The 56,593-nt window shown below is 70.6% G+C and carries 57 protein-coding genes and 1 riboswitch (2 of these 58 running past the window's edge); of the genes, 52 read left to right on the forward strand and 5 right to left on the reverse strand.

Features of this window, described 5'->3' with window-relative positions:
• The 31 genes from aspS to HQK15_RS12150 form a co-directional block, all read left to right on the forward strand.
• Positions 1-977: the 3' portion of an aspartate--tRNA ligase gene (gene aspS, locus HQK15_RS12000; RefSeq protein WP_173491685.1), read on the forward strand. 790 nt of this gene lie to the left of the window's left edge; only the last 977 of its 1,767 coding nucleotides appear in the window; its start codon lies beyond the left edge, outside the window; its stop codon occupies positions 975-977.
• 135 nt (positions 978-1,112) lie between these two features.
• On the forward strand, positions 1,113-2,477 hold the full coding sequence (locus tag HQK15_RS12005) for a replication-associated recombination protein A (RefSeq protein ID WP_173491686.1): 1,365 nt from the start codon (positions 1,113-1,115) through the stop codon (positions 2,475-2,477).
• Between the two features lie 147 nt (positions 2,478-2,624).
• Positions 2,625-3,089 carry a hypothetical protein gene (locus tag HQK15_RS12010; protein ID WP_173491687.1) on the forward strand — a complete coding sequence of 155 codons (465 nt, stop codon included), beginning with the start codon at positions 2,625-2,627 and terminating at the stop codon, positions 3,087-3,089.
• Positions 3,086-3,385 carry a DUF6167 family protein gene (locus tag HQK15_RS12015; protein WP_173491688.1) on the forward strand — a complete coding sequence of 100 codons (300 nt, stop codon included), beginning with the start codon at positions 3,086-3,088 and terminating at the stop codon, positions 3,383-3,385. The genes HQK15_RS12010 and HQK15_RS12015 overlap by 4 nt, the downstream gene beginning before the upstream one ends.
• Entirely contained in the window at positions 3,385-6,039 is a 2,655-nt protein-coding gene (alaS, locus tag HQK15_RS12020) for an alanine--tRNA ligase (RefSeq protein ID WP_173491689.1), read from the forward strand. Before HQK15_RS12015 ends, alaS begins: the two co-directional genes overlap by 1 nt.
• Positions 6,039-6,485, forward strand: a complete 447-nt coding sequence (gene ruvX / locus HQK15_RS12025) for a Holliday junction resolvase RuvX (protein ID WP_173491690.1) — start codon at positions 6,039-6,041, stop codon at positions 6,483-6,485. Before alaS ends, ruvX begins: the two co-directional genes overlap by 1 nt.
• 30 nt (positions 6,486-6,515) lie before the next feature.
• Entirely contained in the window at positions 6,516-7,628 is a 1,113-nt protein-coding gene (gene mltG / locus HQK15_RS12030; protein ID WP_173491691.1) for an endolytic transglycosylase MltG, read from the forward strand.
• Positions 7,625-8,428, forward strand: coding sequence for a shikimate dehydrogenase (locus HQK15_RS12035; protein WP_173491692.1), 804 nt, complete (start codon positions 7,625-7,627; stop codon positions 8,426-8,428). Before mltG ends, HQK15_RS12035 begins: the two co-directional genes overlap by 4 nt.
• A 10-nt stretch (positions 8,429-8,438) precedes the next feature.
• Positions 8,439-9,122 (forward strand): prepilin peptidase, encoded by a 684-nt coding sequence (locus tag HQK15_RS12040; RefSeq protein WP_173491693.1) that lies wholly within the window; start codon positions 8,439-8,441, stop codon positions 9,120-9,122.
• Positions 9,123-9,321: 199 nt separating this feature from the next.
• Positions 9,322-10,500 (forward strand): chorismate synthase, encoded by a 1,179-nt coding sequence (gene aroC, locus HQK15_RS12045; protein ID WP_217361604.1) that lies wholly within the window; start codon positions 9,322-9,324, stop codon positions 10,498-10,500.
• Entirely contained in the window at positions 10,497-11,006 is a 510-nt protein-coding gene (locus tag HQK15_RS12050; RefSeq protein WP_173491694.1) for a shikimate kinase, read from the forward strand. Before aroC ends, HQK15_RS12050 begins: the two co-directional genes overlap by 4 nt.
• Positions 11,003-12,097 carry a 3-dehydroquinate synthase gene (gene aroB / locus HQK15_RS12055; RefSeq protein WP_173491695.1) on the forward strand — a complete coding sequence of 365 codons (1,095 nt, stop codon included), beginning with the start codon at positions 11,003-11,005 and terminating at the stop codon, positions 12,095-12,097. Before HQK15_RS12050 ends, aroB begins: the two co-directional genes overlap by 4 nt.
• Positions 12,094-13,161 (forward strand): M24 family metallopeptidase, encoded by a 1,068-nt coding sequence (locus HQK15_RS12060; RefSeq protein WP_173491696.1) that lies wholly within the window; start codon positions 12,094-12,096, stop codon positions 13,159-13,161. Before aroB ends, HQK15_RS12060 begins: the two co-directional genes overlap by 4 nt.
• A complete protein-coding gene (gene efp, locus HQK15_RS12065) occupies positions 13,161-13,724 on the forward strand; it encodes an elongation factor P (RefSeq protein ID WP_173491697.1) in 564 nt (187 codons plus the stop codon). Before HQK15_RS12060 ends, efp begins: the two co-directional genes overlap by 1 nt.
• Positions 13,724-14,134 carry a transcription antitermination factor NusB gene (gene nusB, locus HQK15_RS12070; protein WP_173491698.1) on the forward strand — a complete coding sequence of 137 codons (411 nt, stop codon included), beginning with the start codon at positions 13,724-13,726 and terminating at the stop codon, positions 14,132-14,134. The genes efp and nusB overlap by 1 nt, the downstream gene beginning before the upstream one ends.
• A gap of 100 nt (positions 14,135-14,234) precedes the next feature.
• Positions 14,235-14,966 carry a WecB/TagA/CpsF family glycosyltransferase gene (locus HQK15_RS12075; RefSeq protein ID WP_173491699.1) on the forward strand — a complete coding sequence of 244 codons (732 nt, stop codon included), beginning with the start codon at positions 14,235-14,237 and terminating at the stop codon, positions 14,964-14,966.
• A gap of 189 nt (positions 14,967-15,155) precedes the next feature.
• On the forward strand, positions 15,156-15,761 hold the full coding sequence (pyrR, locus tag HQK15_RS12080; RefSeq protein WP_173491700.1) for a bifunctional pyr operon transcriptional regulator/uracil phosphoribosyltransferase PyrR: 606 nt from the start codon (positions 15,156-15,158) through the stop codon (positions 15,759-15,761).
• Positions 15,758-16,723 (forward strand): aspartate carbamoyltransferase catalytic subunit, encoded by a 966-nt coding sequence (locus HQK15_RS12085; RefSeq protein ID WP_173491701.1) that lies wholly within the window; start codon positions 15,758-15,760, stop codon positions 16,721-16,723. The genes pyrR and HQK15_RS12085 overlap by 4 nt, the downstream gene beginning before the upstream one ends.
• On the forward strand, positions 16,720-18,048 hold the full coding sequence (locus HQK15_RS12090) for a dihydroorotase (RefSeq protein WP_173491702.1): 1,329 nt from the start codon (positions 16,720-16,722) through the stop codon (positions 18,046-18,048). The genes HQK15_RS12085 and HQK15_RS12090 overlap by 4 nt, the downstream gene beginning before the upstream one ends.
• Complete coding sequence (carA, locus tag HQK15_RS12095; RefSeq protein WP_173491703.1) at positions 18,045-19,169, forward strand: glutamine-hydrolyzing carbamoyl-phosphate synthase small subunit; 1,125 nt, start codon at positions 18,045-18,047, stop codon at positions 19,167-19,169. The genes HQK15_RS12090 and carA overlap by 4 nt, the downstream gene beginning before the upstream one ends.
• Positions 19,169-22,495: a carbamoyl-phosphate synthase large subunit gene (carB, locus tag HQK15_RS12100; protein ID WP_173491704.1), complete on the forward strand. Its 3,327-nt coding sequence runs from the start codon at positions 19,169-19,171 to the stop codon at positions 22,493-22,495. Before carA ends, carB begins: the two co-directional genes overlap by 1 nt.
• On the forward strand, positions 22,495-23,310 hold the full coding sequence (pyrF, locus tag HQK15_RS12105) for an orotidine-5'-phosphate decarboxylase (RefSeq protein WP_173491705.1): 816 nt from the start codon (positions 22,495-22,497) through the stop codon (positions 23,308-23,310). The genes carB and pyrF overlap by 1 nt, the downstream gene beginning before the upstream one ends.
• Before the next feature lie 35 nt (positions 23,311-23,345).
• Positions 23,346-23,777 carry a hypothetical protein gene (locus tag HQK15_RS12110; protein WP_173491706.1) on the forward strand — a complete coding sequence of 144 codons (432 nt, stop codon included), beginning with the start codon at positions 23,346-23,348 and terminating at the stop codon, positions 23,775-23,777.
• 31 nt (positions 23,778-23,808) lie between these two features.
• Positions 23,809-24,147 carry an integration host factor, actinobacterial type gene (gene mihF / locus HQK15_RS12115; protein ID WP_173491707.1) on the forward strand — a complete coding sequence of 113 codons (339 nt, stop codon included), beginning with the start codon at positions 23,809-23,811 and terminating at the stop codon, positions 24,145-24,147.
• A complete protein-coding gene (gene gmk / locus HQK15_RS12120) occupies positions 24,140-24,733 on the forward strand; it encodes a guanylate kinase (protein ID WP_367649150.1) in 594 nt (197 codons plus the stop codon). The genes mihF and gmk overlap by 8 nt, the downstream gene beginning before the upstream one ends.
• An 18-nt stretch (positions 24,734-24,751) precedes the next feature.
• Positions 24,752-25,045 (forward strand): DNA-directed RNA polymerase subunit omega, encoded by a 294-nt coding sequence (rpoZ, locus tag HQK15_RS12125; protein ID WP_173491709.1) that lies wholly within the window; start codon positions 24,752-24,754, stop codon positions 25,043-25,045.
• A gap of 7 nt (positions 25,046-25,052) precedes the next feature.
• Positions 25,053-26,273, forward strand: a complete 1,221-nt coding sequence (gene coaBC / locus HQK15_RS12130; RefSeq protein WP_496349912.1) for a bifunctional phosphopantothenoylcysteine decarboxylase/phosphopantothenate--cysteine ligase CoaBC — start codon at positions 25,053-25,055, stop codon at positions 26,271-26,273.
• A gap of 61 nt (positions 26,274-26,334) precedes the next feature.
• Positions 26,335-27,522, forward strand: a complete 1,188-nt coding sequence (gene metK / locus HQK15_RS12135) for a methionine adenosyltransferase (protein ID WP_173491711.1) — start codon at positions 26,335-26,337, stop codon at positions 27,520-27,522.
• A 96-nt stretch (positions 27,523-27,618) separates the two neighbouring features.
• Positions 27,619-29,610 carry a primosomal protein N' gene (locus tag HQK15_RS12140; RefSeq protein ID WP_173491712.1) on the forward strand — a complete coding sequence of 664 codons (1,992 nt, stop codon included), beginning with the start codon at positions 27,619-27,621 and terminating at the stop codon, positions 29,608-29,610.
• Positions 29,611-29,652: 42 nt separating this feature from the next.
• Entirely contained in the window at positions 29,653-30,594 is a 942-nt protein-coding gene (fmt, locus tag HQK15_RS12145) for a methionyl-tRNA formyltransferase (RefSeq protein WP_173491713.1), read from the forward strand.
• Positions 30,591-31,874, forward strand: coding sequence for an RsmB/NOP family class I SAM-dependent RNA methyltransferase (locus tag HQK15_RS12150; protein ID WP_173491714.1), 1,284 nt, complete (start codon positions 30,591-30,593; stop codon positions 31,872-31,874). The genes fmt and HQK15_RS12150 overlap by 4 nt, the downstream gene beginning before the upstream one ends.
• Here the strand turns inward: HQK15_RS12150 and HQK15_RS12155 are convergent.
• Positions 31,860-33,272, reverse strand: a complete 1,413-nt coding sequence (locus HQK15_RS12155; protein ID WP_173491715.1) for an MFS transporter — start codon at positions 33,270-33,272, stop codon at positions 31,860-31,862. The genes HQK15_RS12150 and HQK15_RS12155 overlap by 15 nt on opposite strands.
• 115 nt (positions 33,273-33,387) lie before the next feature.
• Between HQK15_RS12155 and HQK15_RS12160 the strand changes: the two genes are divergently transcribed.
• From HQK15_RS12160 to HQK15_RS12205, 10 genes are all read left to right on the forward strand, one after another.
• Entirely contained in the window at positions 33,388-33,999 is a 612-nt protein-coding gene (locus tag HQK15_RS12160) for a TetR/AcrR family transcriptional regulator (RefSeq protein WP_367649151.1), read from the forward strand.
• Positions 34,000-34,043: 44 nt separating this feature from the next.
• On the forward strand, positions 34,044-34,706 hold the full coding sequence (gene rpe / locus HQK15_RS12165; RefSeq protein ID WP_173491716.1) for a ribulose-phosphate 3-epimerase: 663 nt from the start codon (positions 34,044-34,046) through the stop codon (positions 34,704-34,706).
• A 40-nt stretch (positions 34,707-34,746) separates the two neighbouring features.
• Positions 34,747-34,900, forward strand: a riboswitch (FMN riboswitch).
• 89 nt (positions 34,901-34,989) lie between these two features.
• The gene (gene ribD / locus HQK15_RS12170) at positions 34,990-36,027 is read left to right on the forward strand and encodes a bifunctional diaminohydroxyphosphoribosylaminopyrimidine deaminase/5-amino-6-(5-phosphoribosylamino)uracil reductase RibD (RefSeq protein WP_173491717.1); all 1,038 of its coding nucleotides are present in this window, start codon (positions 34,990-34,992) and stop codon (positions 36,025-36,027) included.
• A complete protein-coding gene (locus HQK15_RS12175; RefSeq protein ID WP_173491718.1) occupies positions 36,027-36,656 on the forward strand; it encodes a riboflavin synthase in 630 nt (209 codons plus the stop codon). The genes ribD and HQK15_RS12175 overlap by 1 nt, the downstream gene beginning before the upstream one ends.
• Complete coding sequence (locus HQK15_RS12180; protein WP_173491719.1) at positions 36,653-37,885, forward strand: bifunctional 3,4-dihydroxy-2-butanone-4-phosphate synthase/GTP cyclohydrolase II; 1,233 nt, start codon at positions 36,653-36,655, stop codon at positions 37,883-37,885. Before HQK15_RS12175 ends, HQK15_RS12180 begins: the two co-directional genes overlap by 4 nt.
• The gene (ribH, locus tag HQK15_RS12185) at positions 37,885-38,355 is read left to right on the forward strand and encodes a 6,7-dimethyl-8-ribityllumazine synthase (RefSeq protein ID WP_173491720.1); all 471 of its coding nucleotides are present in this window, start codon (positions 37,885-37,887) and stop codon (positions 38,353-38,355) included. Before HQK15_RS12180 ends, ribH begins: the two co-directional genes overlap by 1 nt.
• Positions 38,356-38,379: 24 nt before the next feature.
• The gene (locus HQK15_RS12190) at positions 38,380-38,643 is read left to right on the forward strand and encodes a phosphoribosyl-ATP diphosphatase (RefSeq protein ID WP_173491721.1); all 264 of its coding nucleotides are present in this window, start codon (positions 38,380-38,382) and stop codon (positions 38,641-38,643) included.
• A gap of 84 nt (positions 38,644-38,727) precedes the next feature.
• Positions 38,728-39,573: an ATP phosphoribosyltransferase gene (gene hisG / locus HQK15_RS12195; protein ID WP_173491722.1), complete on the forward strand. Its 846-nt coding sequence runs from the start codon at positions 38,728-38,730 to the stop codon at positions 39,571-39,573.
• A complete protein-coding gene (locus HQK15_RS12200) occupies positions 39,573-39,974 on the forward strand; it encodes a PH domain-containing protein (RefSeq protein ID WP_173491723.1) in 402 nt (133 codons plus the stop codon). The genes hisG and HQK15_RS12200 overlap by 1 nt, the downstream gene beginning before the upstream one ends.
• Entirely contained in the window at positions 39,974-40,462 is a 489-nt protein-coding gene (locus HQK15_RS12205) for an SseB family protein (RefSeq protein WP_173491724.1), read from the forward strand. Before HQK15_RS12200 ends, HQK15_RS12205 begins: the two co-directional genes overlap by 1 nt.
• A 10-nt stretch (positions 40,463-40,472) precedes the next feature.
• On the opposite strand, the gene HQK15_RS12210 is transcribed toward HQK15_RS12205, so the two are convergent.
• Entirely contained in the window at positions 40,473-41,573 is a 1,101-nt protein-coding gene (locus HQK15_RS12210; RefSeq protein ID WP_173491725.1) for a family 43 glycosylhydrolase, read from the reverse strand.
• 130 nt (positions 41,574-41,703) lie between these two features.
• On the reverse strand, positions 41,704-42,708 hold the full coding sequence (locus HQK15_RS12215) for a GNAT family N-acetyltransferase (RefSeq protein ID WP_173491726.1): 1,005 nt from the start codon (positions 42,706-42,708) through the stop codon (positions 41,704-41,706).
• A 316-nt stretch (positions 42,709-43,024) separates the two neighbouring features.
• Between HQK15_RS12215 and infC the strand changes: the two genes are divergently transcribed.
• The 7 genes from infC to pheT all read left to right on the forward strand — a co-directional run bounded on the left by infC (position 43,025) and on the right by pheT (position 50,043).
• Positions 43,025-43,744, forward strand: a complete 720-nt coding sequence (infC, locus tag HQK15_RS12220; protein WP_173491727.1) for a translation initiation factor IF-3 — start codon at positions 43,025-43,027, stop codon at positions 43,742-43,744.
• Positions 43,745-43,939 carry a 50S ribosomal protein L35 gene (gene rpmI, locus HQK15_RS12225; RefSeq protein WP_108578165.1) on the forward strand — a complete coding sequence of 65 codons (195 nt, stop codon included), beginning with the start codon at positions 43,745-43,747 and terminating at the stop codon, positions 43,937-43,939.
• A gap of 59 nt (positions 43,940-43,998) precedes the next feature.
• Positions 43,999-44,406 carry a 50S ribosomal protein L20 gene (rplT, locus tag HQK15_RS12230; RefSeq protein ID WP_173491728.1) on the forward strand — a complete coding sequence of 136 codons (408 nt, stop codon included), beginning with the start codon at positions 43,999-44,001 and terminating at the stop codon, positions 44,404-44,406.
• Positions 44,407-44,425: 19 nt separating this feature from the next.
• Positions 44,426-45,238, forward strand: a complete 813-nt coding sequence (locus tag HQK15_RS12235; RefSeq protein WP_367649152.1) for a TrmH family RNA methyltransferase — start codon at positions 44,426-44,428, stop codon at positions 45,236-45,238.
• A gap of 57 nt (positions 45,239-45,295) precedes the next feature.
• On the forward strand, positions 45,296-46,336 hold the full coding sequence (locus HQK15_RS12240) for an ATP-binding protein (RefSeq protein WP_173491730.1): 1,041 nt from the start codon (positions 45,296-45,298) through the stop codon (positions 46,334-46,336).
• A 75-nt stretch (positions 46,337-46,411) separates the two neighbouring features.
• Positions 46,412-47,515 carry a phenylalanine--tRNA ligase subunit alpha gene (pheS, locus tag HQK15_RS12245; protein WP_173491731.1) on the forward strand — a complete coding sequence of 368 codons (1,104 nt, stop codon included), beginning with the start codon at positions 46,412-46,414 and terminating at the stop codon, positions 47,513-47,515.
• Positions 47,512-50,043: a phenylalanine--tRNA ligase subunit beta gene (pheT, locus tag HQK15_RS12250; protein WP_173491732.1), complete on the forward strand. Its 2,532-nt coding sequence runs from the start codon at positions 47,512-47,514 to the stop codon at positions 50,041-50,043. The genes pheS and pheT overlap by 4 nt, the downstream gene beginning before the upstream one ends.
• Positions 50,044-50,170: 127 nt before the next feature.
• Here the strand turns inward: pheT and HQK15_RS12255 are convergent, their stop codons facing one another.
• Complete coding sequence (locus HQK15_RS12255) at positions 50,171-50,731, reverse strand: LemA family protein (RefSeq protein ID WP_173491733.1); 561 nt, start codon at positions 50,729-50,731, stop codon at positions 50,171-50,173.
• A 37-nt stretch (positions 50,732-50,768) separates the two neighbouring features.
• Positions 50,769-52,577 carry a DUF2207 domain-containing protein gene (locus HQK15_RS12260; protein WP_217361605.1) on the reverse strand — a complete coding sequence of 603 codons (1,809 nt, stop codon included), beginning with the start codon at positions 52,575-52,577 and terminating at the stop codon, positions 50,769-50,771.
• 92 nt (positions 52,578-52,669) lie between these two features.
• On the opposite strand from HQK15_RS12260, the gene argG reads away from it, so the two are divergent.
• The 4 genes in view from argG to argB are tightly spaced (at most 42 nt apart) and all read left to right on the forward strand, a layout consistent with a single transcriptional unit that may run on beyond the window.
• Positions 52,670-54,103, forward strand: coding sequence for an argininosuccinate synthase (gene argG / locus HQK15_RS12265; protein WP_173491734.1), 1,434 nt, complete (start codon positions 52,670-52,672; stop codon positions 54,101-54,103).
• A 42-nt stretch (positions 54,104-54,145) separates the two neighbouring features.
• Entirely contained in the window at positions 54,146-55,192 is a 1,047-nt protein-coding gene (argC, locus tag HQK15_RS12270) for an N-acetyl-gamma-glutamyl-phosphate reductase (RefSeq protein WP_173491735.1), read from the forward strand.
• Positions 55,192-56,343 (forward strand): bifunctional glutamate N-acetyltransferase/amino-acid acetyltransferase ArgJ, encoded by a 1,152-nt coding sequence (argJ, locus tag HQK15_RS12275; RefSeq protein WP_173491736.1) that lies wholly within the window; start codon positions 55,192-55,194, stop codon positions 56,341-56,343. The genes argC and argJ overlap by 1 nt, the downstream gene beginning before the upstream one ends.
• Positions 56,340-56,593, forward strand: the 5' end (the start) of a protein-coding gene (gene argB / locus HQK15_RS12280) for an acetylglutamate kinase (protein ID WP_173491737.1). 721 nt of this gene lie beyond the right edge of the window; 254 of the gene's 975 nt are visible here — the first part of the coding sequence; the start codon lies at positions 56,340-56,342; its stop codon lies beyond the right edge, outside the window. Before argJ ends, argB begins: the two co-directional genes overlap by 4 nt.

A 56,593-nucleotide genomic window follows, 5' to 3' on the forward strand; every position in this document is an offset into this window, starting at 1 on the left:
TCCCGCACATGACGTATGCCGAGGCGATGCGTCGGTTCGGCTCCGACAAGCCCGACCTGCGCATGGGTCAGGAGCTCGTCGAGTGCACCGACTACTTCAAGGACACGCCGTTCCGGGTGTTCCAGGCCGAGTACGTCGGCGCGGTCGTTATGCCCGGCGGAGCCTCGCAGCCCCGCCGTCAGTTCGACGCCTGGCAGGAGTGGGCCAAGCAGCGCGGCGCGCGGGGCCTGGCCTACGTCACGATCTCCGAGGACGGCGAGCTCGGCGGCCCCGTGGCCAAGAACCTCTCCGACGCCGAGCGTGAGGGCCTGGCGGCGCACGTCGGCGCCCAGCCGGGCGACTGCGTCTTCTTCGGTGCCGGTGCGACCAAGTCGACCCGTGGCTTGCTCGGCGCGGCGCGCCTGGAGATCGGCGAGCGCTGCGACCTGATCGACAAGGACGCGTGGGAGTTCCTCTGGGTCGTCGACGCCCCGCTGTTCGAGCCGTCCAGCGAGGCCGTCGAGTCCGGCGACGTCGCGGTCGGCGCCGGGTCGTGGACCGCGGTCCACCACGCCTTCACCTCGCCCCAGGACGTCGAGACCTTCGACAGCGACCCGGGCAACGCGCTCGCGTGGGCCTACGACATCGTCTGCAACGGCAGCGAGCTCGGCGGCGGGTCGATCCGTATCCACCGCGAGGACATCCAGAAGCGTGTCTTCGCGATCATGGGCATCGAGGAGGACGAGGCGCAGGAGAAGTTCGGCTTCCTGCTCGACGCGTTCACCTTCGGCGCACCCCCGCACGGCGGCATCGCGGTCGGCATGGACCGCATCGCGGCGATGCTGAGCGGGAGCGCCTCGATTCGCGAGGTCATCGCCTTCCCGAAGTCCGGCGGTGGCTTCGACCCCCTGACCGCGGCACCGGCGCCCATCACGCCGGAGCAGCGCAAGGAGGCGGGCGTCGACTGGAAGCCCGAGCCCAAGAAGGCTGACGCCTGACGCAGCGGCGAGACGCGAAAGTGTGCGCGTCTGCACGACTGGGGACTCCCCAGGCGTGCGGATGTGCACACTTTCGGGTTCGGGCGGGGCAGACGCGCACAGTTTCGGGGGCGGGCGGGCGACTAGGCTCGTGACATGAGCTCCGACGGACTGTTCGACATCCCGGACACGCCGCCGACGACCGGCACCGGCGGGGGCAGCCTCTCGGGCAACACGCACGCGTCGGCGCCGCTGGCGGTGCGGATGCGTCCACGGTCGCTCGACGAGCTCGTCGGCCAGCAGCACCTGCTGGCGCCCGGATCGCCCCTGCGCCAGATGATCGACGGCAGCCAGCCGCTCACGATCCTGCTCTGGGGCCCGCCCGGCACCGGCAAGACGACGATCGCGAGCCTGCTCAGCGCCCACACCGACCGCCGCTTCGTCGAGGTCTCCGCCGTCTCGGCCGGCGTCAAGGAGGTCCGCGACACGATCGCCGGCGCCCGCCGTGCCTTGGCACAGACCGGCATCGAGACCGTCCTGTTCGTCGACGAGGTCCACCGCTTCAGCAAGTCCCAGCAGGACGCCCTCCTGCCCGGCGTCGAGAACCGCTGGGTCTCGCTCGTCGCGGCCACGACCGAGAACCCGCACTTCAGCGTGATCTCGCCGCTGCTGAGCCGCAGCCTCCTGCTCACGCTGGAGAGCCTCACCGACGACGACATCGGGGTGCTCGTCGACCGAGCGCTGACCGACGAGCGGGGCCTGGCCGGGGCCGTCACGCTCACCGACGAGGCCAGGTCGCACCTCGTCCGGCTCGCGGGCGGTGACGGACGCCGCGTGCTGACCTACCTCGAGGCCGCGGCCGGTGCCGCGACGAGCCAGGGCAAGACCGAGATCTCCGTCGAGGACGCCGCGCTGGCGGTCGACAAGGCGGCCGTCCGCTACGACCGACAGGGCGACCAGCACTACGACGTCATCAGCGCCTTCATCAAGTCGATCCGCGGCTCCGACGTCGACGCCGCCCTGCACTACCTCGCCCGCATGATCGAGGCGGGGGAGGACCCGCGCTTCATCGCCCGACGGCTGATGATCCACGCGAGCGAGGACATCGGCATGGCCGACCCGACGGCGCTGCCGCTCGCGACGGCCACCGCCCAGGCCGTCGCCATGATCGGCTTCCCCGAGGCGCGCATCCCGCTCGCCCAGGCCGTGATCCACCTGGCCGCAGCGCCCAAGTCGAACGCCGTGATCGTCGCGATCGACCGCGCGCAGGCCGATGTCAGGGCCGGCAAGGTCGGCGCCGTCCCTCCCGCGCTGCGCGACGCCCACTACGCCGGCGCCAAGAAGCTCGGCCACGGGCACGACTACCAGTACCCGCACAACGACGTCCGTGGCGTCGTCGGGCAGCAGTACGCCCCGGACGACGTCGACGGGAGCATCTACTACGAGCCCAGCGAGCACGGCTTCGAGGCCAGGCTCGGCGAGCGGCTCGCGATGATCCGCAAGATCCTGCGCAAGCGCTGACTCAACCCGTCCGCCGGCCCCCGCCCGCCCAGGGCGGTGCGTTGGCGTCCACGTCACGCGCGAACGTGGACGCCAGTGCACCGCCTCGGTGGGGCGGTGCGCTGGCGTCCGGTGGGCGGCGCGACTCCCCGCGATAGGCTCGTCCCCATGTCGGTGGAGGTCTGGATCCTCGTCGCGACCGCGGTCCTGGCCGTGGTCGCGATCGTTGCTGCCATCGTCGCGGTCCGAGCCGTCCGACAGATCTCACGGGGCCAGCAGGTCGCCGTGGTCGAGACGCCTCCTGCCCGCAGACAGGCCGACGTCACGGTCCACGAGCAGCCGACACCCGTGGTGTCCCGCGAGCTGACGCCCCGCGTCGTCGAGGGCCGCCTGGTCGTGCCCCCGAGCGAGCAGCAGGTCGTCCAGGCCGCCCTCGGACGCCCCGGCGTGCGGCTCTCGGTCTATGCGCACGGGATCGCCCATGCGCTGCGGGCCGAGAGCCGCGACCGCATCTCCGCGCTGATGCGACGTGAGTACCGCCGCCGTCGCCGTGAGCGCCTGCAGGCCGGGCGCCGGGCCGTGCGCAGCACCTCGCCGACACCGCCCGCCGACCAGTGGATGGGGTCGTCATGAAGTCGCGTCTCGTCTGGTTCGTCGCCGGCTCGGCCGCCGGCGTCTACGGCGCCGCCAAGGCCCGCCGTGCCGCCTACCGCCTGTCGGCGCCCGGCGTCGTCGACCAGGCCGCCGCCCTCGGGCTCGGCTGGCGCGCGTTCAGCGCCGAGGTGCAGGACGGCATGCAGGCCCGCGAGCGCGACGTCGTCCGCCGACTGACCGCCGACTCCCTCGACCACAGCACCCTCGACCACAGCACCCTCAGCCTCGAGCAGGCTCACCTCGACACCATCCATCCCGACAAGAGGCCCCACTGATGCACACCGCGGAGATCCGCCGACGATTCCTCGACCACTTCGAGAAGGCGGGACACACCGTCGTGCCGTCGGCACCCCTGCTGTTCGACGACCCGAACCTGCTGTTTGTCAACGCCGGCATGGTGCCGTTCAAGCCCTACTTCCTCGGCCAGGAGACGCCGCCGTGGGAGACCGCGACCAGCGTCCAGAAGTGCGTGCGCACCCTCGACATCGAGGAGGTCGGCAAGACGACCCGCCACGGCACGTTCTTCCAGATGAATGGCAACTTCTCGTTCGGCGACTACTTCAAGGAAGGCGCCATCACCCACGCGTGGGGCCTCATCACCGGATCGGTCGACGAGGGTGGCCTCGGCATCGATCCCGACTCGATCTGGGTCACGGTGCTGCACACCGACCAGGAGGCGCGCGAGATCTGGAAGCGGGTCGCGGGGCTGCCCGACGAACGCATCCAGGACCGCGGCCTGCTCGACAACTACTGGCACATGGGCGTCGCCGGGCCCGGCGGGCCGTGCAGCGAGATCTACGTCGACCGCGGCCCCGAGTTCGGGCCCGACGGGGGACCGGTCGTCGACGAGGACCGGTTCCTGGAGATCTGGAACCTCGTGTTCATGCAGGAGGAGATCACCAACGTCCAGGCCAAGGACCGCTTCGACGTCGTCGGTGAGCTGCCCCACAAGAACATCGACACCGGCATGGGCCTAGAGCGGGTCGCCTACCTGCTGCAGGGCAAGGGCAACCTCTACGAGATCGACGAGGTCTTTCCGGTCATCGAGAAGGCGTCGGAGATCTCCGGGCGCACCTATGGCAAGGACCACACCGACGACGTGCGGTTCCGCGTCATCGCCGACCACGTCCGCAGCGGCCTGATGCTCATGGGTGACGGCGTCACGCCGGGCAACGAGGCGCGCGGCTACGTGCTGCGACGCCTGCTGCGGCGAGCCGTCCGCTCGATGCGGCTGCTCGGCTTCGACGACCCCGCGCTGCCGCTGCTCCTGCCGGTCAGCCTCGACCGCATGAAGGCGTCCTATCCCGAGCTCGAGGCCGACTTCCCCCGCATCGAGCAGGTCGCGTACGCCGAGGAGGAGGCGTTCCGCCAGACCCTCGGCAAGGGCACCCAGATCTTCGAGAGCGCGGCCGTGGCGGTCAAGGACAGCGGCGGCACCGGCCTGAGCGGCGAGGCCGCGTTCACCCTGCACGACACCTACGGCTTCCCGATCGACATCACGCTGGAGATGGCCTCCGAGCAGGGGCTCAGCGTCGACGAGGACGGGTTCCGCGCTCTGATGGCCGAGCAGCGCTCGCGCGCCAAGGCCGATGCGAAGTCCAAGAAGGGCAGCCACGCCGACACGACGGTCTACCGGTCGGCGCTCGACGCCAACGGCCCCACCGACTGGCAGGCCTACACGACCCTCACGACGGAGTCGCGCGTCCTCGCGCTCATCGCCGACGGCGGATCGGTGCCGGCGATCGGCGCGGGGTCGATCGGCGAGGTCGTGCTCGACCGCACGCCGTTCTACGCCGAGTCCGGCGGTCAGAACGCCGACGCGGGCCACCTGGTCTGGGACGGCGGACGGGCCGAGGTGCTCGACGTGCAGCGTCCGGTGCGCGGGCTGGTGGTCCACCAGGTCCGCGTGCTGGAGGGTGAGCTCACCCTCGACCGCACACTCGAGGCGGCGGTCGACCCCGAGTGGCGTCTCGGCGCGCGTCAGGCGCACTCGGGCACCCACGTCGTGCACGCCGCGCTGCGCGAGGTGCTCGGCCCCACGGCGCTGCAGGCCGGCTCCTACAACCGTCCGGGCTACCTGCGCCTCGACTACGGCTGGAGCGGCGCGCTGTCGCCCGACCAGCTCACCGGTGTCGAGGAGGCGTCCAACCGGGCGCTGCGCGCCGACCTGCCCGTCACGGCCCAGACGATGTCGCTGCCCGAGGCCCGTGAGTGGGGTGCGTTGGCGCTGTTCGGCGAGACGTACGGCGAGGACGTCCGCGTCGTCGAGATCGGCGGCCCGTGGTCGCGCGAGCTCTGCGGTGGCACGCACGTCGACCGCTCGTCCCAGATCGGCACCGTCGTCATCACGTCCGACGGCTCCGTCGGCGCCGGCAACCGCCGCGTCGAGGCACTGGTCGGCATCGAGGGCTTCCAGTACCTCGCCAAGGAGCGCGACGTCGTCCGCCAGCTCACCGACATCCTCAAGACGCAGCCCGAGGACGTCCCGGGTCGTGTCCAGGACCTCATGGACCGTCTCAAGGCCGCCGAGAAGGCTGCCGAGAAGATCAAGGCGGCGCAGCTGCTGGGCGCGGCCGGCGACGTCGCCAGCAGCGCCAAGGACGTCGGCGGCATCGCCTACGTCGGCCACCACGCTGCCGGCGCAGGCGGGGGAGACGTGCGCACGATCGCGCTCGACATCCGCAAGCGCCTCGCCGACCGGCCGGCGGTCGTCGTGGTGATCGGTGATGCCGGTGACAAGCCGGCCGCCGTCGTGGCGCTCAACGAGGCGGCGCAGCAGCGCGGCCTGTCGGCCAACGACCTGATCAAGGTCGTCGGCCAGCAGATCGGCGGCAAGGGCGGCGGCAAGGGCGATGTCGCCCAGGGTGGCGGCACCGACGTGTCGGGCATCCCGGCAGCGCTGGCCGCGGTCGAGGCGGCGCTCGCCTGATGCGCCGCGGCAGGAGGCTCGGGGTCGACGTGGGTGACGCCCGCATCGGCGTCGCCGTGAGCGATCCCGACGGCATCCTGGCCACGCCCGTCGAGACCGTCCCGGCCGGTCCGGCCGCCATCGGGCGTCTCGCCGAGCTCGTGCGGGAGCACGAGGTGCTCGAGTGCGTGGTGGGGCTGCCGATGGGGCTCTCGGGCCGTGAGGGCCCGGCCGCGATCAAGGTCCGGGCCTTCTGCGTCGACCTGCTCGCGGCCATCGAGCCCGTCCCGATCCGGCTCTTCGACGAGCGGATGTCGACGACCAGCGCGCACGGGCAGCTGCGCGCGAGCGGACGTTCGACGCGCACCACGCGCGGCATCATCGACCAGGCTGCCGCTACCGTGATCCTTCAAACGGCACTGGATGCCGAACGGACCCGCGGGTCCGCCCCCGGCGAGAGCATGTGAGGTCGAATGAGTGACAGCGGGCTGGACCTGATGACAAGCGGTCCCTCGGGCCCCGGGCGCCGCCGGGCCGAGAGCCCTGCGCGCAAGCCGTGGGGACGTCGGATCGTCGCGCTGGTCGTCGTGGCGGTGATCCTCGTCGGTGGCTACGTCGCGTACGGCAAGGTCTCCGACATGCTCGGCGGTCCCGAGGACTACACCGGGCAGGGCACCGGCGACGTCACGGTCGAGATCCCGAGCGGCGCCGGAGGCCAGCAGATCGCCACGATCCTCAAGGACGCCGGCGTGGTCAAGAGCGCCGAGGCGTTCTACCAGCTCGCGATCAAGGACTCCCGCTTCCAGTCGGTGCAGGCCGGCTTCTTCGCGCTGCGCAAGGAGATGTCCGCCGAGAACGCGCTCGTCGCGCTGATCGACAAGGGCAACCGTGTCGAGGGCAAGGTCACGATCCCCGAGGGCGCGCGCGTCGACCAGGTCGTCGCCACGATCGCGGCCAAGACCGAGATCTCCAAGGCCGATCTGCAGAAGGTGCTCGACGACCCGAAGGACCTCGGGCTCCCGGCCGTCGCGAAGGGCAACCCCGAGGGCTACCTGTTCCCCGCGACGTACGAGGTGCCGCCCGGCACGACGGCCACCGACCTGCTCAAGAAGATGGTGGCCAAGACCGTCGCGGTGGCGTCCGACCTCGACATCGGCACCCGCGCCAAGGCACTCGGCTACACCGGCGAGCAGATCCTGACCGTCGCCAGCATCCTGGAGTACGAGGCCAACAACGACGAGGACTACCCCAAGGTGGCCCGCGTGCTCTACAACCGGCTCGACCAGGGCATGCCGCTGCAGCTCGACTCGACCGTCTCCTACGTCAGCGGTCGCAAGGGCGACGTCTTCACGACGGAGGAGGAGCGCAACGCCGAGTCGGCCTACAACACCTACAAGAACCCCGGCCTGCCGCCGGGACCGATCGGCTCGCCGGGCGAGAAGACGATCGAGGCCGCGCTCAACCCCGCCGAGGGCAGCTGGCTGTTCTTCGTCGCGGTCAACCTCGAGACCGGTGAGACGGTCTTCTCCGACACGTTCGCCCAGCACAACCAGGCCGTCGCCAAGCTGCAGGAGTACTGCAAGACGGCCCCGGAGGGTGTCTGCGGATGATCTGTGCGGTGCTCGGCTCGCCGATCGCCCACTCGTTGTCGCCGGCGATGCATCGCGCCGCCTACGCCGAGCTGGGCCTGGACTGGACCTACGAGCCGGTCGAGGTCCGCGAGGGTGAGCTGGCGGCGTTCGTCGGTGCTCTGGGCGACGACGTCCGGGGGCTGTCGGTGACCGCTCCGCTCAAGCGCGAGGCCGCGGCCGCGGCGCACCAGCACGACGGCGTCGTCGAGGTGCTGGGAGTCGCCAACACGCTCGTCGTCGACGACGGCATGCTCTCGGCCTACAACACCGACGTCCCCGGCGCCGCCGCGGCGATCGAGGAGGCCGGCATCGGGGTGCCCCGCTCGGCGCGCATCCTCGGAGGCGGCGCCACCGCGGCGTCGATCGCGTTGACGCTCGTGCGGCTCGGTGTCGAGGAGCTCGACTTCGTGGTGCGTGATCCGGCCCGGGCCGTCGAGGCCGAGGCGGTCGCCCGTGGTCGGGGCATCGTCGTCAACGTCCGCAGGATCGACGAGCCGCTGCTCGACAAGGTCGACCTGCTCGTCTCGACGGTCCCTGACGAGGCGATCGGGGCCCGGTCCCACGAGCTGGTCGAGGCGTCCCGGGCCGTGTTCGACGTCGTCTACGACCCGTGGCCGACCGGTCTGGCCCAGGCGGCCGACGACGAGGGCGTCCCCGTGATCTCCGGCCTCGACCTCCTCGCGCACCAGGCCGTCCTGCAGGTCGAGCTGATGACCGGGTCCGAGGTCTCTCCACAGCTGCTGCGCGACGCAGCCCTCGCTGCCCTCCGATCTCGCTAGGGTTCGTGGCGTGACCATCGCCCTCGCCGTCGTCGTCGCCGCGCTCATCGGTGCTGCCGGCCCGCGAGTGCTGCGACGGCTCCCCGAGCCACCGGAACCGGCCGACGACAAGCTGCCGTACGCCGTCCTGTCCGAGCTGCGCCTCCTCACCGCCGGCCTCGCCGTCGCGGCCGCCGTCATGGCGGGTGTCGTCGCGTGGCGGATCGACGACCCCGAGCTCGTCCCCGTGTGGGTGCTGGTGTGCGGGGTCGGAGCGTGGCTCGCGTTCGTCGACTGGCACACCCGGCTGCTGCCGTTCCTGATCGTCGCCCCGCTCTACGTCGCGACGCTGCTGCTCGTCGGGCTCGGCGCCCTGCTGCTGCGCGACGTCGACGTCCTGCTCCACGCGGTGGTCGCCAACGCCGTCGTCTACGCGGTCTTCCGGCTGCTCTACTGGCTGGGCGGCCGGTTCTTCGGTGGCGCGTTCGGCTACGGCGACGTGCGGCTGTCGGGCGTGCTGGCCCTGGCGCTCGGTGCCCTGGGACGCAGCGAGGTCTTCGTCGGCATCTACGCCGGGTTCATCCTCGGGGCGGTCCTTGGCGTCGTCCTGGCGCGCATGCGGGTCATCGACCCTCAGGGCTATGCGTTCGGCCCGTTCATGATCGTGGGTGCCGTGATCGGCGCGGCGTTTGCGCCGGCGATCTACGGCGGCTGACCGGCCGCGCACCCCGAAAGTGTGCGATCCTGCACCGATCTCGCGGCCCGGACGGTGCACCTGCGCACAGTCCGTGGCGCCGATCGTGCAGACTCGCACACTTTCGGGGAGGGGCTGGTGAGGAGGGGCCGGTGACGAGAGGTGTTCATCAGCCAGCCACGGTCCCGGGTGCCGCAGGGGGCGTGGGAGAATCATCCCCATGCTTCGTTGGTTGACCGCTGGTGAGTCCCATGGCCCTGCGCTCGTCGCCGTCCTGGAAGGGCTGCCGGCCGGTGTGCAGGTGACCAGCAAGGAGATCCAGGCCGCCCTCGCCCGTCGTCGTCTCGGCTACGGCCGCGGTGCCCGCATGGCGTTCGAGCAGGACGAGCTCGAGATCGTCGGCGGCCTCCGCCACGGCTCGACGATGGGCAGCCCGATCGCGCTGCGCATCGGCAACAGCGAGTGGCCCAAGTGGGAGCAGGTCATGGCGGCCGACCCGGTCGACGCCGACGTGCTCGACGGGCTCAAGCGCAACGCGCCGCTGACCCGTCCGCGTCCCGGCCACGCCGACCTCGCCGGCATGCAGAAGTACGGCTTCGAGGAGGCCCGTCCGGTGCTCGAGCGGGCCAGTGCCCGTGAGACCGCCGCCCGCGTGGCCCTCGGCGAGATCGCCGCCCAGTTCATCCACCAGGCGACCGGCGCGACGATCGTGTCGCACGTCGTCGAGCTCGGCACGGTGCGCGCACCGGCCGGTGTCATCCCGTCGCACGGCGACGTCGAGGCGCTCGACGCCGACCCCGTGCGCTGCTTCGACCCCGAGACCAGCGCCGCGATGGTCGCCGAGATCGACCTGGCCCACAAGGAGGGCGACACGCTCGGCGGCGTGGTCGAGGTCGTCGTCGAGGGTCTTCCGCCGGGACTCGGCTCCTACACGCACTGGGACAAGCGCCTCGACGGCCGTCTCGCGCAGGCGCTCATGGGCATCCAGGCCATCAAGGGTGTCGAGATCGGTGATGGCTTCGAGCTGGCGCGCACCCGGGGCTCGCTCGCGCACGACGAGATCGTCCCCACGGCCGACGGCATCCGTCGCACCTCAGGGCGCGCCGGTGGCACCGAGGGCGGCATGACGACGGGCGAGATCCTGCGCGTCCGCGCGGCCATGAAGCCCATCGCCACGGTCCCGCGCGCGCTGCGCACGATCGACGTCGAGACCGGCGAGGAGGCCCGCGCCCACCACCAGCGCTCCGACGTCTGCGCGGTCCCCGCTGCCGGCATCGTCGCCGAGGCGATGGTGGCCCTGGTCGTGGCCGACTCCCTGATCGAGAAGTTCGGTGGAGACGCGGTCGAGGAGACCCGCCGCAACGTCGAGGGCTACCTCGCCAACCTGAGGCTCCGTTGAGCCCCACCGTCGTCCTGGTCGGTCCGCCCGGTGCGGGCAAGTCGACCGTCGCCGCTGAGCTGGCTGCCCGGCTCGGCCAGGTGTTCCGCGACACCGACGACGACATCGTCGCGAGCGAGGGTGTCCCGGTGCAGGAGATCTTCATCGACCACGGTGAGGCGCACTTCCGTGCGCTCGAGGAGAAGGCCGTCGCCGCGGCGCTCGCCGAGCACGACGGCGTGCTGTCGCTCGGCGGGGGAGCCGTGCTCAGCGAGGCGTCGAGGTCGCTGCTGCGTGAGCACCGCGTGGTCTTCCTCGACGTCGGTCTCGCCGCCGCCGTCTCCCGGGTGGGGATGAACGGCAACCGGCCGCTCCTGCTCGGCAACGTACGTTCACAGATGAAGGGACTCATGGATTGCCGCCGCCCCCTCTACGACGAGGTCGCCCGCTTCACCGTCGTCACCGACTCGCTGGACGCGAACCAGGTCGTCGACCAGGTCGTCCGCCTGATCGAGGAGGACCGATGACCACGCGCCTCACCGTGCCGACCAGTCGGCCCTACGACGTGGTGATCGGCAACGGCGTCCACGAGCAGCTGCGCGGGCTCGTCGGCTTCGGCATGGGAGTGCTCCGCGTCGCGATCATCCACGCACCGGCTATGCGCAGGCAGGCCGAGATCCTGCGGGAGCCGCTGGTGTCCGACGCCCTCGAGGTGCACCTCATCGAGGTGCCCGACAGCGAGCAGGCCAAGACGGCCGACGTGCTGACCTTCTGCTGGAAGGTGCTGGGCGAGACCGGCTTCACCCGCTCCGACGTGATCGTCGGTCTGGGCGGGGGAGCCACGACCGACCTGGCCGGCTTCGTCGCGGCCAGCTGGCTGCGCGGTGTCCGGTTCGTCAACGTCCCGACGACCGTGCTGGGCATGGTCGACGCCGCGGTCGGCGGCAAGACCGGCATCAACACCGCCCAGGGCAAGAACCTCGTCGGGGCGTTCCACGAGCCCGTCGGCGTCCTGTGCGACCTCGACGTCCTGCACAGCCTGCCGCCGGCCGAGATGCGCAGCGGCATGGCCGAGATCGCCAAGTGCGGGTTCATCGCCGACCGGACGATCCTCGAGCTCATCGAGGCGGCGCCCGAGGCGATCTCCGACCCCGGGTCGCCCATCGTCGCCGAGCTCATCACCAAGGGCATCGCGGTCAAGGCCCGCACCGTCGCGGGCGACCTGCGCGAGACGGGCGCCGACGGCTCGATCGGACGAGAGGCGCTCAACTACGGCCACACCTTCGGGCACGCGGTCGAGCGGTTCGAGGACTACCGCATCCGCCACGGCGAGGCCGTCGCGATCGGCATGGTCTTCGTCGCCGAGATCGCCCATCGCATCGGCCACATCGACCAGGAGCTGCTCGACCGGCACCGCTCGATCCTGCAGCTCGTGGGCCTGCCGACGACCTACCGGCCCGACATCTGGGAGGCGCTCCTCACCACGATGCGGCTCGACAAGAAGACCCGCGGCGACCAGCTGCGCTTCGTGGTCCTCGAGGGGCTGGAGCACCCGGTCATCCTCGGCGGCCCCGACGAGTCGCTGCTCGTCGATGCCTACCAGGCGATCTCGGCATGACGGCAGCAGCGCGTCGCTCGCGCCTCGTCGCGGCGCTGGCGGACCGTGACCTGGCCGGGCTGTTCGTCACGAACCTCGTCAACGTCCGCTACCTGACGGGGTTCACCGGCTCCAACGGTGCGATCCTCGTGCCCGTCGAGGGGGAGCCGGTCTTCCTCACCGACGGCCGCTACCGCGACCAGGCCGCGGCCGAGCTGCCCGACGTCGAGCACGTCATCACCCGCGACCTGCTGGGCGGGATGGCCGAGCGCACGGCGCCCGGCACCTACGGCATCGAGTCGCACACCATGAGCGTCGACGCCCACGCCCGGCTGGCTGAGCTGGCCCCCGCGCTGACGTTGCGTGGCGCGGGTCGGGTCGTGGAGTCGTTGCGCGAGGTCAAGGACGACGTCGAGGTCGCGGCGCTGCGCCGGGCGTGCGAGATCTCGACCCGTGCGCTTCAGACGGTGATCGAGGGCCGGCTCGTCGGGCGCACCGAGCGTGACGTCGCCCGTGAGCTCGAGGGCACGATGCTCGACCTCGGCGCCGAGGCCGTCGCGTTCGACACGATCCTGGCCTCGGGCCCGAACACCGCGATCCCGCACCACAGCCCCACCGACCGGGTGCTGGCCGCCGGCGACCTGCTCAAGGCCGACTTCGGCGCCCGGGTCGACGGCTACCACGCCGACTGCACCCGCACGGTCGTGCTCGGGCGCGCCGACGCCTGGCAGCGCGAGGTCTACGCGGCCGTCCAGCACTCGCAGGCAGCCGGCGTGGAGCTGCTGCGCGAGGGGGTCGAGGTGGCCGCCTCCGACGCTGCCGCACGCGCCTCGCTGGAGTCCTCCGGGTGGCTCGAGGCGTTCACCACGGGCCTCGGCCACGGGGTCGGCCTCGAGATCCACGAGGACCCGTTCATCGCGGGCTCGCACACAGGTAAACTGACCAGTCGCACCGTCCTCACGATGGAGCCGGGCATCTACGTGCCGGGCCGTGGGGGAGTGCGTATCGAAGACACCGTCCTCGTGACCGCGGGTGCCCCCGAGGTGCTCACCACGATGACCAAAGACCTCCTGGAGATCGGCTGATGGCCACCACGAACGACCTCAAGAACGGCATGGTTCTCAACATCGAAGGACAGTTGTGGTCCATCGTCGAGTTCCAGCACGTCAAGCCGGGCAAGGGCCCCGCCTTCGTGCGCACGAAGATGAAGAACGTCGAGTCCGGCAAGGTCGTCGACAAGACGTTCAACGCCGGCACCAAGGTCGAGACCGCGACCGTCGACAAGCGCACGATGCAGTACCTCTACAACGACGGCACCAGCTACGTGTTCATGGACACGACGACGTTCGACCAGACCGAGGTCTCGCCCGAGGTCATGGGTGACGTTGTGGGCTTCCTGCTCGAGAACCAGGAGGCCGTCGTCGCGACCAACGAGGGTCGCGTCCTGTTCGTCGAGCTCCCGGCGTCGGTCGAGCTGCTCGTCGAGCACACCGACCCGGGCCTGCAGGGCGACCGCTCCAGCGGCGGCACCAAGCCCGCCACCCTGGAGACCGGCAAGGAGATCCAGGTCCCGCTGTTCATCGTCAGCGGCGAGAAGATCAAGGTCGACACCCGCGACGCCAGCTATCTCGGCCGCGTGAAGGCCTGATGTCTGCTCGGACGAAGTCCCGCAAGCGCGCCCTCGACATCCTTTTTGAGTCCGAGGCGCAGAGCCTGCCGACCGGCGGCACCCTGGCCGACCGCGTGGGTGACACCGAGTACCCCGTCAACGAGTACGCCGTGCTGCTGATCGAGGGCGTCGTCGCCCACCGTGAGCGTCTCGACGAGATCATCACCGAGAACGCCAAGGACTGGACGCTCGACCGCATGCCGGCGGTCGACCGCAACCTGCTGCGGATCGGTGCGTTCGAGGTGCTCTACGTCGACGACGTCCCCGACGCGGTCGCCGTCAGCGAGGCCGTCAACCTCGCGAGCGAGCTGTCGACCGACGAGTCCCCGTCGTTCGTCAACGGGCTCCTGAGCCGCATCGTGGAGCTGAAGCCGACCCTGATCGGTTGAGCGCTCGATCTTTCTGCGTTTCCCCGTCATGACCTGCGGGGTCCTTGCTCTTCATGGGTGAGGCCCACAGGTCTCACCGGGGAGATACAGGGGACCAGGCGTGATCACTGAAGAGCTCATCGACATGATGGCCGAGAAGTGCATCCTCAACGACGACGACTTCGACGCGGTGGTGCTAGACGACAGCCCCAAGCGGATCCAGACGGTCAACCTGCACCACCTGGCGCTGGCCTCGAAGTCCGCCGACTTCGCGCGGACGATCGCGCGGGCCGACTACATCACCGCCGACGGCTGGCCGATCGTCTCGCTGATGCGGTCGCGCGGCATCGACCCGGAGCGCGTGACGGGGTCGGAGTTCCTCGAGCGCATGCTCGCCGGGCGCCAGTTCCACGGCAAGAAGGCCGCGATCCTGGGCGCTGACCGCCACACCGGCTACGACTTCCGGGGCCGTCTGCACGACTCCGGCCTGCAGGTCGTCTTCCGCGAGCACGGCAGCCGCGGCGACTGGAAGCCCAAGCGCCTAGCCCGCAAGCTGCAGAAGTACGGCGTCGACCTGCTCATCGTGGCCGTCACGCCGCCGTTCGGCGACATGATCGGCGAAGAGGTCCGCAAGGCGGGCTTCCGCGGCGTCGTCGTCAACGTCGGCGGTGCGGTCAACATGGTCACGGGCAACGCGACGATGGCACCGGGATGGGTGCGCGCGACCAAGATCGAGTGGTTCTACCGCCTGGCGCAGGAGCCGCGCCGGCTGTTCCGTCGCTACTTCGTCGAGTGCCTGCCGGTGTTCGTCAAGTACGTCCTGCCGCACTACTGGCGTCGTTCGCGGGCCTGACCCGGTCCCGGAGCGCCGCTGTCTCGGCCGTTGCGTCGTCGAAGCTCCCTGAACCCCCGACGATCGGTCCGGGCGGGTCGTGCGACGTGCCGAGCCGCGTCCAGAGCGAGGGCGACGCGCTGCTAGTGTTGCCGTGAACAACCGACATCCTTTAACGGCCGTCCCGAGAGGCGGAGAAGGAGGTCAGACATGGTTGCGTCTGACGACGCTGCACGTGCTGACACAGCGAACATTCCTGACACAGCGCACACGCCTCCCGCGGCAGCCCGCACGGTCCTGGACGACCAGGACATCTCCCGGGCCCTGACCCGCATCACGCACGAGATCCTCGAGCGCAACCGCGACTCCGCCGGTCTGGTGCTGCTGGGCATCCCGACCCGCGGTGTTCACCTGGCCCGCCGGATCGCGGCGCGCATGTCGGAGGTCGAGGGGCGCACGATCACCGCCGGCGCCCTCGACATCACGATGTACCGCGACGACCTGCGCCTCAAGCCGGCCCGGGCGCTGGAGCACACCGAGATCCCCGACGACATCGACGGCAAGGTCGTCGTGCTCATCGACGACGTGCTGTTCTCCGGACGGACGATCCGCGCGGCGCTCGACGCCCTCAACGAGCTCGGACGCCCCAAGGCCGTCCAGCTCGCCGTGCTGATCGACCGGGGCCACCGCGAGCTGCCGATCCGGGCCGACTTCGTGGGCAAGAACCTGCCGACGTCGCTGGCCGAGCAGGTCAAGGTGCGGCTCGCAGAGTCCGACGAGGGCGACTCCGTGGCCATCGCGGGAGGTGCCGCATGATCAAGAACCTGCTGAGCGCGGGCGACCTCGACCGCACCGACGCGATCCGCGTCCTCGACACCGCCGAGGAGCTCCTCGGCGTCGCGAGCCGCCCGATCAAGAAGCTGCCCACGCTGCGCGGGCGCACGGTCGTCAACCTGTTCTTCGAGGACTCGACCCGCACGCGCATCTCGTTCGAGGCCGCCGCCAAGAGGCTGAGCGCCGACGTCATCAACTTCTCGGCCAAGGGCTCGAGCGTCTCCAAGGGCGAGAGCCTCAAGGACACCGCGCTGACCCTGCAGGCCATGGGCGCCGACGCGGTCATCATCCGCCACCACAGCTCGGGGGCACCGCACCGCCTGGCCCAGGCCAAGTGGACCAAGGGTGCCGTCATCAACGCCGGCGACGGCACGCACGAGCACCCCACGCAGGCGCTGCTCGACGCGTTCACGATGCGCCGTCACCTCGCGCAGGGCGGCGACGGCAGCCTCGAGGGCAAGAACGTCACGATCGTCGGCGACGTGCTGCACAGCCGGGTCGTCCGCTCCAACGTCCTGCTGCTCCAGACGCTGGGCGCCAACGTCACGATCGTCGCCCCGCCGACGCTCCTGCCCGTCGGCGTCGACCGCTGGCCGGTCACGACGTCGTACGACCTCGACGCGTCGCTGGAGAAGGCCGACGCCGTGATGATGCTGCGGGTGCAGGCCGAGCGGATGAACGCGTCGTACTTCCCGAGCGCCCGCGAGTACTCGCGCCGCTACGGCCTCGACACCGCACGGCTGAACCGGCTGCCCGATCACGCGATCGTGATGCACCCCGGCCCGATGAACCGCGGCATGGAGATCACCGCCGACGTCGCCGACCACGTCCGGTCGGTCATCGTCGAGCAGGTCACCAACGGCGTCGCGGTCCGGATGGCCGTCCTCTACCTCCTGCTCGGCGGCGCAGCCGACGACACCAGCACGACAGAAGGAAACGCATGACCGACTACCTGATCCTCGGGGCCGACGTGCTCGGCAACGGCCCGACGGACCTCGTGCTCCGCGACGGCGTGATCGCCTCGCTCGGCGCCGACACCGCCGCACCGCGCGACGGGGTCGAGCTGGTGACGATCGACGCCACCGGGCTCGTCGCCCTGCCGGGGCTCGTCGACCTGCACACCCACGTCCGCGAGCCGGGCCGTGAGGACGCCGAGACGGTCCTCACCGGGTCGCAGGCGGCCGCGCGCGGCGGCTTCACCTGCGTGCACGCGATGGCCAACACCGAGCCGGTCGCCGACACCGCCGGCGTCGTCGAGCAGGTCTGGCGCCTGGGCCGCGAGGGCGGCTACTGCGACGTCCAGCCGGTCGGCGCGGTCACGGTCGGTCTCCAGGGCACGCAGCTCGCCGAGCTCGGCGCGATGGCCGACTCCGCCGCAGGGGTCAAGGTGTTCTCCGACGACGGCAAGTGCGTGTCCGACGCGGTCGTCATGAGGCGAGCCCTGGAGTACGTCAAGGCGTTCGACGGCGTCATCGCCCAGCACGCCCAGGAGCCCCGCCTCACCGAGGGGGCCCAGATGAACGAGGGCCCATTGTCGGGCGAGCTCGGCCTCACCGGCTGGCCGGCCGTCGCCGAGGAGGCGATCATCGCCCGTGACGTCCTGCTCGCCGAGCACGTCGGCTCGCGGCTGCACGTGTGCCACCTGTCGACGCGCGGATCGGTCGAGATCATCCGCTGGGCCAAGAGCCGCGGCATCGACGTCACGGCCGAGGTCACCCCGCACCACCTGCTGCTCAACGATGACCTCGTGCGCAGCTACGACCCGATCTACAAGGTCAACCCGCCGCTGCGCTCGGCCGACGACGTCGAGGCGGTCCGCGAGGGTCTCGCCGACGGCACGATCGACATCGTCGCGACCGACCACGCCCCGCACCCCATGGAGGACAAGGAGTGCGAGTGGTCCGCCGCGGCCTTCGGCATGCTGGGTCTGGAGACGGCGCTCTCGGTCGTCCAGCAGACGATGGTCGACACCGGACGCCTCACGTGGGAGCAGGTGGCCCGCGCGATGTCGAGCAAGCCCGCCGAGATCGGCCGCGTCGCCAACCAGGGCCGCCCGATCGCCGTCGGCGAGCCGGCCAACATCGTCCTCGTCGACCCGTCCGCCACCCGGACGATCGACCCCCGCGACACGGCCTCGCTGTCGCGCAACAACCCGTACGCCGGACTCACCCTGCCCGGAGAGGTCGTCGCGACCTTCCTGCGCGGCAGGGCGACCGTCCGTGACCGTGCACTCGTGACCCCGCTGGTGGAAGGACAGGTGACCGCATGACCGCCACGACCGAGGCGATCCTCGTCCTGGAGGACGGCCGCGTGTTCCGCGGCGAGTCCTACGGTGCCGTGGGCGAGACGATCGGCGAGATCGTGTTCTCCACCGGCATGACCGGCTACCAGGAGACCCTGACCGATCCGTCCTACAAGGGGCAGATCGTCGCCATGACCGCCCCGCACATCGGCAACACCGGCGTCAACGACGAGGATTTTGAGTCCCGCCGCATCTGGGTCGACGGCTACGTCGTGCGCGACCCCGCCCGGGTCCGGTCCAGCTGGCGGTCCAGCCAGACGCTCGACGCGGAGCTGGAGGCGCAGGGGGTCGTGGGCATCTCCGGGATCGACACCCGCGCGCTCACGCGTCACCTGCGCGAGCGCGGCTCGATGCGCGGCGGCATCAGCTCGGCCTCGACCGACGTGGCCGCGCTGCTGGCCAGGGTCACCGAGGCCCCGCAGATGAAGGGCGCCAGCTTCCTCGCCGACGTGACGACCGAGCAGACGTACGTCGTGCCGGCCGTGGGGGAGAAGCGGTTCACCGTCGCGGCGATCGACCTGGGCATCAAGGGCATGACCCCGCGCCGCATGGCCGAGCGCGGCATCGAGGTGCACGTCATGCCGGCCACGGCGACGTACGACGAGATCGCCGCGATCGGGCCCGACGGCGTGTTCATGTCGAACGGCCCGGGTGACCCGGCGACCGCCGACCACGCGGTCGCGACGCTCAAGCAGGTGCTCGCGGCACGCACGCCCTACTTCGGCATCTGCCTGGGCAACCAGGTCTTCGGCCGGGCGCTCGACCGCGGCACCTACAAGCTGGTCTACGGCCACCGCGGCATCAACCAGCCCGTGCAGGACCTCACGACCGGCAAGGTCGAGATCACGGCCCACAACCACGGCTTCGCGGTCGACGCCCCGCTGACAGGGACGTTCGAGACGCCGTACGGTCCCGGCCGCGTCACCCACGTGTGCCTCAACGACGACGTGGTGGAGGGGCTCGCGCTCCTCGACCAGCCGGCGTTCAGCGTCCAGTACCACCCCGAGGCAGCGGCCGGCCCGCACGACGCGGCCTATCTCTTCGACCGGTTCGTCGACCTCATGAGCGCAGAAAAGGCAGGTGTCTGATGCCGAAGCGCACCGACATCCAGAGTGTCCTGGTCATCGGCTCCGGCCCGATCGTCATCGGTCAGGCCTGCGAGTTCGACTACTCCGGCACCCAGGCGTGCCGGGTCCTGCAGGAGGAGGGCATCAGGGTCATCCTGATCAACTCCAACCCGGCCACGATCATGACCGACCCCGAGTTCGCCGACGCGACCTACATCGAGCCGATCACGCCCGAGTTCGTCGAGAAGGTCATCGCCAAGGAGCGCCCCGACGCGCTGCTGGCGACGCTGGGCGGGCAGACGGCGCTCAACGCCGCGATCCAGATGCACGAGGCCGGCGTCCTGGAGAAGTACGGCGTCGAGCTGATCGGTGCCTCGATCGAGGCGATCGAGAAGGGTGAGAACCGCGAGTCCTTCAAGGAGGTCGTGGCGACGCTGCCGCCCGAGTGGGGCGCGGAGTCGGCCAACTCGATCATCTGCCACACGATGCAGGAGTGCCTCGACGGCGTCGAGGGCCTCGGCGGCTACCCCGTCGTCGTGCGCCCCTCGTTCACGATGGGCGGCTCGGGCTCCGGCCTGGCCTACGACGAGGCCGACCTGCACCGCATCGCCGGCTCCGGCCTGGCGCTGAGCCCCACGACCGAGGTGCTGCTCGAGGAGTCGATCCTGGGGTGGAAGGAGTACGAGCTGGAGGTCATGCGCGACACGGCCGACAACGTCGTGATCGTCTGCTCGATCGAGAACTTCGACCCCATGGGCGTCCACACCGGCGACTCGATCACCGTCGCGCCCGCCATGACGCTGACCGACGTCGAGTACCAGCGGCTGCGCGACATCTCGATCGGCATCATCCGCGAGGTCGGCGTCGACACCGGAGGCTGCAACATCCAGTTCGCGGTCAACCCGGCCGACGGCCGCATCGTCGTCATCGAGATGAACCCGCGCGTCTCGCGGTCGTCCGCGCTCGCGTCGAAGGCGACCGGCTTCCCGATCGCCAAGATTGCCGCCAAGGTCGCGATCGGCTACACGCTCGACGAGATCCCCAACGACATCACGCAGGAGACGCCGGCCTCGTTCGAGCCGACCCTCGACTACGTCGTCGTCAAGGTGCCCCGCTTCGCGTTCGAGAAGTTCCCGGCCGCCGACCCGACTCTGACGACGCACATGAAGTCGGTCGGCGAGGCCATGGCGATCGGTCGCAACTTCACCGAGGCGCTGCAGAAGGCTCTGCGGTCGCTGGAGCGTCCGCAGGCGGTCTTCGACTGGAGCAAGCAGTGGGTCGAGCTCGACAAGGACGAGCTGCTCGCCCAGATCGCCGTGCCGCACGACGGCCGCATCAAGAAGGTCATGGACGCGATCCGGGCCGGCGCGACGCCGCAGGAGGTCTTCGACGCGACCAAGATCGATCCGTGGTTCGTCGACCAGCTCGCCCTGATCAACGAGATCGCGGTCGACCTGATCGAGGCCAAGGAGCTCTCCCCGGCGCTGCTGCGCCGCGCCAAGCGGAACGGCTTCTCCGACGCGCAGCTCGGCCGCATCCGCGGGCTGCCCGAGGACGTCGTCCGCGGCGTGCGCCACGCCCTCGGCGTGCGGCCGGTCTACAAGACCGTCGACACCTGCGCCGCAGAGTTCGCGGCCACGACGCCCTACCACTACTCCTCGTACGACGAGGAGACCGAGGTCGCGCCGCGCACGAAGCCCGCGGTCCTGATCCTCGGCAGCGGTCCCAACCGCATCGGCCAGGGCATCGAGTTCGACTACTCGTGCGTCCACGCGGCGATGGCCCTGTCGGAGGTCGGCTACGAGACCGTCATGGTCAACTGCAACCCCGAGACGGTCTCGACCGACTACGACACGTCGGACCGGCTCTACTTCGAGCCCCTGACGCTCGAGGACGTCCTGGAGATCGTGCACGCCGAGCAGCAGGCCGGCCCCGTCGTGGGCGTCATCGTGCAGCTCGGCGGCCAGACCCCGCTGGGCCTGGCGGCCGGGCTGGAGGCAGCAGGAGTGCCGATCGTGGGCACGCAGCCCGCCGCGATCGAGCTCGCGGAGGAGCGCGGTGCGTTCGCCCGTGTGCTCGACGAGGCGGGACTCATCGCTCCCAAGAACGGCATGGCCACGACGTTCGAGAACGCCAAGGAGATCGCCGACGAGATCGGCTACCCGGTGCTGGTGCGTCCCTCCTACGTCCTGGGCGGCCGCGGCATGGAGATCGTCTACGACGAGGAGACGCTCGCTGACTACATCGGCCGCGCCACCGAGATCTCGCCGGACCGGCCGGTCCTGGTCGACCGGTTCCTCGACGACGCGATCGAGATCGACGTCGACGCGCTCTACGACGGTCACGAGCTGTTCCTCGGCGGCGTCATGGAGCACATCGAGGAGGCCGGCGTGCACTCCGGCGACTCGGCGTGCGCCCTGCCGCCCATCACGTTGGGCGACCTGGAGATCCAGCGGATCCGCGAGGCGACTGAGGCGATCGCCCGGGGCGTGGGGGTGCGCGGCCTGGTCAACATCCAGTTCGCCCTGTCGTCCGACATCCTCTACGTCATCGAGGCCAACCCGCGCGCGTCCCGCACCGTGCCGTTCGTCTCCAAGGCGACCGCGACGCAGCTGGCCAAGGCCGCGGCACGGCTGATGCTCGGCGAGACGATCGCCGAGCTGCGCACCGCGGGCGCGCTGCCGGCGACCGGCGACGGCGGGCGTCTGCCCGACAACGCGCCGATCGCGGTCAAGGAGGCGGTCATGCCGTTCAACCGGTTCCGCACCTACGAGGGCACCTACGTCGACACGCTGCTCGGCCCCGAGATGCGCTCGACGGGCGAGGTCATGGGCTTCGACGCCGGCTTCGGCCAGGCGTTCGCCAAGTCGCAGGCCGGGGCGCAGAACGGCCTGCCCACCTCGGGCAAGGTCTTCGTGTCGGTCGCCAACCGCGACAAGCGGCACATGATCTTCCCGGTCAAGCGCCTCGCCGACCTCGGCTTCGAGATCCTCGCCACGAGCGGCACCGCCGTCGTGCTGGCCCGCAACGGGGTCAAGGCGACCGTCATCCGCAAGCTCAACGAGGAGCCCCTGGCGGGCCAGGTGCGCAGCACGATCGTGGAGAAGATCCACGAGCAGGACGTGCAGCTCATCATCAACACGCCCCACGGCGTGACGTCCGGCGGCAGCCCGCGCATCGACGGCTACGAGATCCGCACCGCCGCGGTGGCCGAGGGCATCCCGTGCATCACGACGGTGCAGGGGCTGGCCGCAGCGGTGCAGGGCATCGAGGCCCTCATCGAGGGCAGCATCGAGGTCACCTCGCTGCAGGACTGGGGCCAGCTCGTCACCGAGGGACGTTCCTGATGTCCTTCGGCTCGCGTGCACGGGTCGCGATGCAGGCCTATGGTCCGGCCTGCATCGGGATCGATCCGCACCCCTCGCTGCTGGAGCAGTGGGGTCTCGAGGACGACATCGAGGGCCTCGACCGGTTCGCGTCGATCTGCGTCGAGGCCTTCGCCGGCCAGGTCGCGTTCGTCAAGCCCCAGTCGGCGTTCTTCGAGCGGTTCGGCGCCAGGGGAGTGGTGGTGCTCGAGCGCACGATCGAGGACCTGCGCCACACCGGCTCGCTGGTCGTGCTCGACGTCAAGCGCGGTGACATCGGCTCGACCGCGCAGGCCTATGCCGACGCCTACCTCGACGACGACGCGCCGATGGCGGCCGACGCCATCACGGTCAGCCCGTTCCTCGGCTTCGGCTCGCTCGCCCCGTTCTTCGACGTGGCCGAGAAGAACGACGCCGGCGTGTTCGTGCTGGCGCTGACCTCCAACCCCGAGGGCCCCGAGGTGCAGCACGCCAGGAACGGTGACCGCACCGTCGCCGGAGGCGTCCTCGCGCAGCTCGCCGAGCTCAACGCGGGCGCGACGCCCATGGGGTCCTACGGCGCCGTCGTCGGCGCGACGATCGGCGACGCGACTGAGGACCTCGCGATCAACGGCCCGCTCCTAGTGCCCGGCTTCGGTGCCCAGGGCGGCACGGTCGACGACGTGCGGCGGCTGTTCGGCGGCGTGATCGACAACGTCATCCCGTCGACGTCGCGGGGCGTGCTTGCCGCAGGCCCGGATGTGCAGGCGCTCCGCGATTCTGCGGCTCGGGTCAACGCCGAACTTGTAGGGTCGTAGGGCCCGGTCATGACCGCCCGTCGAGGAGGCACTGCATGAAGACGATCGCCGCTCTCGTGGCCACGACCGTCGTCGCGGCCGCCACGCTGGCCGGCTGCGGCGGGGACAGCGAGTACTGCGCGGCGGTCAAGAAGGACCAGTCCACGCTGGAGTCGTTCGGCCAGAAGCGCACCGACGCCGCGTTCGCGGGCTACCGCAGCGCCACGCGTACGATCGCCAAGCTCGCCCCCACGACGATCCGCAAGGACTGGACGGCCCTGTCGACGGCGATCGCCGACGTGCAGGCGGCCCAGAAGGCGGCGGGCCTCAAGCTGGAGGACGTCTCGGTCGACGCCGTCGCGCAGCTCACGCCCGAGCAGGGCGAGAGCCTCAACAGCTCCTACACCGCGTTCAACTCCGCCGTGTCGAAGCACGGCAAGCGGGTCGCCGCCGACGTGAAGTCCGAGTGCAGCGTGACCCTGCAATGATGAACCGCACGGATCAAGAGAGGTGACACCAGTGGCACTCCCGATACTGACGCCCGAACAGCGCAAGGCGGCGCTGGAGAAGGCCGCCATGGCCCGGCAGCTGCGTGCCGAGGTCAAGACCCGGCTCAAGAGCTCGCGCGCGAGCCTCACCGAGGTCATCGCGGAGTCGAAGGCCAACGAGGTCATCGCCAAGCTCAAGGTCATCGACCTGCTCCAGGCCATGCCCGGGGTGGGCAAGGTGCGTGCGCAGGAGATCATGCAGCGCATCGGCATCGCCGACAGCCGGCGCCTCCGCGGCCTCGGTGCCAACCAGATCAAGGCTCTCCTCGCCGAGTTCGCCGACCGGTCAGACCGTTCTGGCCGTGCCTGACGCGGCAGCGCCCGGCCGGTCACGACTCGTCGTGCTCGCCGGTCCGACGGCCGTCGGCAAGGGAACCGTCGCCGCGTGCGTCCGCCGTGAGCACCCGGACATCTGGATCTCCGTCTCGGTCACGACCCGCCCCGCCCGACCCGGCGAGGTCGACGGCGTCCACTACCACTTCATCTCCGACGACGAGTTCGAGCGGCTGGTCGCCGAGGATGGACTGCTCGAGTGGGCCGTCGTGCACAGCGCGGCCCGCTACGGCACGCCGCGCGCGCCGGTCGAGGAGCATCTCGCCGCCGGCACCCCGGCCCTGCTGGAGATCGACCTGCAGGGGGCCCGGCAGGTGCGCGAGCGCATGCCGGAGGCCCTCATGTGCTTCCTGAAGCCGCCCAGCTTCGAGGAGCTCGAACGGCGGCTCGTCGGTCGCGGCACCGAGGGCCCGGAGGAGCGCGAACGCCGTCTGGCGACCGCCCGGATCGAGCTGGCGGCCGAGTCGGAGTTCGACGTGACGATCGTCAACACCGATGTCGAGACCGCCTGTGAAGAATTGGTAGACTTGTTCAGATCCGGCACCAGTCGGGTACCTTCCTAAACTTTTCTGTGAGGCTTTGTGTCCACGACACGTTCCACTGCCATCGGCATCACCAACCCGCCCCTCGACGACCTGCTCGAGAAGGCGGACAGCAAGTACAAGCTCGTCCTCTACAGCGCCAAGCGCGCTCGCCAGATCAACGCCTACTACTCGCAGCTCGGCGAGGGCCTGCTCGAGTACGTCGGACCGCTCCTGGAGACGGGCGTCCAGGAGAAGCCGCTGTCGATCGCGCTGCGCGAGATCAACGCCGACCTCCTGACCGTCGAGGACATCGACCCCGAGGCCGAAGCAGCAGCTGCCGAGAAGGCCTGACACCTCCGTGCCGGAGGCCAACGACATGGCTGAAGTGGTCCTGGGCGTCGCAGGTGGCATCGCCTCCTACAAGGCGGCCGAGCTCCTGCGCCTCTTCACCGAGTCAGGACACAGCGTCCGCGTCGTGCCGACCGAGTCGTCGCTGCACTTCGTGGGCGCTGCCACGTGGGAGGCCCTCAGCGGCAAGCCCGTCCAGGTCGGCGTGTTCGAGCACGTCGACGAGGTGGCCCACGTCCGCATCGGTCAGGGCGCCGACCTCGTGCTGGTGGCTCCTGCGACGGCCAACATCCTGGCCAAGGCCGCCCACGGCCTCGCCGACGACCTGCTGACCAACACGTTGCTCACGGCACGTTGTCCGGTCATGTTCGCGCCCGCGATGCACACCGAGATGTGGGAGAACGCCGCGACCCAGGCCAACGTCGCGACGCTGCGGGCCCGCGGCCACGTGGTGATCGAGCCCGCGGTCGGTCGTCTCACCGGTGTCGACACCGGCAAGGGGCGCCTGCCGGCGCCGGCCGAGATCTTCGCCGCAGCGCTCGACGTCCTCGCCGGGCGCGCGCAGGACCTGGCCGGCCGGCACGTCGTCGTCTCGGCCGGCGGCACGCGTGAGTTCCTCGACCCGGTCCGCTACCTCGGCAACCGATCGTCGGGCCGTCAGGGCTTCGCGCTCGCCGCGGCCGCCGTGTCGCGGGGCGCCCGTGTGACCGTCGTGGCGGCCAACGTCAGCCTGCCGCGGCCTGCCGGCGTCGACGTCGTCGACGTGGTGAGCACCGAGGAGCTGCGCCAGCAGGTGCATCGTGCGGCGGCCGACGCCGACGCGGTCGTGATGGCTGCCGCACCGGCCGACTTCCGCCCGGCCGACGTCGTCGGCGCCAAGATCAAGAAGACCGCCGACGGGGTCGCACCCGAGATCCGGCTGGTCGAGAATCCCGACATCCTGGTCGAGCTCGTCACGGCCCGCACCAGCAAGCGTCCCGTCATCGTGGGCTTCGCAGCCGAGACCGGCGACGCCTCGGCGAGCGTCATCGAGCACGCTCGCGCCAAGCTGGCCCGCAAGGGCTGCGACCTGCTCGTCGTCAACGACGTCAGCGGCGGTCAGGTCTTCGGCCAGGACGACAACGAGGCTGTCCTGCTCGGTGCCGACGGGTCGGTCGAGCAGTTCCCGAGAGGGCCCAAGGGCGAGCTCGCCCACCAGATCTGGGATGCCGTCGTCCATCGCTTGGACTGAGCGAAACCACAGGGCATCTCGCTCGTTACACTTCCGTACAGTCATCAACCCAGGAGACAATGTGAGCCGCTTGTTCACGTCCGAGTCCGTCACTGAGGGACACCCGGACAAGATCGCCGACCAGATCAGCGACAGCATCCTCGATGCCCTGCTGGCCGAGGACCCCAAGAGCCGCGTCGCGGCTGAGACCTTCGTGACGACCGGCATGGTGCTGGTCGGTGGCGAGGTCACCACGCAGGCGTACGTCGACATCGCTCGCATCGCCCGTGACCGGGTGCTCGAGATCGGCTACGACTCCTCCACCAAGGGCTTCGACGGGGAGTCCTGCGCCGTGCAGGTCACCCTCGACGCGCAGAGCCCCGACATCGCGCAGGGCGTCGACAACGCGGAGGAGGCCCGCGTCGGCGGCGCCACCGACCCGCTCGACCTCCAGGGTGCCGGCGACCAGGGCCTGATGTTCGGCTTCGCGGTCGACGAGACGCCCGAGCTCATGCCGCTGCCGATCACGATCGCGCACCGTCTGGCCGAGCAGCTGACCGCGGTGCGCAAGGACGGCACGCTGCCGTACCTGCGTCCTGACGGCAAGACCCAGGTCACCATCGAGTACGACGATGACGACAAGCCCGTCCGGGTCGAGGCCATCGTGCTGTCCACGCAGCACGAGGAGGGCATCGACCTGGAGTCGCAGCTCGCCGTCGACATCAAGAAGCACGTCATCGACGCGGTGCTCGCGCAGTACGACATCGACTCCTCGGACTACCGCCTGCACATCAACCCGACGGGCAAGTTCGTCATCGGTGGCCCCATGGGCGATGCGGGCCTGACCGGCCGCAAGATCATCGTCGACACCTACGGCGGCTACGCGCGCCACGGTGGCGGCGCCTTCTCGGGCAAGGACCCGAGCAAGGTCGACCGCTCGGCCGCCTACGCGATGCGGTGGGTCGCCAAGACGATCGTCGCGTCCGGCCTGGCCACCAAGGCCGAGGTCCAGGTCGCCTACGCGATCGGCGTCTCGAAGCCGGTCGGCTTCTACGTCGACACCTACGGCACGGAGACCGTGCCGGTCGACAAGATCCGTGAGGCCGTCCTCGAGGTCTTCGACCTGCGCCCCGGCGCGATCGTCCGCGACCTCGACCTGCTGCGTCCGATCTACGCGCAGACCGCCGCCTACGGCCACTTCGGCCGTGAGGGGCTGCCGTGGGAGGACACGAGCCGCGCCGACGCGCTGCGTGCCGCTGCCGGCGCCTGACGCATCCCGCACCAACACGACGGCCCCCGCCTCGGCGGGGGCCGTCGTGCGTCTGCGGGCCGTCAGCCTGTGGGTGGCGGCTGGTAGAACAGCACAGTGAGCGATCAGCAGGACGACCCGGAGCAGCTCACGCTGGTGCCGTCGCCGGCGCCCCGCCGACGGGCCCCGCGGGCGAGGCCGACGCCCGAGGTCGCCGCCGAGCTCCCGGTTGCACGGGTCGTCGTCGACTCCGGCCTGGTGCACCTCGACAAGCCGTTCGACTATGCGGTCACGCAGGACCTCGACGAGCTGGTCGTCCCGGGGTGCCGGGTCAAGGTGCGCTTCGCCGGTCGTCTGGTCGACGGCTTCGTGGTCGATCGCCTGGCGGCCACCGAGCACGGAGGACGACTGGCTCCCGTTGCCAAGGTGGTCTCGTCCGAGGTCGCCCTGACGCCGGAGGTCATGGCCCTCGCCCGTCAGGTCGCCGACCGCTATGCCGGGTCGCTGGGCGACGTGCTACGACTCGCGATCCCGCCACGGCACGCCGCCGCCGAGAAGGCAGCGCGGCTGGTCCCGCCCGAGGGCCTTCCTGAGGGCGGTGACGAGGCGTGGGCCGACTATGAGCGCGGTGCCGCCCTCGTCGCGGCCCTGCGGGCGGGGGAGAGCCCCCGGGTCTGGTGGTCCGCGGTCCCCGGCGACGATCCGGCCCTCAGCGTGGCCCAGGCCGTGCTCGCGACCCTCGCGTCCGGTCGCGGGGCGATCGTCTGCGTGCCCGACGTGCGCGACGTGGCCCGCTGGGACGAGGTGTTCAGCGCCGTGCTGGGCGACGGCCGGCACGTGGTCCTCACCGCGGCCCAGAAGCCGGCCGCCCGCTACCGCGCCTTCTTGGCAGCCGCACGCGGCGACGTGCGCGTCGTGCTCGGCACCCGGGCGGCTGCCTTCGCCCCGGTGGCCGATCTCGGCCTCGTGGCGATGTGGGACGAGGGCGACGACCTCTACGCCGAGCCGCGCGCTCCTTATCCCCACACGCGTGAGGTCATGCTGCTGCGCGCGTCGGCCGGCGCCGCGCTGCTGGTCGGCGGCTACGCCCGCACCGCCGAGGGGCAGTCGCTGGTCGAGAGCGGCTGGTGCACCGAGGTCGTCGCCGACCGTCAGACCCGGCGCACGGCCTGGCCGCAGCTGCTGGTGACCGACGGGGTGGCAGCCGGGTCTGCCCCCGTGCGCCTGCCGGGCGAGGTCTTCGCGGCGATCAGGCGCACGACGGGTCCCGTGCTCATCCAGGTGCCACGACGCGGCTACCGCGAGTCGCTCGCGTGCCAGCAGTGCCGCCAGCCGGCCCGGTGCGAGGCGTGCCAGGGCCCCCTCGTCCAGCGCGCCGCCGGCTCGACGGTCGTCTGCCGCTGGTGCTCGCTCGAGCACCCCCACTGGCGGTGCTCGCACTGCCAGGGCACCCGGCTGCGCTCGCCCGTGGTGGGCGCCCTGCGCACGGCCGAGGAGTACGCCCGGGCGTTCCCCGGTGTCGAGGTCGTGACGTCGGGTGGTGCCACCGTCCTCGACACGGTGCCGCCGGGTCGGGTCATCGTGCTGTCGACCCCCGGGGCGGAGCCCCACGTCGAGGGCGGCTATGACCTGGTCGTGCTGATGGACACCTGGCTCATGCTGGCGCGCGACGACGTCCGGGTCGAGGAGGAGTCGCACCGGCGCTGGTTCAACGCGCTCGCGCTGGCTGCGCCCGGTGCTTCGGCGGTCGCGGTGGGCGAGACCGCGCAGCTGCAGGCCCTCGTCCGCGCCGACCCGACCGGCTTCGCGGTGCGCGAGCTCGCGGCGCGGGCCGAGACGCATCTGCCGCCGACCGCGCGGCTGGCGGCGATCGATGCGCCCGACGACGTCCTGGCCGAGCTCGCCGCCCGACCGTGGACGCCCCACACCGAGGTGCTCGGCCCGGTCCCGGTCGATCCACGCGTCCCCGACGGCGACCAGCGACTCATCCTGCGGTCACCCCGCCGCGAGGGCGCGGCGCTCGCGGCAGCGCTCAAGGCCTACGCGGCCGAGCGCAGTGCGGCCAAGCTGTCGCTGCCGCGCATCCAGGTCGACCCCTCCTCGTTCTGACCACCCCGGGCCGGGTGCGGGCCACGGCCTAGACTCGTGGCCGTGAGAGTCGTCTTTGCCGGAACCCCAGAGACGGCGCTCCCGTCCCTCGAGGCGCTCGTCGCGAGCCGCCACGACGTCGTCGCCGTGATCACCCGACCGGACGCCCCGGCCGGTCGTGGACGCACGCTGACGCCGTCGCCCGTGGCGGAGGCTGCCGCGCGCCACGGCATCGAGGTGCTCAAGCCCGTCAAGCCGTCGGACCCCGACTTCATGGAGCGGCTCCGGCAGATCGCGCCCGACTGCATCCCGATCGTCGCCTACGGTGCGCTGATCCGCCGCGAGGCGCTGGACATCCCGCAGTTCGGCTGGATCAACCTGCACTTCTCGGTGCTGCCCGCCTGGCGTGGCGCGGCTCCGGTCCAGCGCGCCATCATGGCCGGTGACGAGGTCAGCGGCGCCACGGTCTTCAGCCTGGTCGAGGAGCTCGACGCCGGCCCGGTGCTGGGCACGATCACCGAGCTCATCCGCGCCGACGACACGTCCGCCGAGCTCCTGGAGCGCCTGGCCGACTGGGGCAGCAAGCTGCTCGTCGACGTCGTCGACCACATCGAGGACGGCGACATCGCGGCCGTTCCCCAGCCCGAGGACAACATCTCCTACGCGCCCAAGCTCACGACCGAGGAGGGGCGCATCGACTGGAACCGTCCCGCGTTCGCGGTCGACCGGCACATCCGCGGCTGCACCCCGGCGCCGGGCGCCTGGACGACGCTCGACGGTGACCGCGTCAAGATCGGGCCGGCGACGATCGCCGACGACCGTACGCTCGAGCCCGGCCGACTGCACGTGGGCAAGCGTGAGGTGAGGGTCGGCACGACGACGACCGACCTGGTGCTGGGCGACGTCCAGGCCGTCGGCAAGAAGCGCATGCCGGCCGCCGACTGGGGGCGTGGCACGACCTTCGCCGACGATCCCGCCTTCACCTCGGTGGGGAGCGACGCATGACCGACCCGGTGCGCTCCGTCGCCTTCCACGCGCTGCGCGCCGTCGCGGAGCAGGACGCCTACGTCAACCTGATCCTGCCGGCGATGCTCGACGAGCACCACATCGAGGGGCGTGACGCCGCCTTCGCGACCGAGCTGGTTCACGGCACGCTGCGTCGTCAGGGCACCTACGACGCGATCATCGACCACGTCGCGAGCAAGGGCATCGGGTCGATCGACCCCCCGGTGCTCGACGCCCTGCGGCTCGGCACCCACCAGCTGCTCAACATGCGGGTGCCGGCGCACGCCGCGGTCTCGACGACCGTCGACGTGGTGCGCCGCGAGATCGGCCACAAGCCGGTCCACTTCGCCAACGCGCTGCTGCGCAAGATCGGCCAGAAGGACCTCGACGGCTGGCTCGCGATCGTCACCGAGGGGCTGGAGGGCGACGCGGCTCGGTCGGTCCGCGCCTCCCACCCGCTCTGGATCGTCACCGCGTTGCGCGAGGCCCTCGGCGGTCACGGTGCGCAGATCGACAAGCTGCTCGCCGCCGACAACGCCCCGCCGCGCGTCACCCTGGTCGCGCGCCCCGGTCTGAGCCGCGCCGAGGACCTCCCGGGACGACCGGGCGAGCTGTCGCCCTACGCCCGCATCCTCGACGAGGGCGGAGACCCCGGTGCGATCCCCGAGGTCAGGGACGGACGCGCGGGAGTGCAGGACGAGGGCTCCCAGCTCGTCGCGATCGCCCTCGCCGACGCGCAGGTCACCGGCTCGGACGCGCGGTGGCTCGACGTGTGTGCCGGTCCGGGCGGCAAGGCGGCCCTCCTCGGGGCGCTCGCCGCCGGGCGGGGAGCCACGCTCGTCGCCAACGAGCTGCAGCAGCACCGGGCCGAGCTCGTGCGCCACGGCGTCCGCCAGCTCTCCAACGTCGAGGTCACGACCTTCGACGGCCGCGAGGGCCCGTGGGAGGCCGGTTCGTTCGACCGGGTCCTGGTCGACGCGCCGTGCACCGGGCTCGGGGCCCTGCGACGGCGTCCCGAGTCGCGGTGGCGCCGCAGGCCCGCCGACCTCGACGGCCTGGTGCCGCTGCAGGAGGCGCTGCTGACCCGGGCGCTCGAGCTGGTGCGCCCCGGCGGGGTCGTGGTCTATGCGACGTGCTCGCCGCACCTGCGGGAGACGCAGGGCGTCGTCACCGCCGTGACAGCGGGACGCAGCGACGTCGACGTGGAGTCCACCCACCAGTGGTGGCCCCACATCGACGGCACCGATGCGATGTTCTGCGCGGTCCTACGCCGCCAGTGACACCGGCACCGCGGCCTTGCGCGGCGTCCGCATGACGACCGTCGCCATGGCGAACCCGACCAGTGCGAACACCATCGAGGTGAGGAACGCGGCCTCGGCGCCCGGCACGACCTCGCCGGGCACGGCGCCCGACGCGTAGACCGAGACGATCACGGCCAGGCCGATCGCCCCACCGAGCTGCTGCATGGTCTGCAGCAGTCCTGACGCGGCACCCGCGTGCTCGGGCTCGACGCCCGCAAGGATCGCGACCGTCGTCGGCATGAAGGTCAGGCCGGCCGACGCGCCGCTCAGCAGCATGGGCCCCAGGATCGAGGTCGCGTAGTCGCTGGAGGTCGAGATCTGGCTGAGCCAGGCGAAGCTGACGGCCATGCCGAGCGTGCCGATCGCGATGAGCCGGGCCGTGCCGTAGCGGGTGACGAGGCGTGCAGAGATGCGGGAGACCGCGAAGATCGCGAGCGTCAGCGGCAGGAAGGCGAACCCGGAGGCGAGCGGACCGAAGCCCAGCACCCGCTGGTCGTACTGCACCAGCAGGTAGAACATCGGGAACTGCGAGCCGACCAGGAGCGACATCACGACGAGGGCTCCGGCGCGTTGCCGGTCGCGCAGCAGGCCGAGACGCAGCAGCGGGTGGGGAGCGACGCGCTCGGTCCGGACGAACAGCGCCAGGAGGGCAGCGGCCAGGGCGAACCCACCGATCGTCCCGACGGAGCCCCAGCCGTGGTCGGGTGCGTTGATGAAGGCGTAGACCAGGGCCACGGAGCCCAAGGTCGCGGACGCGGCGCCGACCACGTCGAAGCGGCCCGGCCGACGGTCCGTCTCGGCCACGAAGCGGCGGACGAGGGCGAGCACCACGATGCCGATCGGCACGTTGATCACGAGCGTCCAGCGCCACGAGCCGACGTCCGTCAGGGCGCCGCCGAGGATCAGGCCGATCGAGCCGCCGGCCGACGACACGGCGGTGAACAACGCCAGGGCACGGTTGCGGGATCCCTCGTCGGTCGTGGCGGTCATGAGCAGCGCGAGGACGCTGGGAGCCGCGATCGCGGCGCCGACTCCCTGGGCGACACGGGCGACGACGAGCAGGTCGGCGTTGGGCGCGAGGCCGCCCGCGAGGGAGGCGACCGTGAACAGCGCCAGGCCGATCTCGAACACGCGGCGGCGTCCGAAGACGTCGCCGAGCCTGCCACCGAGCAGCAGGAGGCCGCCGAAGGCGAGCGTGTAGCCGTTGAGGACCCACGAGAGGCTGGCGGGCGAGAAGTCGAGATCGGCCTGGATGCGGGGGAGTGCGACGTTCACGACGGTGGCGTCGAGGACGAGCATCAGCTGGGCCAGCAGCACGAGGGTGATGCCGAGCGTGGCGCGCCGCTGCGCGGGTGGCGCCGAGGAGACAGAGGTCATGGCGTGCTTCCTGTTCTGGGCGGAGAGGGTGACGTAGACTAGGCGGAGAAGGACTCCGGTTCCTTCGACGACTATACGGAGACGGTCTCCGGTTAGCAAGGGAGGTGGCGCGGTGGTGTCCGTCACGCGCGAGCAGACCGGCGCCGAACCAGGTGCCAAGCCCCTGCGAGCCGACGCCCAGCGCAACTACGACAAGCTCGTCGAGGCAGCCCGCGAGGCATTTCGCGAGCACGGCGCCGAGGCCTCGCTCGACGACATCGCCAAGCGGGCCGGCGTCGGTCCCGGCACGCTCTACCGGCACTTCCCGACCCGCGACGACCTGATCGACGCGGTCATGCGCGACTGGGCGGCCCAGATCGAGGCCGACAGCGACGCGGTCGTCGGCTCCGGGCTCGACGCACGACCGGCTCTGACCGACTGGTTCGGCAAGTTCGTCGCCAACGTCGGCATCTACCGCGGCGCGGCGGCCAAGGTCATGGCGGCCATGGACGACGAGTCGTCGCCGATCTACCGCAAGTGCCAGGTGCTCGTGGGCGCCAACGAGAAGGTCATCGGGCACATCGCCGAGATGGGCGCCCTGCGCGACGGTGTCGACTCCCGTGAGGTCATGCGGCTGGTGAGCGGCGTCGCCAGCGTGGCCGACCAGGCGGGCATGGACATCGCCGAGGCGGGCCCCATGCTCGACATCGTGATCCAGGGCATCCTGCGCGACCCGGCAGCCTCCTGATCCTCCCCCCGATCGCCCGGACGCGCGCCCACTAGGCTGACGCCATGGGCATCCAGATCACCCCGAGCATGCTGTCGGCCGACTTCGCCAACCTCGAGGCCGAGGCGGCTCGCATCAGCGGAGCCGACTGGTTGCACATGGACGTCATGGACAACCACTTCGTGCCCAACCTGACGCTGGGGGCCCCGGTCATCGAGGCCCTCGCGAAGGTCGCGAAGCAGCCGATCGACGCGCACCTGATGATCGCCGACCCCGACCGCTGGGCGCCGGCCTACGTCGAGGCCGGCGCGGGCAGCATCACGTTCCACGTCGAGGCGGCCGCGGCTCCGGTGCGCCTCGCGCGGGAGATCCGCGCCAAGGGGGCGCGGGCGTCGATGGCGCTCAAGCCGGCCACGCCGATCGAGCCCTACGCGGACATGCTCCCCGAGCTCGACATGGTGCTGATCATGACGGTGGAGCCCGGGTTCGGCGGCCAGACGTTCCTCGACCTGTGCCTGCCCAAGATCCGGCGCGCCCGTGACCTCATCGACCAGCACGGTGGCGACATCTGGCTCCAGGTCGACGGTGGTGTCTCGCTCGAGACGATCGAGCGCTGTGCCGAGGCCGGCGCGGACGTCTTCGTCGCGGGCTCCGCGGTGTTCGGCGCCGACGATCCGGAGGACATGGTGTCGCAGCTGCGCTCGCATGCCGGACGTCACGTCCACTGACGGGGACGACCCGATAGAATGACCGCAACGAGCAGTTGCTCGTGTGCTCCGGGGTCGGTGCAATTCCGAACCGGCGGTGACAGTCCGCGACCCGCGGTCACTTCTTTGCGCAGCAACCAGCGCAGGGGTGAGGCCCGGTTGAGCCGGTGGAATTCCGGCACCGACGGTGAAAGTCCGGATGAGAGGGGCACGTGTGTCGTGGTGACGTCTGCCGCGGCCACGCGATGACACCCGTCATCTCCCGCCCCGGGTCGTGCGAGCAGACCACCACCCGGAGGAATGCATGGCATCAGAGGTCGAAGTCGCAGCGATGCGACGGGCGCTCGACGCGGCCCGCGGGACGCGGCGGACGTTGCCCAACCCGCGCGTCGGCTGCGTGCTGATCGCGTCCGACGGCACCGAGATCGCGGTGGGAGCCCACCACGGCGCCGGCACGCCCCATGCCGAGGTCGACGCCCTGACCCGCGCCGGCGACGCCGCTCGCGGCGCCACGGCCGTCGTCACCCTCGAGCCGTGCAACCACACGGGTCGCACGGGGCCCTGCGCGCAGGCCCTCATCGACGCAGGGGTGGCACGGGTCGTCTTCGGGCAGATCGATCCTGATCGCACCGCGTCGGGCGGCGCCTCGACGCTGCGGGCCTCCGGCATCGAGGTCGAGCCCGGCGTGATGGCCGAGGAGGCGACCGACCTCAACGTCGAGTGGACGTTCGCGGTGACGTCGGGGCGACCCTTCGTGACCTGGAAGTACGCCGCGACGCTCGACGGGCTCAGTGCGGCTCCCGACGGCACCAGCAAGTGGATCACCAGCGACGAGGCGCGGCGCGACGTGCAGACGTTCCGTGCCGAGGCCGACGCGATCGTCGCGGGCACGGGCGCCGTGCTGGCCGACGACCCCCGTCTGACCGTCCGCGACGCCAAGGACATGCCGCTGCCCTACGACCAGCAGCCGCTGCGGGTCGTCGTGGGCGAGACCAAGATCCCCAACTACTTCCGGGTCTTCGACCGGGTGGCGCCGACCCTCATGATCCAGTCGCGCGACCCCGACACCGTGCTGCAGAAGCTCGTCGAGAACGGCATCCGCCACATCTGGCTGGAGGGTGGTCCGCGCCTGGCCGGTGCCTTCTGGAAGGCCGGCGTCATCGACCGGATCATCGGCTACATGGCACCCGCGATGCTCGGCTCCGGCCGTGCCGCGCTGGAGGGCGAGGCCACGACCCTCGCCGACCTGCGACCGATCCACATCGAGGACCTCACGATGATCGGTCCCGACATCCGCATCATCGGCACCCCAGGGCGCATGCAGAGAGAGGACTTCGACTGATGTTCACCGGACTCATCGAGGAGAAGGGCACCATCACCGCGGTGGAGGAGCTCGGCGACTCCGTGCGCCTGACGATCCGCGGCCCCGTCGTCACGTCCGACGCAGGTCACGGCGACTCGATCGCCGTCAACGGCTGCTGCCTGACCGTCATGGCCCAGGACGGCGACACGTTCGGCGCGGACGTCATGAAGGAGTCGCTCGACAAGACGTCCCTGGGCGACCTGGCCGTGGGCTCGCAGGTCAATCTCGAGCGCGCCACGAAGGCGGGGGCCCGGCTCGGCGGTCACATCGTGCAGGGCCACGTCGACGGCACCGGCCACGTCATCGACCGCACGCCCAGCGAGCACTGGGAGGTCGTGCGCATCGGCCTGCCGGTCGAGCTCGCGAAGTATCTCGTCGCCAAGGGCTCCGTCACCGTCGACGGCACGTCGCTGACGGTCGTCGAGGTCGTCGACGCGGCCCCGTCGACGGGGGAGGGGCCGTGGTTCTCGGTCTCGCTGATCCCCACCACGCTCGCCGACACCACGTTGGGCACCAAGGCTCCGGGCGACCGGGTCAACCTCGAGGTCGACATCCTCGCCAAGTACGTCGAGCGCCTGCTCGCAGCACAGAAGGAAGAATCGGCATGACCGAGCACGAAGCAGTCAGGCTCGACAGCATCGAGCGTGCGATCGCGGACTTCCGCGACGGCAAGGCCATCGTCGTCGTCGACGACGAGGACCGCGAGAACGAGGGCGACATCATCTTCGCCGCGAGCAAGGCGACGCCGGAGCTCATGGCGTTCCTGGTCCGCTACTCCAGCGGCCTGGTCTGCGCGCCCATCACCGGCGACATCCTCGACCGGCTCGCGATCCCGTTGATGACGCCGCACAACCGCGAGAAGATGCGCACGGCCTACACCGTGTCGATCGATGCCCGCGACGGCATCACGACCGGCATCTCGGCCTCCGACCGCGCCCGTACGTGCCGGGTGCTCGCCGACTCGGCCACCGAGCCGTTCGAGCTCAACCAGCCGGGCCACATCATCCCGCTGCGGGCCAAGCCGGGAGGCGTTCTCGAGCGCGCCGGCCACACCGAGGCCGCGGTCGACTTCGCGCGCCTCGCGGGACTCACGCCGGCCGGCGTGATCGGTGAGGTGCTCAACGACGACGGCACCCTCATGCGGGCGCCCGAGCTGCGCGAGTTCGCCGACGAGCACGGCATCGCGCTGGTGTCGATCGAGGCCCTCCAGGTGCACCTGCGCCTGCACGAGTCGCAGGTCGACCGCCTCGCGACGACCCGGCTGCCCACCGAGTTCGGTGAGTTCACGGCCCACGGGTACCGCGACCGCATCGAGGGCTCCGAGCACATCGCGCTGGTCCACGGCGATCCCGGCACCGAGGACGTCCTGGTGCGCATCCACTCCGAGTGCCTCACCGGCGACGTGTTCGGCTCGCGCCGCTGCGACTGCGGCCCCCAGCTCGAGCTCTCGATGACCGAGATCACCGCGGCGGGCGCGGGCATCGTCGTCTACCTGCGCGGCCACGAGGGTCGCGGCATCGGGCTGCTGCACAAGCTGCAGGCCTACGGTCTGCAGGACGCCGGCAGCGACACGGTCGACGCCAACATCCAGCTCGGCTTCGGCGAGGACGAGCGCGACTACGCCGCCGGAGCGCAGATCCTGCGCGACCTGGGGGTCACGTCGGCGCGCCTGCTCACCAACAACCCCGACAAGACGACGGCGCTCGAGGCGTACGGCGTCAAGGTCAGCGAGCGTCTTCCGCTCCTGATCGCCCCGACGGAGGACAGCCTGCGTTATCTGCAGACCAAGGCCGAGCGCATGGGACACGACCTTCCCGGCCTCGAGGAGGAGAGCTGATGTCAGGACACGGAGCACCGCAGCTGGCCGTCGACGCGGCGGGCGCCCGCGTGGCGATCGTCGCCTCGAGCTGGCACACCGAGGTGATGGACGGACTCATCGCGGGAGCCCAGGCGGCCCTGGCCGACGCCCACGTCACGGACGTGACGCTGGTGCGCGCGCCCGGGTCGTTCGAGCTTCCCATCCTCTGCCAGGCGTACGCCCGGCAGGGCTTCGACGCGGTGATCGCCCTCGGGGTGATCATCCGGGGCGGCACGCCGCACTTCGAGTACGTCTCTGCCGCCGCGACCGACGGCCTCAGCCGGGTCGCGCTCGACACCGGTGTGCCCGTCGGCTTCGGCCTCCTGACCTGCGACGACGACGCCCAGGCGCTCGATCGCGCAGGGCTGGAGGGCAGCAAGGAGGACAAGGGACGCGAGGCCGTCGAGGCCGCCCTGTCCGCGTGGAACGTCCTGCGCACCCTTGCCTGAGCCGCACCGATAGACTGCTCCACGATGAAGACCTTCGACCAACTCTTCGCCGAGCTCGCCGACAAGGCCGCGACGCGCCCCGAGGGCTCGCGCACCGTCGCCGAGCTCGATGCCGGCGTCCACTCGATCGGCAAGAAGCTCGTCGAGGAGGCCGCCGAGTCGTGGATGGCCGCCGAGCACGAAGGTCCTGAGCGCACGGCCGAGGAGATCAGCCAGCTGCTCTACCACGCGCAGGTGATGATGATCGCCTCCGGCATCTCGCTCGACGACGTCTACGCGCATCTGTGACGGACCGGCTGCTGCTCTCGACGAGGGTGGGCGCCCGTCCGTGCCTCCGCCGTCCGTCACAGACTCCCTGAGAAGAGACCTTCCATGCTCAAGATCGCCGTTCCCAACAAGGGCGCGCTGGCCGAGGCCGCCGCGCAGATGCTGGCCGAGGCCGGCTACCGCCAGCGTCGCAACGCCAAGGACCTCGTCACCCTCGACCCCGACAACGACGTCGAGTTCTTCTACCTGCGTCCGCGTGACATTGCCATCTACGTGGGGGAGGGCACGCTCGACGTCGGCATCACCGGCCGCGACCTGCTGCTCGACTCCGGCGCCAACGCGGTCGAGAACATCTCGCTCGGCTTCGGCGCCTCCACGTTCCGCTTCGCCGCACCGATCGGCCAGATGTCGTCGGTCGACGACCTCGCCGGTGCCCGCATCGCGACCTCCTACGAGGGCATCGTGGGCGCCTACCTCGCCGAGCGGGGGATCAGCGCCGACGTCGTCCGGCTCGACGGGGCGGTCGAGTCCTCGATCCGCCTCGGCGTGGCCGACGCCATCGCCGACGTCGTCGAGACCGGCAGCACCCTGCGTCAGGCCGACCTCGAGGTCTTCGGTGACCCGATCCTGTCGTCCGAGGCCGTCATGATCACCCGGAAGGACGCCCCGGAGGCGCCCGGGTTCGAGATCTTCAAGCGCCGCATCGACAGCGTGCTGGTGGCGCGGACGTACATCATGATGGACTACGACATCCGTGTCGACCAGGTCGAGAAGGCCGTCGAGCTGACGCCGGGCATCGAGTCGCCGACGGTGTCGCCCCTGCATCGTGAAGGGTGGGTCGCCGTGCGCTCGATGGTGCCGCGTGACGCCGCCCAGAAGGTCATGGACGAGCTCTACGGCCTCGGCGCCCGGGGCATCCTCGTGACGGACATCCTCGCGTGCCGGATCTGATGACGTTCCGGCCCGGTGGCGCGCGGATCGTCGCCTACGCCGTCGCCGTCATCATGCTCGTGCTCACGGCCGTGATCGCGTTCGCGCTGCCCGACGAGATCTACTTCACGACCGCCGAGACGATCACGCTCTGGATCATCATCCTGGCCGTCCTGGCGCTGCTGCACGGCATCGGTCGCAGCTTCGTGCGGGCCACCGACGCGGGCGTCGAGGTGCTCAACGGCTACCGCCGGCACACCGTCGCGTGGTCCGACATCGAGGGCTTCGCGATGAACACCGGCGCGCCCTGGCCGACGCTCGTGACGACGGACGACGAGCGGGTCATGCTGTTCGCCATCCAGGGCAGCGACGGGCGCTACGCCCGCGAGGCCGTCGACTACCTGCGCGGACGGATCGGCTGATGGCCCACGGTCACGACGGCCCTCCCGGGGGCGGGAGGGGCGCCCACCTGGCGAGTCCCCAGTTCCCGGGCGACGACGGCACCGTCGCGCCCGCCCTGGCCGAGGCCTTCGGCGACAACGTCGCGGTGCTGCAGGCGCTCGGCGACGCCCGCGTGTTCGTGCCGATCGTCGCGCTGCTCGGCGAGACCCCGGCCCAGGGCGACAAGAACGCCGACATGGCCGCGGTGCTGATGACCGGAGCCGACGGCCGGCAGGCGCTGCTCGCCTTCAGCAGCGTCCAGACGATGGCCGTGTGGGACCCGCAGGCCCGTCCCGTGCCGATCCTCGGGCGCGACGCCGCCTTGGCGGCGATCGACGAGAAGGCCTCGGCCATCCTGCTCGACCTGGCCAACCCGTCGTTCACGGTCGTCGAGACCGACGACCTGCAGCACCTGGCCGCCGGCCACCGCCTGACCCGCACTGCTGCGGGCCAGGCCTGGGTGGTCTGACGGCCCGGTGCTACGAGCGCGCGTTCGCGACGTAGGGCTTGCCCGACTTCCAGCGCAGGGCCTTGACGTACAGGTTCTTGGGACCGCCGGGCGTCGAGGTGCGGCTCGCGTGGCCGTTGAAGTAGATCAGCCACTTGTCGCCACCGGTGCCCACGACCTGGGCGTTGCCGCGCCCGCAGGTGTTGAGGCCCTTGAAGAACGGCAGGTCGGTGCTCCGGGCCTTCAGCCACGCCTTCGAGCTCCACAGCGACTTCGTCTGGTGGTAGCGCGTGATGTAGTTGCAGGTGCCGTACCAGCCGAACGACGTGAAGAGCGTGTAGGTGCCGCCGCGTTTGGCCAGCACCGGGTTCTCCTCGATGTACTGGTGGGTCTTGTCGCTGATGCGGATGCTGCCACCGTCGGCGTGGGCCGGGTTGGGGGCCGTCCGGGTGGGGTCGTTCGGGTCGAGCCGGACCAGACGGGTGGTGGTGTGCCACTTGCCGCTCTTGCGGATCTGCGTCTTGTAGGTCAGGACCAGCTCGTTGCTGCTCAGACGGACCGGGGTCGGGTCGATGAGCGAGAAGCGAGTCCCCTCGGACCTGATCTGGTCGACGGGACTGGCGCCCGAGCCCTTCCAGCACGCCAGCGCGCGCGGGCTGGCGGTGAAGGGACCCTGCGCGCTCGGACCGGTGCCGGTGCCGATGCACCGGGCCGAGCCGGCCTTCTTGACGGTCACGGCGAAGTACGCGACGTACGTGCCCGATGCCGACCGTGTCACCGACGGCGCCCAGATGCTGTGGTCCTCCTTGCCCTCGGAGCTGATGCTGCCCATCCACGAGGGGGCGGTGCCCTTCTTGAGCAGCCGGCGCTTGGCCACCTTGCCGTACGAGCTCGACGCGCTGGCGGTGCTCGAGACCGACACGGAGTGGCTGTCCCAGCTGCCGGTCCCGTGGATGACCCAGCGGCCCGCCTCGACGTCCTGGACGACGCCCGGGTTGGCCAGGCCGGACACCGCGGGCTTGCGGACCGAGTCCGCGGCGACGGCGCCGGGAGCCGTCCCGGCCACCAGGGCGACGGCGCCCAGGGCTGTCGCGCCCACCTGCAGGCAGCGACGTGCGTATGTTCTTGGCATCACGAATGTTCCCCCTCGATAGCGACGGGGATCGCGGAGTGCTCGCACGGTTGCAGCACCGACCCCCGTCCCGGCCAGTATCGGTGCGGGGACAGTGGCGGGCAACCCTCCGCGCGGACCGAGCGACCGATCAGCTCGCCTGGATCGCCCGCACCTCGCGCAGGGGCACCGTGATGTGGACGTTGCCGTCGTGCCGCTCGACCCGCGCGACGAAGCCGGCGTTGCCGACGGCGCGCAGCAGGTGGTCGTTGGACCCGGCGGTGACGAAGGTGAGGCGCGCCGCCCCCTCGCTCTTGGCGCGCCCGGCCGCGTGCTTCATCAGTCGCGTGCCGAGTCCCTGGCCCTGCCAGGCATCCTCCACGATGAGCTGGAAGCGCCACACGTCCTCGACGAGCTCGAGCACGCCGTGGCCGACGACGTCGAGCCCGACCTGCACCACGAACGCGCACCCGACGTCGGGGACCACGAGGCGGCGGGCCATCCGCGTCGTCATCGGCATCTTCAGCGGCACCTGGTAGCGGTTGTAGAGGGTGTCGACGCTGCAGCGCTCGTGGAGGGCCGTCACGGCCTCGATGTCGGCGAGGGTCGCCTGGCGGACGAGCGGCACCGCCTCGCGCGGCGACGGGCTGATCAGGGGGATGTCGCTCCCGGCGTCGCTGACCAGCGACACCAGGGCCTGGGCGCGGGCACGCTCGACCGGGGTGAAGGGGACGGCGCGACTGATGCGCAGCTCCGAGCCGTTGCGCCGGGTCAGCACCAGGACGTCGTGACCGCTGTAGTCGGCGACATCGGGCGGCTCGGTCTCGAGCAGCTCTCGCAGCACCTCCTCGACGTCGCGGCCCTCGTCGAGCACCTGGTGCACCCCGTCGAGGTAGCGCGTCGGCGCGTCCGCGGTCGCAGCCCCGGTCACACGGGTGACCGCGACCTGCGCGCCGCCCGCCCGCTCGAAGACCTCGGCGACCTGCAGGTCGGTGAACCCGTCGGGCGCACTGACGACGAGCTCGTCCGTGACGTGCGGGGTGGTGGGGAAGACCTGGAGGCCCTGGATGTTGATCCCGGCGTCGCCGCAGGCCAGCGCGATGGCAGCCAGGTTGCCCGGTCGGTCAGCAAGAGTCGTTCGTACGCGCCACAGCATGGTGCCAGAGTGACGCAGGGAGTTTTCACCTCCGCAACACCGATGTTTCGGCCGTGCTACGACGCCGATTTCACAACCGAACGGCACCGCTGATAGTCTGGTCGCTGAAGTGGAGGCCCACCTCCCACCTACGTGGTTCCTGACCGCGAGGTACGAGTCGGTTCGACCGGCCACGGCGCATGCCGTGTTCGCAGAGCTGATGGTTGCACTGTTCCGGCATTTCTAGGAATAGTGCTCTGGTGGCGTCCGTTTCACACGGGGGCCACTTTTTTGTGCGACGAGCTCGGTTCGACGAGCTTCGTCCGCGAGAAGTTCCGTGGCCCTCCACACGACCCCAGGAGGATCCATCACCACAGAGCTGCGCGTCAACGACCGAATCCGAGTGCCCGAAGTACGCCTCGTCGGTCCTGGCGGTGAACAGGTCGGCATCGTTCGAATCGAAGATGCCCTGCGACTGGCGGCGGAAGCCGATCTCGATCTCGTCGAGGTGGCGCCCACAGCTCGTCCGCCCGTCTGCCGACTCATGGACTACGGCAAGTTCAAGTACGAGACCGCTCAGAAGGCTCGCGAGTCACGGCGCAACCAGACCAACACCATCATCAAAGAGATGAAGCTGCGTCCCAAGATCGATCAGCACGACTACGACACCAAGAAGGGTCACGTCGTCCGATTCCTCAAGGCCGGCGACAAGGTCAAGATCACGATCATGTTCCGCGGACGCGAGCAGCACCGCCCCGAGCTGGGCTACCGCCTGCTGCAGCGTCTCGCCGCCGACGTCGAGGATCTCGGTTTCATCGAGTCCAACGCCCGCCAGGACGGCCGCAACATGACGATGGTGCTCGGTCCGCACAAGAAGAAGTCCGAGGCACAGGCCGAGGTCAAGGCGGAGAAGGCCGTGAGCATGAGCGCGAAGGCCGCCGAGAAGGAAGCCGAAGAGGCTGAGGTCAAGGCGCACCGCGAGGCCGCCCAGAAGACAGCAACACCCAAGAAGCCACGTCGACGTTCTGAGAACCTCGACCCAGACATGGAGGCATAAATGCCGAAGTTCAAGCCCCACTCGGGAATGAAGAAGCGCGTCAAGCTGACCGGAAGCGGCAAGCTGCGTCGTGAGCAGACCAACCGTCGTCACCTCCTCGAGGTCAAGTCGTCGCAGCGCAAGCGTCGCCTCGACGGCACCACGGCCGTCTCCAAGAACGACGTCCCCCGCGTGAAGAAGATGCTCGGTCTCTGACCGCGTTCCCACCCCCCTCCACGGACTAGCAAGTCCACTGATTTGTAAGGAGAACTGAGATGGCACGCGTCAAGCGCTCAGTCAATGCACAGAAGAAGCGCCGTCAGACACTCGAGCGCGCTGCGGGCTACCGCGGTCAGCGTTCGCGCCTCTACCGCAAGGCCAAGGAGCAGGTCACCCACTCGCTGGTCTACAGCTACCGTGACCGCAAGGCCAAGAAGGGCGACTTCCGTCGTCTCTGGATCCAGCGCATCAACGCTGCGGTCCGCGCCGAGGGCATGACCTACAACCGCTTCATCCAGGGCCTCAAGGCTGCTGGTGTCGAGGTCGACCGCAAGATCCTGGCCGAGCTGGCCGTCAACGAGCCCGCCGCGTTCTCGGCGCTCGTGCAGACCGCGAAGGACAACCTTCCGGCCGACGTCAACGCTCCGAAGACCGAGTCGTCGAAGGATGGCGCCGCGGCCTGACCGCGGTTCCCCTCACGCAGTGGCGAGCACTCCTGGTGACTTCACCGTCCGTTCCGGACGCGTGAAGCACGCCAGGAGGCTCGCCACTCGTGCGTTCCGGGCCGACCAGCGCGAGTTCCTCGCCGAGGGACCCCAGGCCGTGCGCGAGGCGCTGGCCTCGGCGGGCACGACGCTCGAGGTCTTCGCGACCGCGTCGGCCACCGATCACCACGCCGATCTCGTCGCAGCTGCCACGGCCGCACAGGTGCACTGGCACGTCGTCACCGACGACGTCGTCGAGGCCATAGCCGACACCGTCCAGCCGCAGGGCGTCGTGGCCCGGTGCGCCATGCTCGACCGCCCTCTCGAGGTCCTGCTCGACCGCGACCCGACCTTCGTCGTCGTCTGTGCCGACATCCGCGACCCGGGCAACGCCGGGGCCGTGATCCGTTGCGCCGACGCCGCGGGCGCGGACGGCGTGGTCCTGGTCGGCGACAGCGTCGACCCCTACAACCCCAAGTCGGTGCGGGCGACGGTGGGCAGCCTGTTCCACCTGCCGCTGGTCATCGAACGCGACACCACCGCGGCGCTCCGTGCGCTGCAGGACGCCGGCCTGCAGGTGCTGGCGGCCGACGGCGGGGGAGAGGTGGGCCTGTTCGACCCCGTGCTCGACCTCGCGGCGCCCACGGCCTGGCTGATGGGCAACGAGGCATGGGGGCTGCCCGCCGAGACCCGTCAGCTGGCCGATGCCGTCGTCTCGGTGCCCATCTTCGGGCAGGCGGAGAGCCTCAACCTGGCCACCGCTGCGGCCGTGTGTCTCTACGCGACGGCGCGGGCCCGTCTCACTGGGTGAGTCCTGCGACACGTCCGAGTCGTCGCATCTAGTCCATTGGTACTAGATTCAACCGTCATGGACTACGACGACTACCCGGACGGCGTCATCATCGCCGGTCCCGACGGTCTCGTCGAGTACGTCAATCCGCGCATCAAGGTCATGGCGCGGGCCGAGGGCGACGAGATGATCGGCATGCACCTGTCCGACGCGGTGCCGTTCGACGACCTCAACGGCAACTCCTGGTACGACTGCTGCCTGCCCTACGACGGCCTCAACATCCGCAGCCGGATCTCCGAGGCGTCGTGGTGGTCGCCCAAGGGCAGCGAGTACCTCATCACGGCCAGCCTGGTCCGGTCGCGTCGCTCCGGACCGGTCGAGCGGGTCGTCGTCAGCGTCCGCAACGCGCGCATCCGCAACCAGGCCGACCGCGAGCGGTCCGACCTGGTGGCCACCGTGGCGCACGAGCTGCGGTCGCCGCTGACCGGCATCAAGGGGTTCACGTCGACGCTCCTGACCAAGTGGGACAAGTTCTCCGAGGAGCAGCGCCAGCTGATGCTCGAGACGGTCGACGCCGACGCCGACCGCCTGAGCCGACTGATCACCGAGCTGCTCGACGCCGCTCGCATCGACGCCGGCCGGCTCACGCTCAAGCGCGGCCCGGTCAAGCTCGACGAGGTCGTGCGGCACGTGCTCACCAGCGTCTCGGGCGGGTCGACCGAACCGTTCGAGGTCAGCATCAAGGACGACCTCGACCTCATCTGGGGCGACAGCGACCGCATCCACCAGGTCGTGACCAACCTCGTCGAGAACGCGCTGCGGCACGGCTTCGGTCTCAAGGAGATCGTCGTGCAGAACACGCAGCACCCCGACTACCAGGGCGGGGTGTCGCTGCAGGTGCACGACAACGGTCCGGGCATCCCCGAGGAGATGCGGCAGCGGGTCTTCAGCCGCTTCTGGCGCTCGGGTCCGGGAGCCGGCAGTGGACTCGGCATGTACATCGTGCGCGGCATCGTCGAGGAGCACGGAGGAGCCATCGACATCCAGGACGCCGAGGGCGGCGGGGCCCAGATCCGGGTGTGGTTCCCGATCAACGAGCCCGACTCGATGACCGACTGATTCGCCCGATCCACGACCGATAAACTCAGACCACGGCTGTCCAGCCCACCCACCTGCGTTCTCCGGAAGGTCCTCATGTCCGCGCCCAACTCCTCGTACGACCCGGTGGAGGTCACTCCTTTGCACGCCGATGAGGTCGAGCGCATGCGGGACGAGGCCCTGGCAGCGATCGCCGCCGCCGTCACGCTCGACGACCTCGCGCAGGTCCGCATCGACCACGTGGGCGACCGCTCACCGATCGCCCTGGCCAACCGCGAGATCGGCGCCCTGCCGCCGCAGGCTCGCAAGGAGGCGGGCCAGCGCGTGGGCCAGGCGCGTGGCGCCATCAACCAGGCCCTCGCTGCCCAGTCCGCCGAGGTCGAGGCGGCCGCCGAGGAGCAGGCGCTGGTGACCGAGGCCGTCGACGTCACGCTGCCGTGGGACGTCGCGCCCGTCGGAGCCCGGCACCCCGTCACCACGTTGTCGGAGCACATCGCCGACGTGTTCGTCTCGATGGGCTGGGAGATCGCCGAGGGCCCCGAGGTCGAGGCCGAATGGCTCAACTTCGACGCGCTCAACCTGGGTCCGGACCACCCGGCCCGCACGATGCAGGACACGTTCTGGGTCACGCCCGAGAAGGCGGCCATGGTGCTGCGCACCCACACGTCGCCCGTGCAGGCGCGGACGATGCTCACCCGCAAGCCCCCGATCTACATCGCCTGCCCCGGTCGCGTGTTCCGCACCGACGAGCTCGACGCCACCCACTCGCCGGTCTTCCACCAGGTCGAGGGCCTCGCGATCGACGAGGGTCTGTCGATGGCCCACCTCAAGGGAACGCTCGACCACTTCGCCCAGGCGATCTACGGCGACGGCATGACGACGCGCTTTCGGCCGTCGTACTTCCCGTTCACCGAGCCGAGCGCCGAGATGGACCTGCTCTGCTACGTCTGCCACAACGAGCCCGACGCGGTCGCCGACTGCCGCACCTGCAAGGGCGAGGGCTGGGTCGAGTGGGGCGGGTGCGGCGTCGTCAACCCGCGCGTGCTGATCGCCTGCGGCGTCGACCCCGAGCGCTACTCGGGCTTCGCCTTCGGCATCGGCATCGACCGCACCATCACGTCCCGCTACGACATCGCTGACCTGCGCGACCTGTTCGACGGCGACATCCGTTTCACCGAGCCCTTTGGAGTCGAGCTGTGAAGGTCCCTGTCACCTGGCTGCGTGAGTACGTCGACCTGCCAGAGGATCTCTCGACCGTCGACCTGGCTGGCCGCCTCACCGAGTTCGACCTCAAGCTCGAGGAGATCGCCTCGTCCGGCATCAGCGGCCCGCTGGTGGTCGGCCGCGTGCTCAGCCTCGTCAAGGAGGAGCAGAAGAACGGCAAGACGATCAACTGGTGCCGGGTCGACGTCGGCGCACACAACGACGCGTCCGTGCCCGACGCGCCGGGCGACGACGTGCCGTCGCGCGGCATCATCTGCGGCGCGCACAACTTCGTCGAGGGCGACCTCGTGGTCGTCTCCCTGCCCGGCACGGTGCTGCCGGCGCTGGCCCATGTCATCCCGGGTGGCGAGATCAGCGCGCGCAAGACCTACGGGCACGTGTCGGACGGCATGATCTGCTCGTCCGCCGAGCTCGACCTGCCGGGCGACGCCAGCGGCATCATCGTCCTCGAGCCCGGTTCGGCCGAGCCGGGCGACGACGCGATCGCGCTCCTGGGGCTGGGTGAGGAGGTTCTCGACCTCGAGGTCAACCCCGACCGCGCCTACGCGCTGTCGCTGCGCGGCGTGGCCCGTGACGCGGCGATCGCGACCGGCGCGCCGTTCCACGACCCGGCCGACCTCGAGGCGGTGACGGTCGCGACCGACGGTCCCGGCGCCTACCGTGTCGAGGTGCAGGACCCGACCGCCTGCCCGGTCTTCGCTGCCCTGACCGTCACCGGCATCGATCCGACCCGCACCACGCCGGCATGGCTCGCGCAACGCATCGAGCTGGCGGGCATGCGGTCGATCTCGCTGGCGGTCGACGTCACCAACTACGTCATGCTCGAGCTCGGCTTCCCGATCCACGGCTACGACCGCTCCCTGCTCAAGGGTCCGCTGGTCGTCCGTCGCGCGACTCCGGGGGAGCAGCTCACGACGCTCGACGGCACCACCCGCACGCTCACCGAGTCCGACACGCTCGTCACCGACGACCGTGGCCCGGTGGGGCTCGGCGGCATCATGGGCGGCGAGGAGGTCGAGATGACCCCGTCCACGACCGACGTCGTCGTCGAGGCCGCCGTCTGGTCCGCCCCGATGATCGCGCGCACGGCCCGGACGCAGAAGCTGTCGTCCGAGGCCGCCAAGCGCAACGAGCGAGGGGTCGACCCCACGCTGCCGGCGCGGGCGGTCCGCCGCGTGGCCGACCTGCTCGTCGAGCACGGTGGGGGCACGCTCGAGGACGGTCTGACCCTGATCGGTGAGGCCCCGGTGCTGCCCGACGTGACGCTGCACGCCGACCTGCCCGCCCGGGTCACCGGCGTCGACATCGACACCGTCGCGGCTGTGGAGGCCCTCGAGGCCAACGGCTGCGAGGTCGCGGTCGACCACACGTGGCTGACGGTCACGCCGCCGCCGTGGCGTCCCGACCTCACCGACCCCTACGACATCGTCGAGGAGGTGCTGCGCGTCGTCGGCTACGACCAGGTGCCGTCGGTGCTGCCGACCGCCCCGGCCGGCCGCGGCCTCACGACCTCGCAGAAGCTGCGCCGCCGGGTCGGCAACGTCCTCGCGGGCGAGGGGCTCGTCGAGGTCAAGACGTTCCCGTTCGCCGGTGAGGCCGACTGGGACCGGATGGGCCTGCCCGCTGACGACGTCCGGCGCCGCCAGGTCATGCTCGAGAACCCGCTGTCGGCGGAGGACCCGGGCATGACCACGACGCTGCTCTCGGGCCTGCTGCGCAGCCTCGTGCTCAACATCGGTCGCGGTCACAGCCACGTGCACATCACCGAGACCGGTCGCGTGTTCCTGCCCCAGGCTGGTGAGGCCGAGGCACCGATCTACGGAGTCGACCGTCGCCCGAGCGACGACGAGCTCGCGGCCCTCTCGGCTGCGCTGCCCGACCAGCCGTTCCACGTCGGCGTGGTCATGAGCGGCGAGCGGGTCCGTTCGGGCTGGGCCGGCAAGGGACGTCCGGTGCAGTGGGCCGACGCCATCGCGATCGTCCGCCACCTCGCAGCGGTGCTGCACGTCGACCTCGAGGTGCGGCAGGCGCAGCAGGCACCCTGGCACCCCGGCCGCTGCGCGGCGTTCGTCCTCGACGGTGCCGTGATCGGGCACGCCGGCGAGCTGCACCCGCGGGTGCTCAAGGCGTACGGGCTGCCCGCCCGGGTCGTCGCGGCCGAGGTCGATCTCGACGCGATGATCGAGGCGTCACCGCAGATCGGTCCGCGGCCTGACTTCTCGACGTTCCCGGTGGCCAAGGAGGACCTCGCGCTCGTCGTCGACCTCACGGTGGCGGCGGGCGATCTCGAGGCGGCACTGGCCGGTTCCGGCCCGCTGGTCGAGTCGGCCCGACTCTTCGACGCCTACGTCGGCGAGCAGGTGCCCGAGGGCAAGAAGTCGTTGGCGTTCGCGCTGCGTCTGCGTGCCCCCGATCGCACGCTGACCGACGACGACATCAAGGCCGCTCGCGAGGCAGCGGTCGCAGCGGCCCACGAGGCCACCGGCGCCACCCTCCGCCACTGACGCTGACGAGACCGTTACCGCCCCCTGACGAGACCGTTCCCGCCCCTTCGCGAGACCGTTGCCGCCCTGGATGGGGGCGACAAAGGTCTCCTCGAGGGGCCGGAAAGGTCTCGTCAGCGTGTGGGGGTCAGAACTGGACGGCGGGGGGCGTCTCCTGGCCCTCCGGGGCGTTGTAGAACTCGCGGGCGTGGACGCCGGCGATGCCGGTGAACAGCAGCCACGGGATCGTGCGGACGATGCTGTTGAGCGACGCGACCGCGTCGTTGTAGTACTGGCGGGCGAACGAGATCTTGTCCTCGGTCTCGGCGAGCTCGGTCTGCAGCTGCAGGAACCCGGCGGACGCCTTGAGGTCGGGGTAGGCCTCGGCGACCGCGAGGACGTCGATGATGGCCTTGTCGAGGACCTGCTGAGCCTCGGCCTTCTCCGCGACGGTGCCGTCGGCAGCAGCAGACTTCGCGCCGGCACGCGCGGCCGTCACGGCCTCGAAGACGCCCTTCTCGTGCTGGGCGTAGCCCTTGACGGTGTTGACCAGGTTGGGGATCAGGTCGGCGCGCCGGGTCAGCTGGACGTCGATGCCGCCCAGCGCCTCCTGCGCCCCGATGTCGAGGCGGCGCAGCTTGTTGAAGGCGTAGGCAGTGAACAGCAGCAGCACGACGATGATGCCGATGATGGTCAGAAGGACGGCCATGGATGTCTCCTTGTTGCAGGGGTTGGGTTCGTGCGGGTCACCAGGAACCGCCTCCGCCGCCGCCTCCACCGCCACCGCCGCCTCCACCGCCGCCCCCTCCACCGGAGGAGGACGACGACTGGGTCGCGGTGTAGGCGCTGATCGAGGAGGCCAGCGAGGACTCGAATCCGGAGTAGGCGTCGTTGCTGCCGAAGAAGCCGGTGGACGCCCCGGACGAGGCTCCGCCGCCATACCAGACCGGGACGGGCGCGGGGGAGCCCGTGGTCATCTCGTACTTCTTGGCCCAACGGTCGGCACAGTCGAAGGCGACGGCGAAGGGGATGAATGCGGTGTAGAGGTCTGTGCGGCCGCTGAAGTCGAACCGGTCCTTGGCGGAGTCGGTCGAGAGCATGCGCTCGAAGCCGCCGGACAGCGACCACAGCTCGCGCCCCAGCGGGGTGCGACGCTTGCCCACGCCGGAGGTGAACAGCCCCGCCCCGCCGAACGCGATGCCGGCCAGCGGCAGCAGGTAGGCCGACACCGGCGGGTGCAGGAAGATGCCGAAGCCCAGCAGCGCGACGGCCGCCAGCGCCGTGAGGGCCCGGGCGACCGACTCCGACGACACGGCGCGCTGGGCGCCGATGCCAGAGGCCCACGCACTGGTCTGCTCGGGGATCGCGTCACGGACCGACTGCAGCGTCTGGCCCGACGAGACCGAGTCCTTGCTGGACTTGAAGTGCGAGCCGGGCGTCGTGACCCCGAGGCTGGTGCCGACGAATCGGGTCACGTCGTCGGTCTTCGCCCAGGCGTCCGCGTTGCCGACCCCGGTGATGGTCCACGACTTGCCGCCGTTGTCGGTGAGCGTCGTCAGCCCCTGCTCGGCCTGGTAGAGCAGGGTCGCGACGAGGCTGCGGTGGGGTGTCGTCTCGGTCGTGAGGTAGGCCGTCTGGACCGGACCGAGCCCCGGCGGCGGCTCGTACGTGACGGGGTAGCCGGGCTTCTGCTCGCGGGAGCGACGATCGAGCACGTACGCGATCGCGCCGAGCACCACCGTGATCGCGAGGATCGCGAGCAGACCGCCGAACGACCGTCCCAGGGCGCGGTCGAGCTGCGCGGGCCAGGGGACGGTGACGCGGTCGGGCGTCGCGACGGGCAGCCCGATGCGGACCGTGACGGGGGTCCGCGGAGCGAGGGCACCGGTCGAGACCGTGACGGTGTCGGTACCACCTCCGGCGATGTCGCACGTCCCGGTGCCGTCGAACGTCGAGGTGCACTGCACCTTGCCCGACTTCTCGGGCAGCGTGAGGCGGATCGTGGTCTTGTCGATCGCCATGTCCCAGCCCTGCGGCACGACGTTCCAGTAGAACACCGACTGGGCGGGCTGCTCGTCGGTCCAGCTGGAGGAGCCGAACGTGCCTCCACCGACCGTGGTGGGGGAGAGCGCGCCGTCGATCGTGTAGCTGATCGTGTAGGTGTGGGTGCCGGACGAGACGTACGAGTCGGGGTCGCCGATCTTCGCGACCCGGATGGTGCGGCCCTTCTTCCACTGCAGCTCGAACGGCACGTCGCCGCCGTCGAGCTCGACCTTGATGTCCTCCGGCACCAGCCGGACGCTGTCGTCGGACGGGTCGGTGAGGTCCCAGAAGCGGAAGATGCCGTGGCGCCCGGAGGGGAACTCCGTCGTCAGGGTCTCCTTCGCCGCGAGGGTGCCGTCGGCGCTGAGGATGTAGTCGACCTGGTAGTCGGAGATCCGCACCGGGTCGGGGCCGCTGGTCTGGTCGGTGGGGATCGAGGACGCGAGAGCCGGGATGAACAGCAGACCTGCCGCGATGATCAGCACGAGAACGCGCAGGAAGGTCCGCATCATGGCTGCATCCTAGGGGCATGGACGTGTGCCGAGGGCACGTTCGGCTCCACCCGGTGATGCAAGGTCTTGCAGAGGTGTGCAAGAATGTGAACATGTCCAAAGTTCTGACCAGCCTTCCGACCGGCGAGCGCGTCGGCATCGCCTTCTCCGGGGGCCTCGACACCTCGGTCGCCGTCGCGTGGATGCGCGACAAGGGCGCCGTCCCCTGCACCTACACCGCCGACATCGGCCAGTACGACGAGCCCGACATCTCCGGCATCCCGGGTCGCGCGATGGAGTACGGCGCGGAGCTCGCGCGGTCGATCGACTGCAAGCGTCCCCTCGTCGACGAGGGCCTCGCTGCGCTGGCGTGCGGAGCGTTCCACATCCGCTCCGGCGGCCGCACCTACTTCAACACCACGCCGCTCGGCCGGGCCGTCACCGGCACGCTCCTCGTGCGGGCCATGCACGAGGACGGCGTCGACATCTGGGGCGACGGCTCGACGTTCAAGGGCAACGACATCGAGCGCTTCTACCGCTACGGCCTGCTGGCCAACCCCGAGCTGCGGATCTACAAGCCCTGGCTCGACGCGGCGTTCGTCGCCGAGCTCGGCGGCCGCACCGAGATGAGCCAGTGGCTGACCGACCGCAACCTGCCCTATCGCGACAGCCAGGAGAAGGCCTACTCGACCGACGCCAACATCTGGGGCGCGACGCACGAGGCCAAGACGCTCGAGCACCTCGACACCTCGCTGGAGTCGGTCGACCCGATCATGGGCGTCAAGTTCTGGGACCCCGCCGTCGAGATCGAGACGGAGGACGTCACCGTGTCGTTCGAGGCCGGACGTCCCGTGGCCATCAACGGCGCACGGTTCGACGGCGACCCGGTCGCGCTCGTGCACGAGGCGAACGTCATCGGCGGCCGCCACGGCCTGGGCATGTCCGACCAGATCGAGAACCGCATCATCGAGGCCAAGAGCCGGGGCATCTACGAGGCTCCCGGCATGGCCCTGCTGCACATCGCCTACGAGCGGCTGGTCAACGCGATCCACAACGAGGACACGATCGCCAACTTCCACCAGCACGGTCGTCGCCTCGGCCGGCTGATGTACGAGGGACGCTGGCTCGACCCGCAGGCGATGATGCTGCGCGAGTCGGTCGAGCGCTGGATCGCGTCGGTCGTCAGCGGCGAGGTGACGCTGCGGCTGCGCCGCGGTGAGGACTACTCGATCCTCGACACGCAGGGCTCGAACTTCTCCTACCACCCGGAGAAGCTCTCGATGGAGCGCACCGAGAACGCCGCGTTCGGCCCCACCGACCGCATCGGACAGCTCACGATGCGCAACCTCGACATCGCCGACTCCCGCGCGATGCTCGAGCAGTACGCCGCCCAGCCGCTCGACCAGGGCCAGGTGCTGGTCGAGAACGGCACGCTCTTCGGCGAGCTGCCCGCGGGCGGCGCGACCCGGATCGAGGCCAACCCCGGCCTCGCCGGCGCCGACGAGCAGGCGCTCGACGCCGCCGCGATGGAGTTCGGCACCGACTGAGGGCTGCGCGCCCCCAGACCACACTTCTGCAAAGGTGGAGAGATGACCACGATCACCGTCGCCGTCGCCGGCGCGAGCGGGTATGCAGGTGGAGAGGTGCTGCGGCTGCTGCTGTCGCACCCGGACGTCGAGATCGGCGCCCTGACCGCCGCGTCCAGCGCGGGCACCGCGCTGGGCGGGCACCACCCGCACCTCGTCCCGCTCGCCGACCGCATCCTGCAACCCACGACCACCGAGACCCTGTCGGGCCACGACGTGGTGTTCCTCGGCCTGCCTCACGGCGAGTCGGGGGCCGTCGCCGCCCAGCTGGGCGACGACGCCCTCGTCATCGACCTGGGTGCCGACTTCCGCCTGCAGTCGGCTGACGACTGGACCGAGTTCTACGGCGGTGAGCACGCGGGCACCTGGCCCTACGGCATGCCGGAGCTGTTCGTCGGCGCGGGACGTCAGCGCGACGCCCTGGCCGGGGTCAACCGCATCGCGGTGCCCGGGTGCAACGTCACGGCCATCACGCTGGGCATCCAGCCGGCCGTCGCGGCCGGGATCGTCGACGCCACCGACCTCGTCGCGGTGCTCGCCAACGGCTACTCCGGTGCCGGCAAGGCACCCAAGGCCAACCTGATGGCGTCCGAGGGACTCGGCGCGGCCTCGCCCTACGGCGTCGGCGGCACCCACCGCCACGTGCCGGAGATCATGCAGAACCTGCGGCTGGCCGGCGCCGACGAGGTGACGATCTCGTTCACCCCGACACTGGTGCCCATGGCCCGCGGCATCCTCGCCACGACGACGGCCCGCATCAAGGACGGCGTCGACCTCGCCACGGTCCGCTCGACGTACGAGGCGGCCTACGGCGACGAGCCGTTCATCCACCTGCTGCCCGAGGGCCAGTGGCCGACCACGGCTGCGACGCTCGGCGCCAACACCGCCCAGCTGCAGCTCGCGATCGACGCCCGGGCTCGCCGTCTGGTGGTCGTCTCCGCGATCGACAACCTCGTCAAGGGCACCGCCGGCGGTGCCATCCAGTCCATGAACCTCGCCCTGGGTCTCGCTGAGACCACGGGGCTCTCGACCATCGGAGTTGCCCCCTAATGAGCGTCACAGCAGCCCAGGGATTCACCGCGCACGGCGTGGCCGCGGGCCTGAAGTCGACCGGCGCGCCCGACGTCGCCGTGGTCGTCAACCAGGGACCGTCGAAGGCCGCCGCCGCGGTCTTCACCACCAACCGGTGCAAGGCCAACCCCGTTCTCTGGAGCGAGCAGGCCATCGCGAGCGGCACGGCGGTCGCCGTCGCGATCAACTCCGGCGGCGCCAACTGCTACACCGGTGCCGAGGGCTTCCAGACGACCCACCAGACCGCCGAGGCCGTGGCCGGCCAGCTCGGCGTCGGCGCAGTCGACGTCCAGGTCTGCTCGACCGGACTGATCGGGCTGCTCAACGACCGCGAGGCGCTGCTGTCGGGCGTCCGTGCGGCCGTCGAGGGGCAGAGTGCCGACGGCGGTCACACGGCTGCGACCGCGATCATGACGACCGACACCGTCGCCAAGGAGTCGGTCGCCCAGGGTGAGGGGTTCACCGTCGGCGGCATGGCCAAGGGCGCCGGCATGCTGGCCCCCGCGCTGGCCACGATGCTCGTCGTCATCACGACCGACGCCGACGTCGACTCGGCCACCGTCGACGCCGCGCTGCGTTCGGCCACGGCCCAGACCTTCGACCGGCTCGACTCCGACGGGTGCCAGTCGACCAACGACACGGTGCTGCTGATGGCGTCCGGCGCGTCGGGCACGACACCTGACGCCGCGGCCTTCACCGACGCGGTCACGGCGGTCTGCCGCGACCTCGCGATGCAGCTGCTCGCCGACGCCGAGGGCGCCGACCACGAGATCGCGATCGAGGTGGTCAACGCGGCCAGCGTCGACGACGCCCTCGAGGTCGGACGCTCGGTGGCCCGCAGCAACCTGTTCAAGTGCGCGATCTTCGGCAAGGACCCCAACTGGGGGCGCATCCTCGCCTCGGTCGGCACGACCCAGGCGGCGTTTGACCCGGCCGACCTCGACGTCGCGCTCAACGGCGTCTGGGTCTGTCGCAACAGCGGGCCGGGGGAGTCGGCCGACTCCATCGACCTGGAGGCCCGCGCGGTCTCCGTCACGATCGACCTCAAGTCCGGCGACCAGTCGGGCACCATCTGGACCAACGACCTGACGCAGGCCTACGTCCACGAGAACTCGGCGTACTCATCATGACCCCTGACTTCGACGCACCCGACCACGAGTGGCACCCCGACGACTGGAAGAAGGCGACGGCCAAGGCCGCGACCCTCGCCCACGCGCTGCCCTGGCTGAAGAAGTACCACGGCAAGGTCATCGTGGTGAAGTACGGCGGCAACGCCATGACCGACGAGACCCTCAAGCGGGCGTTCGCCGAGGACATCGTCTTCCTGCGCCTCGCCGGCTTCAAGCCGGTCGTCGTCCACGGCGGCGGACCGCAGATCAG

This window comes from Aeromicrobium stalagmiti (assembly GCF_013283745.1).
GTDB classification, from domain to species: domain Bacteria; phylum Actinomycetota; class Actinomycetes; order Propionibacteriales; family Nocardioidaceae; genus Aeromicrobium; species Aeromicrobium stalagmiti.

Excerpts from the sequence above, each read along its gene's own strand:
- HQK15_RS12005 (WP_173491686.1), top strand. The coding sequence starts at position 1,113 with ATGAGCTCCGACGGACTGTTCGACATCCCGGACACGCCGCCGACGACC.
- HQK15_RS12010 (WP_173491687.1), top strand. The coding sequence starts at position 2,625 with ATGTCGGTGGAGGTCTGGATCCTCGTCGCGACCGCGGTCCTGGCCGTG.
- HQK15_RS12015 (WP_173491688.1), top strand. The coding sequence starts at position 3,086 with ATGAAGTCGCGTCTCGTCTGGTTCGTCGCCGGCTCGGCCGCCGGCGTC.
- alaS (WP_173491689.1), top strand. The coding sequence starts at position 3,385 with ATGCACACCGCGGAGATCCGCCGACGATTCCTCGACCACTTCGAGAAG.
- ruvX (WP_173491690.1), top strand. The coding sequence starts at position 6,039 with ATGCGCCGCGGCAGGAGGCTCGGGGTCGACGTGGGTGACGCCCGCATC.
- mltG (WP_173491691.1), top strand. The coding sequence starts at position 6,516 with ATGACAAGCGGTCCCTCGGGCCCCGGGCGCCGCCGGGCCGAGAGCCCT.
- HQK15_RS12035 (WP_173491692.1), top strand. The coding sequence starts at position 7,625 with ATGATCTGTGCGGTGCTCGGCTCGCCGATCGCCCACTCGTTGTCGCCG.
- aroC (WP_217361604.1), top strand. The coding sequence starts at position 9,322 with ATGCTTCGTTGGTTGACCGCTGGTGAGTCCCATGGCCCTGCGCTCGTC.
- aroB (WP_173491695.1), top strand. The coding sequence starts at position 11,003 with ATGACCACGCGCCTCACCGTGCCGACCAGTCGGCCCTACGACGTGGTG.
- HQK15_RS12060 (WP_173491696.1), top strand. The coding sequence starts at position 12,094 with ATGACGGCAGCAGCGCGTCGCTCGCGCCTCGTCGCGGCGCTGGCGGAC.
- efp (WP_173491697.1), top strand. The coding sequence starts at position 13,161 with ATGGCCACCACGAACGACCTCAAGAACGGCATGGTTCTCAACATCGAA.
- nusB (WP_173491698.1), top strand. The coding sequence starts at position 13,724 with ATGTCTGCTCGGACGAAGTCCCGCAAGCGCGCCCTCGACATCCTTTTT.
- pyrR (WP_173491700.1), top strand. The coding sequence starts at position 15,156 with ATGGTTGCGTCTGACGACGCTGCACGTGCTGACACAGCGAACATTCCT.
- HQK15_RS12085 (WP_173491701.1), top strand. The coding sequence starts at position 15,758 with ATGATCAAGAACCTGCTGAGCGCGGGCGACCTCGACCGCACCGACGCG.
- HQK15_RS12090 (WP_173491702.1), top strand. The coding sequence starts at position 16,720 with ATGACCGACTACCTGATCCTCGGGGCCGACGTGCTCGGCAACGGCCCG.
- carA (WP_173491703.1), top strand. The coding sequence starts at position 18,045 with ATGACCGCCACGACCGAGGCGATCCTCGTCCTGGAGGACGGCCGCGTG.
- carB (WP_173491704.1), top strand. The coding sequence starts at position 19,169 with ATGCCGAAGCGCACCGACATCCAGAGTGTCCTGGTCATCGGCTCCGGC.
- pyrF (WP_173491705.1), top strand. The coding sequence starts at position 22,495 with ATGTCCTTCGGCTCGCGTGCACGGGTCGCGATGCAGGCCTATGGTCCG.
- HQK15_RS12110 (WP_173491706.1), top strand. The coding sequence starts at position 23,346 with ATGAAGACGATCGCCGCTCTCGTGGCCACGACCGTCGTCGCGGCCGCC.
- HQK15_RS12150 (WP_173491714.1), top strand. The coding sequence starts at position 30,591 with ATGACCGACCCGGTGCGCTCCGTCGCCTTCCACGCGCTGCGCGCCGTC.
- HQK15_RS12155 (WP_173491715.1), bottom strand. The coding sequence starts at position 33,272 with ATGACCTCTGTCTCCTCGGCGCCACCCGCGCAGCGGCGCGCCACGCTC.
- rpe (WP_173491716.1), top strand. The coding sequence starts at position 34,044 with ATGGGCATCCAGATCACCCCGAGCATGCTGTCGGCCGACTTCGCCAAC.
- ribD (WP_173491717.1), top strand. The coding sequence starts at position 34,990 with ATGGCATCAGAGGTCGAAGTCGCAGCGATGCGACGGGCGCTCGACGCG.
- HQK15_RS12175 (WP_173491718.1), top strand. The coding sequence starts at position 36,027 with ATGTTCACCGGACTCATCGAGGAGAAGGGCACCATCACCGCGGTGGAG.
- HQK15_RS12180 (WP_173491719.1), top strand. The coding sequence starts at position 36,653 with ATGACCGAGCACGAAGCAGTCAGGCTCGACAGCATCGAGCGTGCGATC.
- ribH (WP_173491720.1), top strand. The coding sequence starts at position 37,885 with ATGTCAGGACACGGAGCACCGCAGCTGGCCGTCGACGCGGCGGGCGCC.
- HQK15_RS12190 (WP_173491721.1), top strand. The coding sequence starts at position 38,380 with ATGAAGACCTTCGACCAACTCTTCGCCGAGCTCGCCGACAAGGCCGCG.
- hisG (WP_173491722.1), top strand. The coding sequence starts at position 38,728 with ATGCTCAAGATCGCCGTTCCCAACAAGGGCGCGCTGGCCGAGGCCGCC.
- HQK15_RS12200 (WP_173491723.1), top strand. The coding sequence starts at position 39,573 with ATGACGTTCCGGCCCGGTGGCGCGCGGATCGTCGCCTACGCCGTCGCC.
- HQK15_RS12205 (WP_173491724.1), top strand. The coding sequence starts at position 39,974 with ATGGCCCACGGTCACGACGGCCCTCCCGGGGGCGGGAGGGGCGCCCAC.
- HQK15_RS12210 (WP_173491725.1), bottom strand. The coding sequence starts at position 41,573 with ATGCCAAGAACATACGCACGTCGCTGCCTGCAGGTGGGCGCGACAGCC.
- HQK15_RS12215 (WP_173491726.1), bottom strand. The coding sequence starts at position 42,708 with ATGCTGTGGCGCGTACGAACGACTCTTGCTGACCGACCGGGCAACCTG.
- rpmI (WP_108578165.1), top strand. The coding sequence starts at position 43,745 with ATGCCGAAGTTCAAGCCCCACTCGGGAATGAAGAAGCGCGTCAAGCTG.
- rplT (WP_173491728.1), top strand. The coding sequence starts at position 43,999 with ATGGCACGCGTCAAGCGCTCAGTCAATGCACAGAAGAAGCGCCGTCAG.
- HQK15_RS12240 (WP_173491730.1), top strand. The coding sequence starts at position 45,296 with ATGGACTACGACGACTACCCGGACGGCGTCATCATCGCCGGTCCCGAC.
- pheS (WP_173491731.1), top strand. The coding sequence starts at position 46,412 with ATGTCCGCGCCCAACTCCTCGTACGACCCGGTGGAGGTCACTCCTTTG.
- HQK15_RS12255 (WP_173491733.1), bottom strand. The coding sequence starts at position 50,731 with ATGGCCGTCCTTCTGACCATCATCGGCATCATCGTCGTGCTGCTGCTG.
- HQK15_RS12260 (WP_217361605.1), bottom strand. The coding sequence starts at position 52,577 with ATGATGCGGACCTTCCTGCGCGTTCTCGTGCTGATCATCGCGGCAGGT.
- argG (WP_173491734.1), top strand. The coding sequence starts at position 52,670 with ATGTCCAAAGTTCTGACCAGCCTTCCGACCGGCGAGCGCGTCGGCATC.
- argC (WP_173491735.1), top strand. The coding sequence starts at position 54,146 with ATGACCACGATCACCGTCGCCGTCGCCGGCGCGAGCGGGTATGCAGGT.
- argJ (WP_173491736.1), top strand. The coding sequence starts at position 55,192 with ATGAGCGTCACAGCAGCCCAGGGATTCACCGCGCACGGCGTGGCCGCG.